Here is a 57,215-nt window from a genome sequence, read left to right as displayed (position 1 = left end):
CGTGGTCACGACGAAGGCGACGACGAAGGACAGCGCGAGGCTCACCCAGAAGAGCGCGTCCGAGAGGGTCGCGTCCATGGCACCCGGGAAGACGAGGATCGTGCCGTTGTCGGCCAGCTCCATGAGGATGATGGAGACGGTGTCGGCGGCGAGGGCGACGCGGAACGCGGCCCGCAGATCCAGTCCGGCGCGCAGCACGCCGCGCATGGTGAGCGAGTAGCCGAAGACGAAGGCCAGCACGATGGCCAGGATCATCGTCTGCGCGTTGTTCCAGCCGAGCGCGGTGCCTATCAGCATGCCGAGGACCTCGCCGATGGCGCAGCCGGTGAGGCAGTGGATGGTGGCCATCGCCGCCATGCGCCAGCTCGCGGGACCGTGGGCGGAGTGGTCTGAGTGCCCGTCGTGCCCTGAGTGCTCCGAGTGCTCCGAGTGCCCGGCGTGCGCGCTGTGGTCCTGGTCGGCCGCGTGCCCGGCGTGCCCGGCGTGCGCCTCGTGGTCCGCGTGCTCGTGGTGCGTGTGCTCTTCGTGCGTCGTCTGGTCGCGCTGCATGACGTTCCACCCCATCAGGAGCCGGCGGTTGGTTGCTCTGCAGCCAACCGTATACCCCCAGGGGGTATTCCCGTAAGGCTTTTCAGCCGACCCGGGATCCGTCGCGCAGCGCCTTGAGGAGGGCCACGTCCGCGGCATGGCCCTCCGGCCCGCCCGGTGTCTCGATGATCAGCGGGACGCCCTCGGTGGCGGTATGGGTGAACAGGTCGCGGAACGGCTCGGCGCCGATGTGCCCGGCGCCGATGTTCTCGTGCCGGTCCTTGCGGGCGCCCGCCACATCCTTGGAATCATTGGCGTGGATCAGCTTCAGCCGGCCCTCACCGACCGTGCCGACCAGCTCGTCGAGCAGCAGTTTCATACCGCCCGGAGCGGCCGTGTCGTGCCCGGCGGCGAAGGCGTGGCAGGTGTCCAGGCACACCCCGAGCCGCGGATGGCGGTCCAGTGCCTCGAAGTACGGTCCGAGATCCTCGGCCAGCGAGCACAGCGAGGAGCCCTGGCCCGCGGTCGGCTCCAGCAGCAGCCACGGATCGTCCTCGTGGGTCAGCTCCTCCAGCAGTGGCAGCAGGTATGCGCGTACCTGCGCCAGCGCCTCGGTCCGCGGCCGCCCGCCGGTCGCGGACCCGGTGTGGACCACGACGCCCTTCGCGCCGATCGCCCGCCCGCGGCGCAGCGAGTGCCGCAGTGAATCCACCGATCTCTCGGCGGTGGCCTCGGTGTGCGAGCCGAAGTTGATCAGGTACGGGGCATGGACGTACGCCGGGACCGCCCCGGCGGCGCGCCGCTCACGGAACTCCTCGTCCTGCCGCGGATCACCCGGCGGGGCCGCCCAGCCGCGCGGATTGGCCACGAAGACCTGGACGGCCTCGGCCGCCATCCGCTCGGCGTACGACAGCCCGACGGTCGCGAGTCCGCCGGCCACCGGCACATGGCCGCCGACCGGATTGCGGGCGGGATCGCGGGCGGGATTGCGACCGCCATCGGGGCCGGGACCGGGGCCGGGACCGGGGTTCATCGCACCCATACGGTGATCGTGGCGCCCTTGGGTGCCTGCTGGCCCCCGTCCGGGGACTGGCTGAACACGGTGTCGCCGAAGAACGCGTGCATCACCCGGATGTCGAAGCCCGCGCCCTTGAGGAGCTGCTTCGCCTCGCCCGAGCTCTTGCCCTTCACATCCGGTACGTCGAAGAGCTGCTGGCCCTTGGACAGCGTGATCGTGACGGTGTCGCCTTCACCCGCCTTGGCGCCCTTGCCCGGCGTCTGCACGGCGACCTTGTCCTTGTCGGCCACGTCCGAGAAGACCTTCTCCGGAGCGAGTACGACCGTGAGCCCGGCGTCCTGCAGTGCCTGCTGGGCGTCGGCGACCGAATCGCCGATCACATCCGGCACGTCCACCGGGACGCCCTTGCTGACGGTGATCGAGACGGCGGCGTCCGGCGAACGCTGCGTACCGGCCTTCGGGTCCGTGGAGATCACCTCGCCCTTGGGCACGTCCTCGCTGAAGTCCTGCGTCACCGTGCCGGGCGTCAGCGCCGCGTCCTTGAGCAGCTGCTGCGCCGTCGCCAGCGGCTTGCCCCCGACATCGGGCACCAGGACGACCTGCGGTCCCTTGGAGATGGTCAGCGTGACGTCCGCATTGCTGCGGATGCGCTGCCCGGCGGCGGGATCGGTGGAGATCACCTTTCCCCGGGGGACGGTGAGGCTGAAGCCGGTGGAGATCTTCGCGTGCAGCCCGGAATCGTCGATCTTCCGTTCCGCGTCCGCCTGCGACAGCGCCAGGACGGCCGGGACCTTGGTGAACTGCCCGTCGCTGATGTACCAGACGCCGGCCCCGACACCTAGGACCAGCAGCACCGCCACGACCAGCGCGAGTACGCCGCGGCGCGGCGCGCGACGGCCGGCGCCGTGACCCGCCCCATGGCCGGCCGGTCCCGCCGGTCCCGCCCGTCCCGCCGGTCCCGCGGGCATCGACGGGACCGGAGGCGGAAGCTGCAGCCGGCTGGTGCGGTTGAGCACGTCGGTCTGCGGGTCGGTCCTGGGGATGACGCTGGTGAGTTCCCCGTCGCTGTTCGACGCGTCCTTCGACAGGCTGTGCGGCTGATGGGCCGGCGGGACGGCGTCCTCCGGCTCCTGCCCCAGCGCCTGCGGCGGAACCAGGTCCAGCTGCTCCGCGCTCAGCGCCTGGCGGGCGGTGTGCAGCTGCGCGAGCAGCTCCACGGCATCGGCGGGCCGCAGCCGCTGGTCGCGTGCGGCGGCCCGCCCGACCAGCGCGTCCAGCGCGGGCGCCAGCCCGGGGACGGCGTCCGACGGCGCGGCGATGTCCTCGTTCAGCACGTGGTAGATCACCTGCATCGGCGTGCCACCGGTGTGCGGCTTGCCGCCGGTCAGCATCTCGTACAGCAGCACGCCGCAGGCGTACACGTCCGTGCGCTGGTCGACGGTGCCGTGCTCGATCTGCTCCGGCGCGAGGTACGAGACGGTGCCCAGCACCGAGCCGGTCGTCACGCTGGTGCTGGTGTCCACCGCCCGCACCAGGCCGAAGTCGACGACCTTCACCCGGCCGTCGTCGCCGATCAGGACGTTCTCCGGCTTCACGTCCCGGTGGATCAGCCCGGCGCGGTGCGCGGCGCCGAGCGCGGCCAGCACCGGCTCCAGGATGTCCAGCGCGGCACGCGGCTGCAGGGCGCCGCGCTCCCGCAGCACATCCCGCAGGGTGCAGCCCGCGATGTACTCCATGGCCAGGTAGACGAACGTGCCGTCCGAGCCCTGGTCGTACACGCCGACGACATTCGGATGGGCGAGGCGGGCCACCGCCTTCGCCTCGCGGATGAACCGGTCGACGAAACCGGCGTCGGCCGCCAGCCCGGGGTGCATCACCTTCAGTGCGAGCACCCGGTCGAGGCGGGTGTCCACGGCCCGGTAGACCGTGGCCATACCGCCGACGGCGATCCGCGCCTCGACCCGGTAGCGGCCATCGAGCGTCTGCCCGACGAGGGGGTCATGCAGGGTCGTATCCACGACACGGAAGTCTACGAGCCGCCGCGCACCCGGCTGGCCGAACACGGCCGTACTGTGTCCCGCCCGTATCGATCCGGGACGCAACCGTGACCCTCCGCCCCCAGCGGAGGGCGGGTCCCGGGCCCCGGTCAGGTCGCGTCAGGTTCCGATCAAACCCGGTCAGGATCCGCTGAAAGCCGGGCGCTCCGGATCGAAGGCGGCCACGCCCTCGACGGGGGACGACGCGGCGGCGTAGTGGCGGCGTGGGATACGTCCGGCCCGGAACGCCAGCCGTCCCGCCTCGACCCCGCACCGCATGGCGCCCGCCATGAGCACCGGCTGCTGGGCGCGCGTCACGGCCGACGCCAGCATGACCGCCGCGCACCCCAGCTCCATGGCGAACGCCGCGTCGGACGCGGTTCCGGCCCCGGCGTCGAGGATGACGGGGACCCCGGCCCGCTCGGTGATCAGCTGGAAGTTGTGCGGATTGCGGATCCCGAGCCCGGAACCGATCGGCGACCCGAGCGGCATGATCGCCGCACAGCCGACGTCCTCGAGCTTGCGGGCGAGCACCGGGTCGTCGTTCGTGTACGGCAGGACCGTGAACCCGTCGTCGACCAGTGTCTCGGCGGCGTCGAGCAGCTCGATGGGGTCGGGGAGCAGGGTGCGTTCGTCGGCGATGACCTCGAGTTTGATCCAGTCGGTGCCCAGCGCCTCACGGGCCAGCCGCGCGGTGAGGACGGCCTCGCCGGCGGTGAAGCAGCCGGCCGTGTTCGGCAGGACCCGGATGCCGTGCTTGTGGAGCACGGACAGCACGGAGCCCTTCGTCGCCGGGTCGAGACGGCGCATGGCGACCGTGGTGAGTTCGGTGCCGGAGGCGAGCAGGGCCTGTTCGAGGATTTCCAGGCTGGGCGCGCCACCGGTGCCCATGATCAGGCGGGAGGTGAAGGGGGTGCCGGCGATCCGCAGGATGTCGTCGGTCACCGCGGGTGTGCGGAGAGTGCGCATCGCGGGTTCAGCCTCCCTGGACCGCGGTGAGGACTTCGACGCGGTCGCCGTCGGCGAGCGCGGTGACGCCCCAGCGGCTGCGGGGGACGACAGCCTCGTTCAGGGCGGCGGCGACGCCCCCGGGGGCGGCGGTCAGGGAGGCGACGAGACGGTCGAGGGTGAGGCCCTCGGTGATCTGACGGGGCTCACCGTTCACGGAGACGGTCATGCGGGCTGCTCCTGAAGCGAGAAGCGTGCGGGGGAGAAGGGCCGGGCCGACTCGGGCACGGAGCCCGTCGTGAGCACCTCGGCCATGATGTCGCCGGTCACCGGGGTCAGCAGTACACCGTTGCGGTGGTGGCCGGTGGCCAGCAGCAGACCGGGCAGCGCGCTGCGGCCGAGCAGCGGGGCGTTGTCGGGGGAACCGGGGCGCAGGCCCGCGAGGGTCTCGACCAGCGGGAGTTCGGTCAGCCCCGGCACCAGCTCATGTGCGTCGCGCAGCAGCTCGTAGACGCCGCCCGCGGTGATGGCGGTGTCCCAGCCGAGTTCCTCGCTGGTCGCGCCGACGACGAGTTCGCCGTTCTCGCGCGGCACGAGGTAGACATGGCCGCCCCGCACCACGGCCCGCACCGTGCGGGAGAGGAAGGGCGCGTAGCCGGGCGGGACGCGAAGCCGCAGGATCTGTCCCTTGACCGGCCGGACCGGGGGGAGCGCGTGGTCGGGGATGCCCGGCAGACAGCCGCTGCGGCTGCCCGCCGCGAGGACGAGCTGCTCGGCTCCGATCACGGTGCCGTCGTCGAGCACCGCGCCGGTGGCGCGGTCCCGTACGGTCTCGACGCGGGCCACGGAATCGCGGTGGAAGGTGACGCCCGCGAGCTCGGCCGCGCGCAGCAGCGCGGCGGCGAGGCGCCGCGGGTCGACCTGGTGGTCGCCGTCGACGCGCAGACCGCCACGTACGCCGGGTGCCAGCATCGGCTCCAGACGGCGGCACTCACGCCCCGACAGCCACTCGGACTCCAGGCCGAGAGACATCTGGAAGGTGTGGAGCTCGCGCAGGCCGGCGCGGTCGTCGGCGTCGAGGGCAACGGCGAGAGTGCCGCACGGCCGGTAGCCGAGGCCGAGACCGGTGGCGTCCTCCAGCTCCGCGGCGAAGGACGGATAGCGACGCGCCGAGGCGAGGTTGAGGTCGAGCAGGGTCTGCTCGCCGTACTGCAGCTCGGTGACGGCGGCCAGCATGCCGGCGGCGACATGAGCGGCGCCGCCGCCGGGCGCCGGGTCGGCGACCGCGGTGCGCAGCCCGCGCTGCGCGGCGCGCCAGGCCGTGACGAGGCCGATGATTCCGCCGCCCACGACCAGGACGTCGTAGCGGTGGCGAGATGGATGCATAAGTGTCCCGCTCCTCCCTTCGCCGGCATGACCCGGATCAGGTTCGTACGGTCGGCGGCCGGTCAGCCGCCCTCTCAGCCCGGTCGTCCGGGCTCCCGCGAGTGCGTTAGCCCGGCCACCTTAGTACGCGTCCCCGAGCCGGGGTAAGGGAGCGCCCGGCCCGGCCGGGTGGCGGCGCGCTACAGGGAGGGTCGTGGACGGGACGGATTCCAGGAGTAAGGGGGATCGGATTTCGCTGCTGGCGGCCTGTCAGAAACGCAGGAGCGTTACGGTGATCGTGTGAGCCAGCCAAGCGCCGAGCGCGCAGTGATCGTCGGGGCCGGGATGGCCGGGGTGCAGACCGCCGTCTCCCTGCGGGAGCAGGGGTGGCGCGGTGGCATCACGCTCCTCGGCGCCGAGCGGCACGCACCGTACGACCGTCCGCCGTTGTCCAAGTCCGTACTCCTCGGCACCGCCGAGGGCTCGCGCTTCGACGTGGACTTCGCGGGTCTCGGTGTGGAGTTGCTGCTCGGGCGGCACGCCACCGCGCTGCGCCCCCGGGAACGGCATGTGGTCACCGACGAGGGCGTGGTCGGGTACGACCGGCTGGTGCTCGCCACCGGGGCCCACCCGGTCGCGCTGCCCGGCAGTGAGGGCATCCCCGGCGTCCATGTGCTCCGCACCCTGGACGACGCCGCGGACCTGCGGCCCGTGCTCGACGAGAAGCGTGACGTCGTCGTGGTCGGCGCGGGCTGGATCGGCGCGGAATTCGCCACGGCGGCCCGGCAGGCGGGCTGCGCGGTGACCGTGGTCGAGGCGGCGGACCGGCCGCTCGCCGGAGTCCTGCCGGCGTCGGTCACCGACCATATGCGCGGCTGGTACGCGGACGCGGGCGCCGAACTGCTCACCGGGACCGCGGTCGCGGCCGTCGAGCCCGGCGCGGTGCTGCTCGCCGACGGGACGCGGCTGCGGGCCGGGGCCGTCATCGTCGGCATCGGAGCGCGGCCCGCCACCGGCTGGCTGGCGGGATCGGGCGTCGAACTCGGACCCGACCGCTCGGTGCACGCGGACGACCGGCTGCGGACCTCGGTCGCCGATGTGTTCGCGGTGGGCGACTGCGCGTCCTTCCCGTCCGCGCGCTTCGGCGAGCGGCTGCTCATCCACCACTGGGACAACGCGGTCCAGGGACCGCGCGCCGCCGCCGCGAACGTATTGGGCGGGGACGAGCCGTACGACCCGGTGCCGTACTTCTGGTCGGAGCAGTTCGGGCGCTTCGTGCAGTACGCGGGGCACCACACGGCCGCCGACACGATGCTGATGCGCGGCGACCCGGCGGGAGCCGCCTGGTCGGTCTGCTGGCTGCGCGACGGCGCCCTCGCCGCTCTCCTGGCCGTCGGCCGCCCCCGCGACCTCGCCCAGGCCCGCAAACTCATTGAACGCGGAGCCCACCTGGACCCCGCCCTCACCACCGACCCCGCCGTCCCCTTGAAATCCGCCGAACGCCCCCCGGCGGGCGTCTGAGCCGGGTTCCGTCCGGGCCGGCGCGTGGGGATTCAGCCGGGCGGCGTCCGAGCCCAGGGATTCCGCCCAGGCGGGCACGTGGCGTTTCCGCCCGGCCGGCGTTTGAGGCCGAAGCCGAGCCGGGCGGCGTCCGAGGCCGGGGATTCTGCCTGGGCGGGGGCGTTGGCAGGGTTTCAGCCCGGCCGGCGTTTGAGGCCAGGGGTTCGCCCGGGCCGGTGCGCGGGCCGGGATCCAGCCCGACCGGCGGTTGAGGCCAAAAGTGTGCGTGACCGTCAATTACGGTCAAACCGGCAAGCCCAGCGGCAGCGACCCGGTACGCGCGGCCCGCCAGGGATGGCACGCTTGTCCCGTGACCGAGATCGACGCAAAGATTGATGCCCTCGTACCTTCCTGGCTGAACCTCCCCGAGGTTGCCGAGCGACTCGGTGTGCCCATCACCCGGGTCCGCCCGATGATCAAGGAGAAGCTGTTCCTCGCGATCCGTCGCGGTGAGAACCGGGTCCTGATGGTCCCCGCCGACTTCATCGGCGAGGGCAGCATCATCAAGGGACTGCCCGGTACCCTCACCGTGCTCAAGGACTGCGGCTTCAGCGATGAAGAGGCGCTGGAGTGGCTGTTCACCGCGGACCCGACCCTGCCCGGCACCCCCACGCAGGCGCTGAAGGAGAATCGCGGGACCGAGGTGAAGCGCCGCGCCCAGGCGCTCCTCCTGTAACCCGTTCAGAGCACCGAGGGGGAGTACCGCCCATGACCACGACCGCGTCCGTGACCACGACCACGCCCACCGCCCGCGAGCGGATCGCCGGCGCCCGGCTGTACCTGTGCACCGACGCCCGGACCCGCCAGGGCGACCTGGCCGGCTTCGCGGACGCGGTGCTCGCCTCGGATGTCGACATCATCCAGCTGCGCGACAAGGGCATCGAGGCCCGCGACGAGCTGGACGCGCTCGCGGTCCTGGCCGACGCGTGCCGCCGGCACGGCAAGCTGCTCGCGGTCAACGACCGGGCGGATGTCGCGCACGCGGCGGGCGCGGACGTGCTGCACCTGGGGCAGGGCGACCTCCCGGTGCCGGCCGCCCGCGCGATCCTCGGCGAGGACGTGGTCATCGGACGTTCCTGCCATGCCGAGTCCGAGGCGGCGGCCGCCGCCTCGGAACCCGGTGCGGACTACTTCTGCACCGGGCCGGTCTGGCCCACCCCGACCAAGCCCGGCCGGCACGCGCCCGGCCTGGACCTGGTGCGGTACACGGCCTCGCTGGAGACCGACCGGCCCTGGTTCGCGATCGGCGGGATCGACCTGTCGAACGTGGAGCAGGTGCTGGAGGCAGGCGCCCGGCGGATCGTCGTCGTGCGCGCGATCACCGAGGCCGACGACCCGGCCGCCGCGTCGGCCGCACTGGCGAAGATCGTCCGGTCGTACGACGACTGAGCGTTCCCCCGGCGCTCCCCGCGCGCTGCCTGGATGATCCCCGGGCGTCCACCGGATGACCGAGGTGTACTCAGTGCGTGTCCAAGGGATGGACGACGGTAGGGCGTAACCGGATAAATCGCGTGTGCTGGTTACGGGCGGTCGCGAGGCGCGGATACCCTGCGGGTATGGCCCTTGGGACAGCTTCCACCCGGACCGATCGCGCGGTCACCATTCGTGAGCTTCTCGCGTCCGGCGAGCGGTCGTTTTCGTTCGAGTTCGCCGCCCCGAAGACCGAGAAGGGCGAGCGGACCCTCTGGAACGCCATCCGCCGCATCGAGGCGGTGGGGCCGACGTTCGTCTCCGTGACGTACGGTGCCGGCGGCTCGTCCCGTGAGGGCACGGTCCGCGCCACCGACCGGATCGTCTCGGACACCACCCTCACCCCGGTCGCTCACCTCACCGCGGTCAACCACTCGATCGCCGAGCTGCGCAACATCATCGGGCAGTACGCCGACGCCGGGATCCGGAACATCCTCGCGGTGCGCGGCGACCCGCCCGGCGACCCGCTCGGCGAGTGGATCCAGCACCCCGAGGGGCTGCTGTACGCCGCCGACCTGGTCCGGCTGATCAAGGAGTCCGGCGACTTCTGCGTCGGCGTCGCGGCGTTCACCGAGATGCACCCGCGCTCCACCGACTGGGAGTCCGACACCCGGAACTTCGTCGACAAGTGCCGGGCCGGGGCCGACTTCGCGATCACCCAGATGTTCTTCGACGCGGACGACTACCTCCGGCTGCGCGACCGGGTGGCCGCCGCCGGCTGCGATACCCCGATCATCCCGGAGATCATGCCGGTCACGAACGTCCGGCAGATCGAGCGCTTCGCGCAGCTCGGCAACGCGCCTTTCCCGCCGGAGCTGGCGGACCGTATCCTCGCGGTGAAGGACGATCCGGCGGCGGTGCGGGCGATCGGCATCGAGTTCGCGACCGAGATGTGCCGGCGCCTGATGGCCGAGGACATCCCCGGACTGCACTTCATTACGCTTAACCATTCCACGGCGTCGCTGGAAATCTACGAGAATCTCGGTCTGCATCAGAGGTCGTGACCGCTCGTAAGGTGAGGAAGTGCGGACATGGGCTACACGGTGCTCTACATCGCGTTCGGCGTCGTCGCGCTATGGCTGCTCGGTGAGGTACTGCTGCAGTACAAGGCGCGGCTGCGCTGGCGGCTGCTCGCCTTCGCCGGTTTCCTGGGCGTGGTCGGCGGGGTCTCCCTCCGCAACGCCATCGTCATCGCCCTCGGCGCCGTCGCGTTCGGAACCGGGCAGACGTTCGTGACCCTCTCCTACCGGCGTGGCTTCTCCACCGGCTGGGCGCTGGGCGGCAGTCCGGGGTCCAGCCGCCGCCGCAAGGGCACCCGCGGTGCGGGCGCCGCCATGGCGGCCGAGCCGATCCTCGAGGTCACCCCGATCGAAGAGGTGGCCGAAGGCCCCGACCCGGCGCAGGTCTACCAGTCGATGCCGATGCTCGACGACACCGGCGAGTACGGGATCTACGACGGCCAGTCCTCCTACACCCCCGACCCGTACATCAGCAGCGGCTACGAGGGGTACGGCGCCGAGGGATACGAGGGCTGGGGCGGCGGCGAGCCCCAGCAGCCGCAGCCCGCGGCCGCCACGTACGAGGCCTACGCCTCCTGGGGCGGTCAGCAGGAGTACGACCCCGCCCACACGGCTCCGTACCAGGATCCGGGGCAGCAGCAGTACGGCCAGCAATACAGCCAGCAGTACGGCTACGACACCCCGCCCGGCGGTGTCTGGGTGCCCCAGCAGCAGTCCGCCGAACCGCCGCTCCAGGACCCGCAGCAGCAGGCGTACATCCCGCAGCAGCCACAGCCGCCGTACGAGCAGTCGCAGTACGCGGACCCGTACGATCCGTACCGCTACTGAATTCAGCCCGTCCAGGGGGCACCTCCCAGCGGTAGCTGGGGGAGTTTGAGGACAACCCGGCTACCGGTGCGGGTCCGTCCGGCGTCCCGGCGGTCACCGGCTGCCGCCCGGGCCTCCGGCGATCAGGTCGGCGACGATCGCGCCCGACATGCCGGCGTGCGCCAGCCCGCCGCCGGGGTGCGCCCAGCCACCCACGAAGTACAGCCCGGGGACCGGGGAGCGGTTGTCCGGGCGGAGATGGCCGCCGCCCGCGCCCGCCAGAGCGGGGCCCGGCACCGCCCCGCCCGGGGCGCCGGTCTCCCGCTCGGTGTCCGCAGGGGTGCGCACCTCGCGCCACAACTCCCGTTCGCGCAGGCCCGGGACGGCGGCCTCGGCGGCCTTCACGACCTGCTCGGCGAAGCCCGCGGCGACACCGGGCGCGGCCCAGTCCTCCGGGCCGGCCGTCGCTGCCACGGTGACCTGGAGGGTCACCGCCTCGTGTGATGCGTCCGGGACGGTGGACGGGTCGTCGGGGCGCAGCACCGTCACAGTCGGGGAGTCGCACGGTCCGGCGCCGGAGAAGACGGCGTCCCACTCCCGGCCCGCGTCCGCCGCATGGACGACCGTGCGGTGCACGGTGCCCTCCGGGCGGTGTCCGTGCAGGGCCAGGCACACCACGAATCTGCCGGGCGTGCTCCCCGGCCCCCGGGGCGTCGCGGTGAGCGCCGACGGCTCTCCCGGCGTGGGCAGGGGCGCGCCGGCGACCACCAGGTCGGCGTCGACCGATGCTCCGTCGGCGAGGTCGAGGCCGCAGGCCCGGCCGTCCGCGGTCTTGATACCGCGCACCTCGGCGTCGAAGTGGAACTCGACCCCGCGCGCCAGGCACCGCTCGTACACGGCGTCGGCGAGCGCCCGCATGCCGCCCTGGACGTACCAGGCACCGAAGGTCTGCTCCATGTAGGGCAGCACGACGGCGCCGGCCGGCACGGAGCGGGGGTCGAAGCCGTGGGCGAGGGCGTAGCTCTCCAGCAGGGCGGCGAGGCGCGGGTCGCGCAGCTCGCGGCCGGCGACGGAGGCGAGGGACGGGGCGGTGCGGCGGAACAGGCCGCGCCGTACGGCGGGGTACGGGTCACGGCCCAGCGCGGTGGTGTCCTCCGTCAGTGCGTCCTCCAGGAGCGGGCGGCGGGTGGCCTCCCAGACCCCCCGGGCCCGGCCCATCACCTCGCTCCAGCGCTCACCGGCGCCCGCGCCGAACGCGCCGTCCAGAGCGCTGATGACGCCCGCCCGGCTGGCGTTGGGCAGCGATACGTCCCTCCCGTCCGGGAAGAGGTGCCGGCTCGCGGGATCGACCTGCGTCAGCCCGACGCGGCTCTCCAGCGGTTCCCTGCCGGTCTTGATGAACAGATCGCGGTAGACGGCCGGCAGGTGCAGCAGGGCAGGGCCGGTGTCGAAGGTGAAGCCGTCCCGCGCGAACCTTCCGACGCCGCCGCCGTACGTCGCCGAGCGCTCGTACACCGCCACCCGGCGGCCGCCGACGGCCAGCCGGGCCGCCGTCGCCAGCGCCCCCATACCCGCCCCGATTACCGCGATCCGTGCCATGTCAGCGACTGTATCGGGCGGCACCGACAACGCCGCCCGGCAGGTCGCGTCAGATCGGCGCGGCCAGCCGCCGCTCCTCGCGCCGCGCCTTCCAGCGGCGCAGGAAGCGGCGGATCCGGGAGAACAGGAAGACCACCGTGGCGATGCCGAGCACCAGCAGGGTGCCCGCGATGATCGCGGCGGCGAGCGGATGGAAGAGCGCGAAGACGATGATCCCGGAGACGCCCAGGTCCTCGGCGAGGCTGAGGAGGATGTTGCTGGCCGGTTCCGGCGAGGTGTTGACCGCTATCCGCGTGCCGGCCTTGACGAGATGGCTGGCGAGCGCCGTCGAACCGCCCACCGCGGCGGCGGCCAGCTCCGGCAGCGAACCGTTCTGCCCGGCGAGCAGCGCCGCGACCACGGCGCCGGAGACCGGGCGGATGACGGTGTGCACCACATCCCACGCCGAGTCCACGAACGGGATCTTGTCCGCGACGGCCTCGCACAGGAACAGGATCCCGGCGACGACCAGCACATCGGGCCGCTCCAGCGCGGCGGGCACCTCGTCGGTGACCCCGGTCGCCCCCATCAGGCCGAGCAGGAACACCACGGCATAGGCGTTGATCCCGCTCGCCCAGCCGCTGGTGAACACGAGCGGAAGTACCGACATGATCCGGATCGTAGCGAATCGCTCGCCGGGGCATTGAGCGAAACCGCGCAGTCCTGAGTACTGGTACCTAGACGCGGACTTGAGTAGGAGCGCGGATGGGCCGCGGCCCTCGTTCGGGGGAAGGTAGGGGCACGGACGGACGCGGCGCCGGTACCGCCGACACGGGGCGGCGGAACGGGAGCGGTCCGGCCGCAACGGGGGCACACGGGGGAAGCGCTGTTCTGGCACGGTCCGACGGGGGATCGGGACGTGCCAGAACAGCGCACTCTCATGTCCGGACTCTCATGTCCGGACGCTCAGTACCTGGCCCTCAGCTCCTGGCCCTCACGTCCGGGCGTCCCCGCTGACCCGGCCCTGCAGCAGCCGTGACAGGGCGGAGTGCACATCGTCGATGCTGCGGTGCGACTGGAACGCCTGCCAGTCGAGCGCCGCGACCAGCACCATCCCGAAGAGCGCGGACGCGGTGAGCGGTACGTCGATCTCGTCGCTCAGCTCCCCGTTGTCCACTGCCTCGCGCAGCACCTTCTCCACCACCGCGACCGCCTCCTGGCGGACCATCATCAGCGTGTCCTGCCAGGCGCGGTTGGTACGCCACAACTCGGCGACGTACAGCTGCGTGAAGGACGGGTAGCGGGCGATGAAGGCCAGCCCGGCCCGGATCTGCGCGTCCAGGGCGTCGATCCGGGTGCCGCCGCGCGCGTCGACCTTGTCCGCCGCCTCCCGCAGGGAGACGGTGAGCAGTCCGACGCCGTGCCGCAGCAGCTCCTCGAACAGTTCGTTCTTGCTGGCGAAGTTGTAGTAGACGGTGCCCTTGGCGACGCCGGCCCGCTCGGCGATCTCCTCCACCGTGGTGGCGGAGAAGCCCTGCTCGGCGATGAGAGTGACGGCGGCCTCGTAGAGCTTCTGCCGCGTGGCCTGGCGACGTGCGGTGGTCATGGCGTTGATTCTCCCTGCCCGGGGCGGCCCCGTCTCACAGGGTCAGCTCCGGATGCAGCCGGTCCACGGTCCACACCTGCTTGCGGCGGGCCGTCACGGTGGTGAGCGCCAGCGCGCCCGCTGTGAAGGCGAGGAGCACCAGACAGGCCAGCCAGACCGGCCGGAGCCCGCCGCCGGTGATCAGATGGCGGAGCCCCTCCACGACGTAGCTCATGGGCAGGAAGGGGTGGATGGCGCCGAAGAAGCCGGGGCTGGTCTGCACCGGGTACGTGCCTCCCGCCGAGGTCAGCTGGAGCATCAGCATCGCCAGGGTGAGCACTCGTCCCGCCGGGCCGAACCGGGCGCCCAGGAACTGGATGATGGCGGCGAAGCAGCCCGCGGCGAGCAGCAGGAAGCCGATCGTGCCGGCGGCGCGGGCCATCTGCAGCCCGAGCGCCCAGTGCAGTACCGACATCAGCGCCAGCACTTGCAGCACACCGACCGCGGCCACCGGCAGCCAGCCGGCCAGCGCGATCCGCCAGGACGCGGCCCCGGCGGCGAGCGCCCGGCGGTTCAGCGGCTGGAAGAGCATGTAGCCGACCATCGCGCCGACCCACAGGGAGAGCGGGATGAAGTACGGGGCGAGCCCCTCGCCGTAAGTGTCCGCCTGGTGCAGGGCCTGGGAGGCGAGCTGTACGGGGTCGGCCATCACCGAGGTGCGCGCGTCGCGCTCCTTGGTGTCGTAGTCGGGGATCTTGTCCACCCCGTCGTGCAGCCCGGTGGCGAGCTGACCGCTGCCGGTGGAGAGCGTCGTCAGGCCGGTGGTGAGCTGGTTGCTGCCGGTCGCGAGCCGGTACATACCCCCGCTGAGGGTGTCCGCGCCGTTGGACAGGGCGCCGACGCCCTTGTCGAGGGAGTGGGCGCCGCCCGCCGCCGAGTGGGCGCCGGAGGCGACCTGGTGGGCTCCGGTGTTCAGCCGGTTGATGTTCTTGACGGCCGAGTCGATGTCGGTGGAGAGATGCGGCGCGGTGTCGGCCAGTTCCCGGGCGTAGCCCTGCAGGGTGCCCAGGTCGGTGGCCAGCTGGTCGAACGACGAGGGGCCGCCGACCTTCGCGTTGAGCCGCTCCGCCAGTGCGGCGGCCTCGGCGGTCTTGTCCACGCCCTGCTTCAGGGTCTGGCAGGCGCTGGTGCCGGGGGCGGCCGCGCACTGCTTTGTGTACTGCTGGCGCAGGAAGTCGGCGGCGGACCGGGACGCCTTGGCGGCGTCGGGAGCCAGTACGGCGATCTCGTTGAGATGGTCCTTGACGGCCTGGGAGCCGTCGGCGACGAGCCGGGAGGCCTCGCCGATCTCCCGGGTGTGGCTCTTCACGAAAGCGATCTTGTCGGAGGCGCCGTTCACCGCGTCGACGAGCCGCTGGGTGCCGGAAGCGACCTGGCCCGCGCCGCTGTCGAGCGTGTCGAGGCCGGTGGCCAGGTCACCGCTGCCCTTCTTGGCGTCCTTGAGCCTGGCGGCGAGTTGGCCCGCGCCCTGTTCTGCCTTGCGGATGCCGTCGCCGAGGTCCTTGGAGCCCTGCTCGGCGCTGCCCGCTCCGCCGGCCACGTCGTCGGCGCCCTTGGCCGCCTTCTGCGTCTGGTCGTGCAGATCGGAGAACGACACGAAGATCCGGTCGTAGAAGCCGCGTGAGGCCCCGGCCGAAGTGGCGGCCCTGACCTGCGAGAACACACTGCGCGAGAGCTGCCCGACGATGTAGTTGTTCGAGTCGTTGGTGCGCACCTGGAGGGCGCCGGTCTCCGGGTGGCCGCCCGAACTGGACGCGATCCGCTCGCTGAAGTCGGCGGGGATGGTGAGCGTCAGATAGTACGAACCGTTCTCCAGGCCCTCCGAGGCCCCGGCGGAGTCCGTCTCCTGCCAGTCGAAGGTGGCCGTGTCGTGCAGTTTGGCGGCCAGTGCGTCGCCCGCGGCGATCTTCGTACCGCCCGCGGTGGCGCCGCGGTCGGCGTTCACCAGGGCGACGGGGATCTTGTCGAGCCGCCCGTAGGGATCCCAGAAGGACCACAGGTACAGAGCGCCGTAGAGCAGCGGCAGCAGCAGGAGGGCGGCCATGGCCGCCCGCGGCAGCCGGCCCCGTCCGAACTTCTTCAGCTCAAGCGCGGCGAGTTTCGGTGTACGCATCGGCTGCCCCGTCCTCGGTCGCATCAGTGGTCGCAGCCGCGGTCGCGACGGCGGTCGGATCAGTTGTCGCAGCGGCGGATTCAGCAGGCTCAGCGGACTCGGCGGTCCTGGCGGCCGGTGCGGCCGGCCGGGCGGGGACGACGAGCGCGCCCCCGGGCGCCTGGGTGCAGACGCCGATGACGGTGGTGCCCGCGTCGGCCACGGAGCGCAGCATCGCCCAGGCCTGTTCGCGGTCGGCCTCGTCGAGCTTGTGGTCGACGTCGTCGACACCGATCACCCGCGGCCGCGGCAGCAGCGCGAGCGCCACGCCCAGCCGCAGCGCCTCCAGTCGCTCCAGATCGCGTACGGCCGTCCGCTCGCCCTTGACCAGCGAGTCCAGATCGAGCCCTGCCGCCTTCAGGGCAGCTGCCACGTCGGTGCGGTCGCGCGCGGCTCGGGCGGCGAACCGGCGCTGCAGCAGCACCCTTTCGCGCAGGTGCTCGGCCACGGTGAGCGCAGGTTCGAGAGCCGAGATCCCGTCGACGGGACCGAGTGCGCTGATACTCCGCACCGCGGGCATCCGCTTGGGCAGCGGGTGGCCGCAGACCTCCGCGCGGCCCTCGGTGGCCTTCATCCGTCCGGTGAGCGCCAGCAGCAGGCAGGTGCGGCCGGTGCCCGACGGGCCCTCGACCGCGATCAGACTTCCGGCGGGCGCGCTGAACGACACGTCCCGGAACACCCGCCCGCGCGGGCCTCGCAGCCCGTACCCCTCCGCGGTGATCACGACTCACACTCCCCTTATGAACTGACCGGTCAGTACAAAAGAAGTATGCCGCATCGCGGAAGCGGGTCCGCGGCGGGGGTCCGGGTAGGGGTGCGCTAAGGGCAATTCCGCAGGTCAGGGCCGATTGTCAGTGGTGTGCCCCACTATGTGTCGTACGAAGACAGGAGGCTCGTCATGGCTGCTCACGTAAGCGACATCCATCCCGTGCTGCGCCGGGCTGCGGCACCGCCCGCCGCCCTCGACCTGCTCACCCAGGCCCACCTCGGACTCGACGAGGCGGCCGTCCTGGAAACTCCCAACGAGCGTTACGCCACCGCCCATCTCGCCGCACTGCGAACCGCCGCCGCGGTGCTGGCGGTGCGGGGCCGTCCCGAACCGAGCCCGAGGCGCAGGAATGGGGCCTCCCCACGGCGGAGCCGGAGGGGACGTATACGCAGTGCCTGGGAGGTGCTGCCCGAGGTCGCGCCCGAACTCAGCGAGTGGAGCGCCATGTTCGAACACGGCGCCCAACGCCGGGCGCGGGCCGAGGCCGGCATAGCCGGTGCCGCCACGTGGCGGGACGCGGACGATCTGCTGCGCGCGGCCGCGATGTTCCTGCGCCTGGTGGAACGGATGCTGGTGCTCCAGCCCACGCTGCCGTCCGAACTGCGATCCGGCCTCCCGTCCGCCTTGCCGTCCGCCTTGCCACACCAGAAGGCCAATTGAGCGGCCGCTACGTGCCGCACGACTAGAGTGGAGGCGCTCGATCAACCCAGTCGTCCGCGAGGAGCCGCCCGCCATGTCCCGTGAAGGAGTGGTGGACCCGATCCGCCCCCGAGCGTCCCTCCGTACCGCCGTGGTCTGGGAAGTCCTGCGCGACGCACTCGACAGGCAGGCCACGGCCGGCGGCCGGGACGCCGGTGCGGCGCTGGACGTGCTCGACACCGGGGGCGGCACCGGAAACTTCGCGGTGCCCGTGGCGCGCCTCGGCCATCGGGTCACCGTCGTCGACCCGAGCCCCGACGCGCTGTTCGCCCTCGAGCGCCGGGCCGCCGAGGCCGGGGTGACCGACCGGGTCCGCGGCGTGCAGGGCGACACCCACGGCCTGCTCGACGTCGTCGCGCCGGGCAGCTACGACGTGGTGCTCTGCCACGGTGTGCTGGAGTACGTCGACGACCCCGCCGAGGGTGTGCGCAACGCCGTCGGAGCGCTCCGCCCGGCCGGGGCCCTCAGCCTGCTGGCCGCGGGCCGGGGCGGGGCCGTGCTGGCCCGGGCCCTCGCCGGCCACTTCGCCGAGGCCCAGCACGCCATCGGTGACCCCGACGGCCGCTGGGGCGACGGGGACTCGCTGCCCCGCCGCTTCACCGCCGAGCAGCTGACACGGCTGGTCGCCGATGTGGGCCTGCGGGTGAGCTCGGTGCACGGCGTACGGGTCTTCGCCGACCTGGTCCCGGGGGTTCTGGTGGACACCGAGCCGGGCGCCCTGGAAGCGCTGCTCAAGCTGGAACTGGCCGCGGCGGAACAGCCCGCGTTCCACTCGATCGCCACTCAACTGCACGTACTCGCCGACCGTGGCTGACCCGGCCGCCGGCGGCAGTGCCAGGAGTAGTCGGTCACAGGCCGCCCGGTCAGCCCTCCAGGACCGTATGCTGGCATGACGTAACGGCGGACGGGGAATGAAGTCCCCGTCGGATTGGCGTAGTGGGGCGGGTTTCACGGGGGCGAATCCCTGCCTATCCTTGAATAAGGGTCGGACCGGTCGCCCCCGCGACCGACGAGTAGGAGGACTCCGTGCCGCTCTCGGAGCACGAGCAGCGCATGCTCGAGCAGATGGAGCGAGCGCTGTACGCCGAAGATCCCAAGTTCGCGTCGGCGCTTGAGGGAAGCGGGCTGCGCACCTATACCCGGCGGCGCGTCTACCAAGCGGTAGCGGGCTTCCTGGTGGGTATTGCTCTGCTGATGGCTGGAATGATCAAGCAGCAGCCCTGGATCAGTGTGGTCGGATTCCTCGTCATGCTTGCCTGTGCCGTGCTCGCGGTCACTGGTTGGCGGAAGGCCGGCAAACCCGGTGAGCAGCAGCCCGCCGCAGCCGCAGGCCGTGGCCACCCCCGTCGCAGGGGCAAGGTCATGGACCGGATCGAGGAGCGCTGGCAGCGCCGCAGGGACGGGCAGGACCGCTAGCGGCCGCCGCCGGAGGTTCTCACGGCTTGAACAGGCATGGCGCGAAGGCCGGCGTATCGCGTCGGTGACCGGCCGCACCGCGGCGGTCCAGCGCTGCGTCGTGGCCGACCACTGTTCCGACAGACGCCAGATCACCCGGGCGGCCGAACGCGGCAGGACCACCGCGCGCAGCCGCCCGCGCCGCCCGGCCGCCCGGTGCAGCCCGTCCCGTACTTGGCGGACATCCGCCGCCAGCCCGGTCACCGGCCGCGGCCGGTGCGCGTACAGCACCTGTTCCACGGCGGCCGCGACACGGCCCGCTGCCTGCGCCGCCGCCTCGTCGAGTCCGCCGTCCCGCACCAGCCGGGCGGTGGCCCGGCGCGGTGTCTCGGACTCGTCGGGCAGGATCCCGTAGTCCCATGCGGTGTCGACGAGCTCCCGCCAGGCCGTGAGCGTCCTGGCGCCCTCCTCTTGGCCCCGCCCGCCGCCGAGCCGCCGGGACCGCTCACGGCGGCGCCACAGCAGCGGCAGCAGGGGCACCCCGAGTACCAGCAGCACCGGCAGGGCGATACCGGCCAGCCGGGCGAGGCTGATCCCGGAGCCGGTCGGCCCGCTGCCGGTGTCCTGCCCGAGCGGGGTGCAGTCGCCCAGCGCCTTGTCCTTGACCGAGCAGCTCGCCGAGGCGGAGGCACCGGCGCTCGGAGCGGCGCTCTTGCCGTGGTCCGGGACGGACGGGCCGCCGCCGGTGGCCGGTGGCTGGTCCACCGTGTAGTTGGGGGCGGTGCCGCGGAACGGGGTGGGCTCGAAGCGGGTCCAGCCGATGCCCTCGAAGTACAGCTCGGGCCAGGCGTGGGCGTCCTTGAGCCCCACCGAGACCGTACCGTCGGACCGGGGCCCGTTGCCCGGTGCGAAGCCGACCGCGACCCGGGCCGGGATGTGCAGGGTGCGCGCCATCGCCGCCATGGTGAAGGCGAAATGAATGCAGAACCCCTGCTTGTCCTTGAGGAACCGGGAGATGGCGTCGACGCCGGTGCCCGACTTCACCTGGGTGCTGTACAGGAAGTTCCCGGAGTGGAAGTACCGCTGCAGGGCCACGGCCTGCTCGTACGGGTTCGCCGCGCCCCGGGTCACCTGTGCCGCGGTTCTGCTCACCACCTCGGGCAGCGAGTCGGGGACCCGGGTGTACTCCTCCTTGAACGCGGAGGCCGGTTCCGGGGCCTCGGCCAGCTGCGCGGCCGTCGGCTGCACCTGCAGGCTCGTGACCTTGTACTTCACGCCCCTGGTGTTCTGATTGCGGTCACCGATGACCGTGCGCCCCTCCTTGTCGAACCGCCAGTGGCCGCCGACCTGCAGCTTTTCGGCGGGATAGGGGAGCGGCAGCCAGCTCTGCGCGTAGTCCCCGTCCGCGGCGACCGAGGTGATGATCTCGGTGGCCTTTATGTCGGGGCCCAGGCCGGCCGGTGCCGGGAACACGTCGGGGATGTCGGACAGCGGGTGCTCGGCGGCCCTCCACTGCGTACCGTCGAACTGGTCGAGGGCGACGATGCGCAGGTACATGTCCGACGTGCTGGGCGCGTTCGTACGGTAGGTGAGGACCTCGCGGTTCTCCGCCTGCTTGAGGTTGTTCTGCAGTGCCACCACCGGGTTGACCGAGTTGGAACCGACGTTGATGCCGGGCCCCGATCCGCCGGCCGCCGCGTCCAGCAGCCCGTTGCCCAGCGAGGGCAGAACGGCGGGCGCGATCAGCGCGATGCCCAGGGCCATCGCCCCGATCCGGCGGCCGGTGCGCACCGGTGCCATGGCCGAGCCCTCGGCCCGTATCCCGGAACCGCCCGTCCAGCCGGTCGACGGCGGCCCGCCGCCGAAGACCCTGCCCCACCGCGACAGCCGGTCCCGGCCCTCGGCGAGGAGCAGCAGCAGATAGCCGCCCGCGGCGATCAGGAACCACAGCCAGCGGCTGCCGCCGCCCGCAAGACCGGCCGCGACGGAGTACAGCGCGAGCAGCGGCAGTCCCGCCGGAGCGGCGCTGCCGTACGTCACCGCCAGCGCGTCCACGGCCAGCGCGATCACCAGCACGCCGCCGACCAGCAGCAGCCGGATGCCCGGGGTCACCGGAGCGGGGATGGCGAACTGGCTGACGTCGCGCAGGCCGTCGCTGAGCAGACGGCCGAGCCCCGCGAACGCCTTGGGGCCGGGCAGGACGCCTCCCACCGCCTTCTTCGAGACGAACATCAGGGTCAGTATCAGCAGGGTGACCAGGGCCTGTGCCAGCACTGTCAGCGGCCTGGGCAGCGGCACCCGCCGGGCCAGTGCGCCGACGGTGGACTGGAGTGCGACCAGGAACGCGGCCTGCAGGATCCAGCCGGTCGGGGTCGCCAGCGGCAGCAGCGAGCAGGCCGCCATGATCGAGGCGGCCGCCGCGCAGACCGTCAGCCGTGCGCGTCCGCTCATGGCGTCACCCCCGCCTCTTCGCGCGAGCGGTAGCGGTCCGCCAGCTGCCACAGCGCGGGCAGTCCCTCGCCCGGCGGCACCGGCAGAACCGTCCAGCCGGCCTCGCGCAGCATCCGCACGGCCCGCCGCCCGCCGCTGTCCGCCGGCTGCGGCCCGTCGCCACCGGAACCGGAGGCGCCACCGGAACCGGCACCGGAGGCGGAGGAGGCGGAACCAGAAGCGGAACCGGCACCGGACCCGGGGCCGGCCGCCGGCTCGTCCGGGAGATACGCGTCCGCGCTGTCACGGGAGGCCCACGCCGCGCTGTCCAGGACGAACGCGACCGCGCCGCCGGCCCGCTGCCGCATCCGTCCGGCGATCGCTGCCTGCTCCTCGTCCAGATCCCCGAGGAACGCCACCAACAGGCCCTCGCTGCCGACCCGCAGGACGTCGTACGCCCGCGAGAACCCGCCGCCGTCCGAGTGCTCCAGCACCGCGAGGGTGTCGAGCAGCACCCCGGCGGTGTCCGAGGAGTCGCCGCCGCCACCGCCTTCCGGCCCCGGAACGCTGGTGCCGGTGTCGGTCAGCAGCCGTACCGAGTAGCCGCGCTCCAGCATGTGGGTCGAGACCGAGGCCGCCCCGGAGACCGCCCACTCGAAGGCCGAGTCGGGGCCCGCCCCATAGAAGGCGAGCCGCCGGGTGTCCACCAGCACGGTGCAGCGGGCCCGGTGCGGCTGCTCCTCGCGGCGCACCATCAGCTCGCCGTACTTCGCGGTGGAGCGCCAGTGCACCCGCCGCAGATCGTCGCCGTGCCGGTAGCCGCGCGGGATCACATCGTCCTCGCCGGCCAGCGACAGCGCGCGGGTACGGCTGTCGCCGTAGCCGGACGCCTCACCCGCGAGCCGGACCGGAGGCAGCGGTTCCACCTTCGGCACCACGGTCAGGGTGTCGTACGCGCTGAAGGACCGGGTCAGTTCGCACATCCCGAAGGGATCCGTCAGACGCAGTTGCAGCGGCCCCAGCGGATAGCGGCCGCGCAGGTCCGAGCGCACCCGGTAGGACACCTCGCGGTGCCCGCCGGGCTCCACCCGGTCCAGCACGAAGCGCGGCCGCGGTCCGAGCACGTACGGCACCCGGTCCTGCAGCATCAGCAGCCCGGTCGGGATGCGAGAGACATTGTCCACCCGCAAATGCACCCGCGCCTCGGACATCGCGGGCACCCGCGACGGCGCGAGCCGCCGGCTGCCCGCCACCCGGTACCGGGTGCGGTACAGCACCGCGACGCACACCAGCGGCAGGACGGCCAGCAGCAGCCCGACCCGCAGCAGGTCCTGCTGGCCCAGGACGTACGCGCAGACGGCCGCCGCGGCTCCCGCCGCGAGGAAGGACCGCCCGCGCGTGGTGAGCCCCGACAGCGCCGTCCGGAACCCTCCGCCGGCCTCCGGGTCGGCGGACATCACACGCTCCGCGCGCCGGGCGGCTGGGAGCCCTGCGGCCGGCGCCAGTGCTGCGCGGCCGCGGCCGCGGACGGGTCGGGCACGGGCGTGCGCTGCAGGATTTCGGTGACGACCTGCTCGGGCGTACGGCGGTTCAGCTGCGCCTGCGCGGTCGGCAGCAGCCGGTGCGCCAGTACCGCGGGGGCGAGCGTCTGGATGTCGTCGGGCAGGACGAAGTCCCGTCCGTCCAGCGCCGCGGAGGCGCGGGCCGCCCGCACCAGGTGCAGCGTCGCGCGCGGTGAGGCGCCCAGCCGCAGATCGGGGTGGTGGCGAGTGGCGCCGATCAGGGCCACGGCATAGCGCCGCACCGGGTCCGACACATGCACCGTCCGCACCGCTTCGATCAGTTTGACGATCTCGTGGGCGTGCGCAACCGGCTGCAGATCGTCCAGCGGCGGCGTGCCGCCGTGCACATCGAGCATCTGCAGTTCGGCCTCCGGGCTCGGGTAGCCGATCGACACCCGGGCCATGAAGCGGTCGCGTTGCGCCTCGGGCAGCGGATACGTGCCCTCCATCTCCACCGGGTTCTGGGTGGCGATGACCATGAAGGGGTTGGGCAGTTCGTACGTGGTGCCGTCGATGGTGACCTGCCGCTCCTCCATCGACTCCAGCAGCGCCGACTGGGTCTTCGGCGAGGCCCGGTTGATCTCGTCCCCGACCACGATCTGCGCGAAGATCGCCCCCGGCTTGAACTCGAAGTCCCGCCGCTGCTGGTCGAAGACGCTCACTCCGGTGATGTCGGAAGGCAGCAGGTCGGGCGTGAACTGGATACGCCGCACCGAGCAGTCGATGGACCGCGCGAGCGCCTTGGCCAGCATCGTCTTCCCGACCCCCGGCACGTCCTCGATCAGGAGGTGCCCCTCTGCCAGCATTACGGTCAGCGAAAGCCGTACGACCTCGGGCTTGCCCTCGATCACGTTCTCCACCGACCGGCGCACCCGCTCCGCCGTCGTGGTCAGATCGCTGAGGCTTGCTCGCGCGTCATAGGTCGTCACCCGGTTCTCCTCGGCCTGTTCATAGGGAACGGCCATCCCTGGACCGGCCCCTCCCCGAATGCGGGCCGGCCGCCCGCCGTGAAGGGCGAGGCGGCGCCGCACGATGCATTGTTCCCTTCAACAGCGTCCCGCGTCACTCGCCTGCCGTTACTTGGCCGTGATTTCCCGCATCAGACCGGTGTGGACGTCGAAGACAAACCCGCGCACATCGTCCGTGTAGGCCAGGAACGGGGACGTACGCACCCGCGCCATCGACTGGCGAACGTCCTGGTCGATGTCGGTGAACGCCTCGACCGACCAGGTCGGCCGCTGGCCGACCTCGTGCTCCAGTTCGGTCCTGAAGTCCTCGGTGATGGTCTCCAGACCGCAGTTGGTGTGGTGGATGAGAATGACGGAGCGGGTGCCCAGCGCCCGCTGGCTGATGGTCAGCGAACGGATCGTGTCGTCGGTGACGACGCCGCCCGCGTTGCGGATGGTGTGGCAGTCGCCGAGGTCGAGGCCGAGCGCGGCGTGCAGGTCGAGGCGGGCGTCCATGCAGGCGACGACGGCGACCCCCAGGACCGGCCGGGCGTCCATGCCGGGGTCGTGGAAGGCGACCGCGTAGCGATGGTTGGCGCCGACGAGCCGGTCGATGACGGAGACGGACGCGGGGCCGGACCCGGCGGCGGACGCGGGGCCGGACCCGCCGGCGGACTCGGGACCGGACCCGGCGGCGGACTCGGGGTCCGGCTCGGATGGCTGCGCTGCGGATATCGACATGTGAATGACGGTAGAGGGCGCGAGCCCGTCCCACCTGCTGTGAGGTCGGGTAAAAGCCGGTCAATTGGCTGTGATGTGAGCTAACCCACAAGCGTCACATCGCTCACCACCGCGGGTGAGGCGCGCGGACCGCTGCTTGCGTTGACCGTGGGGCTTAGTGGAGTAAAGTGGCGCGAAATGGGGTCTCCCCGCCGCAGGCAGGGGCAGGGCTTCTTCTTGACAGGGATGACTCGACCGGTGTCCGACAGGTTCCGGCAGGGCCCGGCCGCGGGAGGTGTGGATGTTCCTCGGAACGTACGCGCCGCGACTCGACGACAAGAGCCGTCTCGTCCTGCCGGCCAAGTTCCGGGACCAGCTCGCGCAGGGCCTGGTGATCACCAAGGGGCAGGAGCGCTGCCTGTACGTATGGCCGCTGCGCGGATTCCGGGCCGTCACCGAGGAACTGCGCCGGGCTCCCCTGACGTCCAAGGCCGCGAGGGACTACATGCGGGTGCTCTTCGCCGGGGCCACCGACGAGATGCCCGACAAGCAGGGCCGGATCAGCGTCCCGCAGCCGTTGCGGGAGTACGCGGGACTTGACCGGGACTGCGCGGTCATCGGCGCCAACACCCGGGTGGAGGTGTGGTCCGCCCGGGCCTGGGACCGGTACCTGGCCGCGCAGGAAGACACCTTTTCGGCCCTGTCCGAGGAGGTTCCGACCGGATTACTGTGACCCCGGCCCCTCCTCGCAACGTCACCACGGTGTACGTATGGCTCGGCCTCCTCCCGCTCTCCGGCTCCACTGGCACTACTTCCCCGGCGCCAGAGGGCCACTTCCCTCCCGAGCGGGCGGGGACCAAGTCCTACGTCTGAAGAGTCGAAGATCCGAGAAGGGCCCCATGAGCGCCGTCCCCGTCCCGCCGTCCGAGCCGCATGGCGCCCCCGCGGACCCCGCCGCCACCCCCGCTCTCACCCCCGCCGCCACCCCTGCTGTCACCCCTGCTGTCACCCCCGCGAAGCATGTGCCCGTGATGCTGCGGCGCTGCCTGGACCTGCTGGCTCCCGCGCTGGCCGGACCGGGCGCCGTGGTCGTGGATGCCACGCTCGGACTCGGCGGCCACAGCGAGGCGCTGCTGACCACGTTCCCCGCGGCCCGGCTGGTCGCCATCGACCGCGACCCCGCCGCCCTCAAACTCTCCGCCGAGCGCCTCGCGCCGTTCGGCGACCGGGCCACGCTCGTGCACGCGGTCTACGACGAGCTGCCGGAGGTCATCGCCCGGCTCGGCATCCCCAAGGTCCAGGGCGTCCTGTTCGACCTGGGGGTCTCGTCCATGCAGCTCGACGAGGCGGACCGCGGCTTCGCCTACGCGCAGGACGCCCCGCTCGACATGCGGATGGACCAGACCACCGGGATCAGCGCCGCCGAGGTGCTCAACACCTACCCGCCGGGCGACCTCGTGCGGATCCTGCGCAACTACGGCGAGGAGAAGTTCGCCCGCAAGATCGTCGACGCGGTGGTCAAGCAGCGTGTGAAGGAACCGTTCAGCAACAGCGCGCGCCTGGTCGAACTCATCCGCGACGTACTGCCGCAGGCGGCCAAGCGGACCGGCGGCAACCCCGCCAAGCGCACCTTCCAGGCGCTGCGTATCGAGGTCAACGCCGAACTCGCCGCCGTGGAGGCCGCGATCCCGGCCGCGCTGGGCGCCCTCGCGGTGGGGGGCCGGATCGCCGTCCTCTCGTACCAGTCGCTGGAGGACCGCATCGTCAAGCAGGCGTTCGCGGCGGGCGCGGCCAACACCGCCCCGCCCGGTCTGCCCGTCGTGCCCGAGCGCTACCAGCCGCGGCTGAAGCTCCTCACCCGCGGTGCGGAGCTGCCGAGCGAGGAGGAGGTCGCCGAGAACCGGCGCGCCGCCCCCGCCCGGCTGCGCGGCGCGGAACGGATCCGGGAGGAGGCGCTGTGAGCCCGTCCCGGTCGGCCGCGGCGGCCCGCGCGCCGTTCGTGCTGCTGGTGGTGGCGCTGCTGGCCGGCGGCCTCATCTCGCTGCTGCTGCTGAACGGGGCCGTCAACCAGGATTCCTTCGAGCTGAACAGGCTGCAGAAGGACACCAAGAAGTACACCGACGAGGAGCAGGCGCTCCAGCAGGACGTGGACCGGTACAAGGCGCCCGACGCGCTCGACCGGCGCGCCCGCGAGCTGGGCATGGTGCCCGGCGGCAATCCCGCCTTCCTGAACCCCGACGGCACCGTCCGCGGCGATCCCACCGAGGCCCAGGCCGGGCCCTCCGCGTCACCCGCCAGAACCCAGCCGCCGCCCACCGCGGCCCCGACCGCGAACCGCACGGCCGCCGCCAAGCCCTCCCCGCACACCCCCGTGCCCTCCGGCAGCGCGGCCGCGCCCACCTCCCAGGCCGCCCCGACTTCCCAGACCTCCGGCAGGTGACCTCGTGACCAGTCCCCGCATGCTGCGCGCCGCCCCAGGGGGCGGTGCGCGTGAGTGAGCCCAGGCGTCCGGAACGCGGGCGGCTGCCGCGCCCCGGAGGGCCCAGGGCGGCGGGCGGCCGGGGCGCGGAGCGCGCGCAGGGCGCCGGGAGGTTGAGTCGCCCCGCATCGGGCCAGGCCGCGCGTCCCGCCGCCCGCAGGCCGCGGCCGCCACGCCCCTCGGCCCCGCTGCGACTGGGCCGCCCCAGGCCCCGGCTGCGGCTCGTCGGCGTCGCGCTGACGCTCGTGATGCTCGCGTTCGTCGTCCGGCTGCTGCAGGTGCAGGCCGTCGACGCGTCCGCGTACGCGGCCAAGGCCGCCGTCAACCGCTGGGTGTCGCACGAGGTCGCCGCCGACCGGGGGACCATCACTGACCGGTCGGGCACCGACCTGGCGACCACCGTCGACGCGTACGACATCACCGCCGACCCGTTCCTGTTCACCGCCGAGCAGTCGAAGACCAAGGACGCGCCCGCGCAGGCCGCGGAACTGCTCGCGCCGATCGTGGGCGGCGACCCGAAGACCATCGCGAAGAAGCTCGCCGCGCCGAACTCCCGCTACCAGGTCCTCGCCCGGCAGCAGACCCCGCAGGTCTGGAACCAGATCAAGGACCTCAAGCGGGCGTTGGGCGACAAGGCGGCCAAGGCGAAGGGCGTCAATGTGCTCGCCGGGGTCTTCAGCGACCCCCACACCAAGCGGGTCTACCCGGCGGGCGACCTCGCGGCCGGCGTCATCGGCTTCGTGAACGGCGAGGGCGTCGGCGGCGGCGGTCTCGAGGCGCTGCTCAACAAGGAGCTCGCGGGCGAGCCCGGCAAGATCCGCTACGCCCAGTCCAGCGGCCGCCAGGTCCCCACCGCCGGGGTCCAGGAGCATCCCGCCGTGCCCGGCTCGGACGTCGAGCTGACCATCGACCGGGATATCCAGTGGGCGGCGCAGAGCGCCATCACCGCGCAGGTCCAGAAGTCCAGGGCGGACCGCGGCTATGTGATCGTCCAGGACACCCGCACCGGCGAGATCCTCGCGATGGCCAACGCACCCGGCTATGACCCGAACGATCTCGCGCACGCCAGCTCGAACTCGCTGGGCAACGCCGCGGTCCAGGACGCCTACGAGCCCGGCAGCGTCAGCAAGCTGATGTCGATGGCCGCGGTCCTGGACCAGGGCGCCGCGACCCCCGCGACCCATGTCACGGTCCCCGGCACCCTGCCACGCGCGGACCGGATCTTCCACGACGACGTGGACCACGGCACCTGGTCGCTGACCCTCAACGGGGTGCTCGCCAAGTCCAGCAACATCGGCACGATCCTGGCGAGCGGGCAGCTCGGCAGGACCCAGGCCGAGGCGAACAAGGTGCTGTACTCGTATCTGAAGAAGTTCGGGATCGGGGATCCCACGGGCCTCGGCTTCCCCGGCGAGACCCGCGGCATCCTGGCCAAGCCCCAGAACTGGAACGGCTCCCAGCAGTACACGATCCCGTTCGGCCAGGGCCTGTCGCTCAGCGCCCTGCAGGCCACCTCGGTCTACTCGACGGTCGCCAACGGCGGGGTGCGCGTGGCGCCCAGCCTGATCCGCGGCATCACCGGGCCCGATGGCCGCTTCGTACCGTCGGAGGCGCCCGCGAAGTCCCGGGTGGTCAGCGAGAAGACCGCCACGACCCTGGCCACCATGCTGGAGTCCGTGGTCGGTGACGAACAGGGCACCGGCAGCAAGGCCCGCATCGCCGGCTACCGGGTCGCGGGCAAGACCGGCACGGCCAACCGGGTGGACCCGGTCACCGGCCGCTACAAGGGCTACACGGCCTCCTTCCTGGGCTTCGCACCCGCCGACGACCCCCGCGTCACGGTTTCCTGCGTGATCCAGAACCCGACCAGCGGCAGCTACTTCGGTGGTCAGATCTGCGGCCCGGTCTTCAAGCAGGTCATGGAATTCGCCCTCAAATCCCTGCAGGCCGCGCCCTCCGGCAAGGAGGCACCGCACCTGCCCGTCGAGTTCGACCCCGCAAAGAGGTGACAACGATCACATCCGACGGCGACCGGCCGGTCCGGGACCGGGGGCCTTTTGGCCCCGACCCCGGCCAGCCCGGTAACCTCACCGCCGTGCCAAAAGCTGATCAGTCCTCCCTCAAGCAGCCGGGTGCCCCGCGCCCGTCCCACGTCCGACCCAAAGCGCTGGCGGAGCTGGCCGCGCATCTGGGCGCGGCGCTGCCCGCGGACGGCGCCCCCGCCACTGGCATCACCCACGACTCACGGGCGGTCCGCCCCGGCGACGTCTACGCGGCGCTGCCGGGCGCCCGCTTCCACGGAGCGGACTTCGCCGCCCAGGCCGCGGACCTGGGCGCGGTCGCGATCCTCACCGATTTGGCGGGCTCCGCGCGCGCCGCGGCCACCGGTCTGCCGGTCCTGACCGTGGACGATCCACGGTCCCGGATGGGCGCGCTGGCCGCCGCGATCTACGACGACCCCGGCCGGGACCTGCTGCAGATCGGCATCACCGGCACCTCGGGCAAGACCACCACGGCGTATCTCGTCGAAGGCGGCCTGCGGGCACATGAGGAGCAGCGCGCAGCGCTGTCCGCCAAGGGTGGTGATGGGCGACGGGAGGGCGGCAGGGCCACCGGCCTGATCGGCACCGTCGAGTCGCGGATCGGCGACGAGCGGATCAAGAGCGAGCGCACCACCCCCGAGGCCACCGACCTGCAGGCGCTGTTCGCCTTGATGCGCGAGCGGGGCGTCCGGTCGGTGGTCATGGAGGTCTCCAGCCACGCGCTGGTGCTCGGCCGGGTGGACGGCGCGGTCTTCGACGTGGCGGTCTTCAACAACCTCAGCCCCGAGCACATGGAATTCCACACGGGCATGGAGGACTACTTCCAGGCGAAGGCGCGGCTGTTCACGCCGCAGCGCAGCCGGGTAGGCGTCGTCAACCTCGACGACGCCTACGGCCGGCGGCTCGTCGCCGAGGCCGGGGTCCCGGTCACCACGTTCTCCGCCGAGGGGAACCCGGACGCCGACTGGCGCGCCGTCGACGTCGCGACCGGCCCGTTGGGCAGCACCTTCACCGTCCTCGGCCCCAAGGGCGAGACGGCGCGGGCCGCCGCCCCGCTGCCGGGCCCGTTCAACGTCGCCAACACCCTCGCCGCCATCACCGCGCTCGTCATCGCCGGGATCGACCCGCAGACCGCCGCGGACGGTGTCGCCGCGGTCCCCGGCGTCCCCGGCCGGCTGGAGGGCGTGGACGCCGGCCAGCCGTATCTCGCGGTGGTGGACTACGCGCACAAGACCGACGCCGTCGAGTCCGTGCTGCGCGCCCTGCGCAAGACCACCGAGGGCCGCATCCACGCCGTACTCGGCTGCGGTGGCGACCGCGACCAGCACAAGCGGGGCCCGATGGGCGCCGCCTGCGCGCGGCTCGCGGACACCGCCGTACTCACGTCCGACAACCCGCGCTCCGAGGACCCCCTCGCTATCCTCGCCGCGATGCTGAACGGAGCCGCCGAGGTACCCGCCTTCGAGCGCGGACACGTCATCGTCGAGCCCGACCGGGCCGCCGCCATCGCCATCGCCGTAGCCCGCGCCCAGCCCGGCGACATCGTGCTGGTCGCGGGCAAGGGCCACGAACAGGGCCAGGACATCGCCGGAGTGGTACGCCCCTTCGACGACCGGGAAGTACTGCGCGCCGCCATCGAGAAGGACCAGGAACAGCTGTGATCCCACTCACCCTCGCCGAGGTCGCCGACGCGGTCAGCGGGAGGATGCACGACATACCGGAACCAGGGACGCGCGTGACGGGCCCCGTGGTCATCGACTCCAGGGACGTGGTGCCCGGCGCGCTGTTCGCCGCGCTGCCGGGCGAGCGCGTGGACGGCCACACGTTCGCCGAGGGCGCCGTGAAGGACGGAGCGGTGGCGGTACTCGCCTCCCGCCCGGTCGGCGTGCCCGCGATCGTCGTCGACGACGTGGTCGCCGCGCTCGGCGCCCTCGCCAGGACCGTCATCGCGCGGCTCGGCGCGACCACCGTGGCGCTCACCGGTTCCGCGGGCAAGACCAGCACCAAGGACCTGATGGCCCAGCTGCTGGAACGGCACGCGCCCACGGTGTGGACACCCGGCTCGTTCAACAACGAGATCGGGCTGCCGCTCACCGCGCTGCGCGCCGACGAGTCCACCCGGCACCTCGTGCTGGAGATGGGCGCCCGCGGCATCGGCCACATCCGGTACCTCGCCGGGCTCACCCCGCCGCGGATCGGCGTCGTCCTCAACGTCGGCGCCGCGCACATCGGCGAGTTCGGCGGTCGTGATCAAACCGCCCTGGCCAAGGGCGAACTCGTCGAGGCGCTGCCCGCCGCCGACCAGGGGGGAGTGGCCGTCCTCAACGCCGACGATCCGCTGGTGCGCGCGATGGCCTCCCGTACGAAGGCCCGCGTCGTGCTCTTCGGAGAGGCCGCCGACGCCGGCATCCGTGCGGAGAATGTCCGCCTCAACGACCGAGGTCAGCCGCTCTTCACACTCCGCACACCGGCCGGGTGCGCCGAAGTGACCTTGCGCCTGTACGGTGAGCACCACGTGTCGAACGCGCTCGCCGCGGCCGCCGTCGCCCGTGAACTGGGCATGCCCGTCGAGGAGATCGCCACCGCGCTCTCCGGTGCGGGGACGCTTTCTCACTGGCGTATGGAGGTCACCGAGCGGCCCGACGGCGTGACGGTCGTCAACGACGCCTACAACGCGAACCCCGACTCCATGAGAGCCGCTCTGCGCGCGCTCGCCGCCATGGGGCGCGGACGTCGTACGTGGGCGGTGCTCGGCGAGATGGCCGAACTCGGTGGGGAGTCCCTCACCGAGCACGACGCGGTCGGGCGACTGGTCGTCCGGCTCAACGTCAGCAAGCTCGTGGCCGTAGGCGGCCTGGAAGCCGCCTGGTTGGATATGGGCGCCAAGAACGAGGGTTCGTGGGGTGAGGAGTCGGTGCACGTGTCCGACGCGGAGACGGCGATCGACCTGCTGCGCAGCGAATTGCGCCCGGGGGACGTCGTGCTGGTGAAGGCATCGAGGGCGGTCGGACTGGAGCGCGTGGCACTGGCGCTGCTCGACGGCACCGAAGGTGAGGTCGCCGCGCGATGAAGCAGATTCTCGTATCCGGTGTGCTCGGTCTTTTCCTGTCCTTGATCGGCACCCCGTTGCTGATCCGTCTGCTGGCCCGCAAGGGCTACGGGCAGATGATCCGCGACGATGGTCCGAAGACCCACCACAGCAAGCGCGGCACCCCGACGATGGGCGGCATCGCGTTCATCCTGGCGACCCTGGTCGCCTATGCCGCCACCAAGGTCATCACCAGTGAGCGGCCTTCGATGTCGGGTCTGCTGGTGCTGTTCCTGACCGCCGGTCTCGGCCTGGTCGGCTTCCTCGACGACTACATCAAGATCGTCAAGCAGCGGAGCCTGGGCCTGCGGGCCAAGGCGAAACTGGGCGGCCAGCTGATCGTCGGCGTCGCCTTCGCCGTCCTGGCGCTGAACTTCTCGGACTCGCGCGGCCAGACCCCGGCGTCCACCAAGCTCTCCTTCGTCCAGGACTTCGGCTGGACGATCGGCCCGGTGATCTTCGTCATCTGGGCGCTGTTCATGATCCTGGCGATGTCCAACGGCGTGAACCTCACCGACGGCCTCGACGGCCTGGCCACCGGCGCGTCCGTGATGGTCTTCGCCGCCTACACCGTCATCGGCGTCTGGCAGTACGGCCAGTGGTGCGGCGCCCCGCTCAGCGCCAACGGCGCCTGCTACGAGGTCAGGGACCCGCTCGACCTGGCGGTCGTCGCCGCGGCCCTGATGGGCGCGTGCTTCGGCTTCCTGTGGTGGAACACCTCACCGGCCAAGATCTTCATGGGTGACACCGGTTCGCTGGCCCTGGGCGGCGCGCTCGCCGGCCTGGCGATCTGCTCGCGCACCGAGCTGCTGCTCACGATCCTCGGCGGCCTGTTCGTCCTCATCACGCTCTCCGTGGTCATCCAGGTCGGCTCCTTCCGGCTCACCGGCAAGCGGGTCTTCCGGATGGCGCCGCTCCAGCACCACTTCGAACTCAAGGGCTGGAGCGAAGTCCTGGTCGTGGTCCGCTTCTGGATCATTCAGGGCATGTGCATGGCCGTGGGCCTCGGTCTGTTCTACGCGGGCTGGGTGGCCGCCTCGTGACAGCGCCCGGCCTGTCGCCACCGCAGCTGGCCGGAGTCCCCGTCACCGTCGCGGGCCTGGGCGTCTCCGGTGTGCCGGCCGCCCGGGTGCTGCACGGCCTGGGCGCCGTCGTCACCGTCGTGAACAGCGGCGCCGGCGAGCGCGAGCAGCGCGAGGCGGCAGAACTGCGCGCGCTGGGCATCACGGTGCGCCTCGGCGACGGCGACACGCTCCCCGAGGGCGCGCGGCTCGTGGTCACCTCACCGGGCTGGAAGCCCGCGAGCCCGCTCTTCGCGGCCGCTGCCGCGGCGGGCATCGAGGTGTGGGGCGATGTGGAGCTGGCGTGGCGGCTCCGGGGTGAGAGTGCCGCGCCCTGGCTGGCGGTCACCGGCACCAACGGCAAGACCACCACCGTCCAGATGCTCGCCGCCATCCTGAAGGCCGCAGGGCTGCGCACCGCCGCCGTCGGCAATATCGGCGTATCGCTCCTGGACGCCGTGCTCGGCGAGGAGAAGTACGACGTCCTGGCCGTCGAGCTGTCCAGCTACCAGCTGCACTGGGCGCCCAGCGTCCGACCGCACTCCGCGGTGGTCCTGAACCTCGCGCCCGACCACCTCGACTGGCACGGTTCCATGGAGGCGTACGCCGCCGACAAGGGCCGAATCTACGAGGGAAACCAGGTCGCCTGCGTCTACAACACCGCCGACCCGGCTACCGAGGCGCTGGTCCGCGCGGCCGACGTCGAGGAGGGCGCCCGCGCGATCGGCTTCACCCTCGGCAGCCCCCGCCCGTCCGAGTTCGGCGTCGTGGACGGCATCCTGATCGACCGCGCCTTCGTCGACAGCCGGCACAAGAACGCCCAGGAGCTGGCGGAAGTCTCCGACATCCAGCCGCCCGCCCCGCACAACATCGCCAACGCCCTGGCCGCCGCGGCGCTGGCCCGCGCCTTCGGCGTCGAACCGGCCGCCGTACGCGACGGACTGCGGGCCTTCCGGCCCGACGCCCACCGCATCTCCCTCGTGGAGACCGTCGGCGGGGTCGCCTACGTGGACGACTCCAAGGCCACCAACACCCACGCCGCCGAGGCGTCCCTGGCCGCCTACGAATCCATTGTGTGGATCGCGGGCGGACTCGCCAAGGGCGCCGTGTTCGACGAGTTGGTGCGCAAGGCCGCCCCGCGGCTGCGCGGCGTGGTGCTGATCGGCGCCGACCGCGCGCTGATCCGCGAAGCGCTCGCACGACACGCCCCCGAGGTCCCGGTGACCGACCTGGAACGGACCGACACTGGGGCGATGGCCGCGGCGGTGCGGGCGGCGCGGGAGCTCTCCCGGCCGGGTGACACGGTCCTGCTGGCACCGGCCTGCGCCTCCATGGACATGTTCACCAACTACGGCGAGCGTGGCGAGGCATTCGCCGGGGCCGTGCGGGCCCTGGCACCCGAGAGCGCGGGACACGACAACTAGCCGGGCGTCCCCGCGCCGCTGAACACCCCGGCCCAGCGCACCACTGGAGGGGACGCATGACGGCAGACCGTTCCGCCGCCCGCGGCGTCGAGCGCCGCTCCCGGGAGGGGGCGGCGCGCGTGCTGCCGGGCAGGCGGGTCACCGCGCGCCCGGCCCGGCCCCCGGTAGCCGCTCCCGAGCGCAGGGCGGCCCGGCCCGGCGCCCTGGGTGGCCCGCGCAGGCTCCACAACCGGCTCCAGGCGGCCTGGGACCGCCCGCTCACGGCGTATTACCTGATCCTCGGCGGCAGCCTGCTCATCACCGTGCTGGGCCTGGTGATGGTCTACTCCGCCTCGATGATCCAGGCGCTGCGCTACGGCTACCCGTCCACGTACTACTTCCGCAAGCAACTGCTCGCGGCCGCCATCGGCACCGTGCTGTTGATCTCCGCGGCGCGTATGCCCGTCAAGCTGCACCGCGCGCTGGCGTATCCGCTGCTGCTCGGCGCGGTTTTCCTGATGTGCCTGGTCCAGGTGCCGGGAATAGGGGAAACGGTCAACGGCAATACCAACTGGATCTCTCTCGGCGGGCCTTTCCAGCTTCAGCCCAGTGAATTCGGCAAGCTCGCGCTCGTCCTGTGGGGCTCCGACCTGCTGGCCCGCAAGAGCGACAAGAACCTGCTCATCCAGTGGAAGCACCTGCTGGTCCCGCTGGTGCCCGTGACATTCATGGTGCTCGGCCTGATCATGCTCGGCGGCGACATGGGCACCACGATCATCCTCACGGCGATTCTCTTCGGACTGCTGTGGCTTGCCGGTGCGCCGACCCGGTTGTTCGCGGGAGTACTTTCCGGCGCCGCCTTCCTCGCGTTTCTGGCGATCAGGACCAGTCCCAACCGGATGTCCCGGCTCGGCTGCATCGCCGCGAGCGATCCGGGCACCCACGACCAGTGCTGGCAGGCGGTGCACGGGATCTACGCGCTCGCCTCCGGTGGCTGGTTCGGTTCCGGACTCGGTGCGAGTATGGAGAAATGGGGCGAACTGCCCGAGCCGCACACCGACTTCATCTTCGCCGTCACCGGGGAGGAACTGGGTCTCGCGGGGACGCTGTCGGTTCTCGCCCTCTTCGCGGCCCTAGGCTATGCGGGTATCCGCGTGGCCGGTCGTACGGAGGACCCCTTCGTCAGGTTCGCAGCGGGTGGCGTGACAACCTGGATCACGGCTCAGGCCGTGATCAACATTGGTGCGGTGCTCGGCCTGCTGCCGATCGCCGGAGTCCCGCTTCCGCTGTTCTCCTACGGAGGTTCGGCCCTCCTGCCGACGATGTTCGCGATCGGGTTGCTCATCTCCTTCGCAAGGAGTGAGCCCGGGGCGCGAGCGGCACTTGCCATACGCGGGCGCGGTTCCCTGACGGGGGCTATGACACGGACGATGAGACGGTTCGTCAAGAGACGGCCGTCCGGAGAGCGGTGAATTTCGGTGCATGTCGTACTCGCCGGTGGGGGGACCGCCGGCCACATCGAGCCTGCGCTCGCGCTCGCCGATGCCCTGCGCAGGCAGGACCCGACCGTAGGAATCACAGCGCTCGGCACGGAGAAGGGCCTGGAGACCAGGCTCGTCCCGGAGCGCGGTTATGAACTGGCGCTCATCCCGGCCGTTCCACTGCCACGCCGGCCCACTCCCGAACTGATCACCGTCCCCGGACGGCTGCGCGGCACCATCAAGGCCGCGGAGCAGATCCTGGAACGCACCAAGGCGGATGTGGTCGTCGGGTTCGGCGGCTATGTCGCGCTGCCCGGCTATCTCGCCGCCAAGCGCCTCGGCGTGCCGATCGTCGTCCACGAGGCCAACGCCCGCCCCGGCCTCGCCAACAAGATCGGCTCCCGCTACGCCCACGGCGTCGCCGTCAGCAGCCCGGACAGCAAGCTGCGCAACGCGCGGTACATCGGCATCCCGCTGCGCCGTTCGATCGCCACCCTCGACCGCGCCGGCAGGCGCGCCGAGGCACGGGCCGCCTTCGGACTCGACCAGAATCTTCCGACTCTGCTCGTTTCCGGTGGATCCCAGGGCGCACGCCGGCTGAACGAGGTGATCGCGACGGTCGCTCCGCGACTGCAGCAGTCCGGCATCCAGATCCTGCACGCCGTCGGCCCGAAGAACGAACTGCCGGTCGCCGACAACATGCCCGGTATGCCGCCCTACCGTCCGGTCCCGTACATCGACCGGATGGATCTCGCGTACGCCGCCGCCGACATGATGCTCTGCCGGGCCGGCGCCATGACGGTCGCCGAGCTGTCCGCGGTCGGCCTGCCGGCCGCCTACGTCCCGCTGCCCATCGGCAACGGCGAACAGCGCCTCAACGCCCAGCCGCTGGTGAAGGCCGGCGGCGGGCTGCTGGTCGACGACGCGGAACTGACGCCGGACTGGGTCATCGGCAACGTCCTCCCGGTGCTCACCGATCCGCACCGGCTGTACGAGATGTCCCGCTCCGCCGCGGAGTTCGGCCGCCCCGACGCCGACGACCTGCTGGTCGGCATGGTGTACGAGGCCATCGCCGCCCGCCGGGCAGGATAGGAGCCCCGCCCCCCGGCGGGTTTGGAGACCAAGGCGCCCCCGGTCACGGGCCGGGGGCGGCCGAGGGCGCGGGAAGGGGCGAACGCATGGCAGGACCGACGACCGCCGAGCGCGGTGAGAAGGCGGAGCCGGCCGCTCCCGCGCGTCGCACGCCCGCCCGCCGCAAGCGCGCGCGCCGCGCCGTGCTGATCCTGCTCATCGTGGCCACTGTGCTGGCCGTCGCCGGGACATGGCTGGTCTACGGCTCGTCCTGGCTGAGCGCGCAGCGCGTCACGGTGAGCGGCACCAGGGTGCTCACCCCCGAACAGGTGCGGGCCACCGCAGCCGTGCCGCTCAGGGGACCGCTCGCCTCGGTCGACACCGGCGCGGTCGAACGCCGGCTGCTGGCGGCCCTGCCGCGTATCGACAAGGTGACCGTCGAACGCGACTGGCCGCACACCATCGGTCTGAAAGTGACCGAGAGAACACCCTCCGCCGTTCTGAAGAGCGGCGGAAAGTTCATCGAAGTGGACGCGGAAGGCGTGCGTTTCGCCACCGTCGACACCTCGCCCGCCGGTGTTCCTCTCGTGGAATTGACTCCCGATCAGTCTCCGAGCCTTCTCCACTTCGGAACTAAGAACCTGCTGCGGGCGGCCGTCGAAGTGTCGTCGAGTCTCCCCGATTCCGTTCGCAGGGATGCCCGTGTCATCCGCATGCGGTCCTATGACAGCGTCACCGTCGAACTGTCCGGCGGCCGGACGGTGGTGTGGGGGAGCGCGGAACACGGTTCGGAGAAGGCCGCGGTGCTCACCGCTCTGATGAAGGCGGCGAAAAACGCCGGCAGATTCGATGTAAGCGCTCCCAGCGCCCCTGCGGCATCGGGAAGTTGACGATGAGTATCCGGGTTTGCCCCCTGGTTCGCCCGAGCGGGCCGTGATCACATAAGGTCAAAAGAAAAACGGGAGGTTCGGCGTGTTCGTTGAACGCACACCGCTTGTCGACTTAGTGTCCTGTCCCAAGGAACGCATGGGACAGGCATACTGGTAACCCTAAACCTCAGCGTTAGGGTTCGGGGCAGCACCGGCGAACGTACCGACCGTCCCACAGGCATACGTAACTCGAGGCGAGAGGCCTTCGACGTGGCAGCACCGCAGAACTACCTCGCAGTCATCAAGGTCGTCGGAATCGGCGGCGGTGGCGTCAATGCCATCAACCGGATGATCGAGGTCGGTCTCAAGGGCGTCGAGTTCATCGCGATCAACACCGATGCGCAGGCCCTTCTGATGAGCGACGCCGACGTCAAGCTCGACGTCGGCCGCGAACTCACTCGCGGCCTCGGCGCCGGCGCGAACCCCGATGTCGGCCGCAAGGCCGCCGAGGACCACCGCGAAGAGATCGAAGAGGTGCTCAAGGGCGCCGACATGGTCTTCGTCACCGCGGGCGAGGGCGGCGGCACCGGCACCGGCGGCGCGCCCGTGGTCGCCCACATCGCCCGTTCGCTGGGCGCCCTGACGATCGGTGTGGTCACCAGGCCGTTCACCTTCGAGGGCCGCCGCCGCGCGAACCAGGCCGAGGACGGCATCGCCGGCCTGCGCGAGAATGTCGACACCCTCATCGTCATCCCCAACGACCGGTTGCTGTCCATCTCGGACCGCCAGGTCAGCGTGCTCGACGCGTTCCGGTCCGCCGACCAGGTGCTGCTGTCCGGCGTGCAGGGGATCACCGACCTCATCACCACCCCGGGCCTGATCAACCTGGACTTCGCCGACGTGAAGTCCGTGATGTCCGAAGCCGGTTCCGCCCTGATGGGCATCGGGTCGGCCCGCGGCGACGACCGCGCGGTCGCGGCAGCGGAGATGGCCATCTCCTCGCCGCTGCTCGAAGCCTCCATCGACGGCGCCCGCGGCGTCCTGCTCTCCATCTCCGGCGGCTCCGACCTCGGCCTGTTCGAGATCAACGAGTCGGCACAGCTGGTGGCCGAGGCCGCGCACCCCGAAGCCAACATCATCTTCGGTGCGGTCATTGATGACGCGCTCGGCGACGAGGTCCGGGTCACTGTCATCGCGGCCGGCTTCGACGGCGGCCAGCCGCCGCCCAAGGGCAACCGCGACAAGGTGCTCGGCGCGTACAGCGGCCGCGAGGAGACGCCCGCCTCCTCCGGCCCCGCCCGGGTCGGCAGCCAGGCCGAGGCCCCGCGCCCGACCTCCTACAGCGGTCTCGGCAGTGTGCCGGTGCGCGCAGAGGAGCCGGAGCCGGTCGCCGAGGTCCCGCCGAGCCCCATCGCCCCGCCGCACGTGCCGCCGGCCCGTCCCTACCAGGACTCCGCGGCCGAGGAGCTCGACGTACCCGATTTTCTGAAGTGACCTGAAGCGACCTGAAGCGACCTTCTTTCCGCTGAAGTGATCCCAGTGATCTACTGGAAGTGACCGGGCGCAGTCCCGTGGTGAACGGCGCGCACTTCGTCTCGGCCCTCGGGCCGCGGCGCGGTGAGCGCCGTTCGCTCGTATCCGCCCAACTCGCCCGGTTCACGGCGAACATGGGTGAGATATCCCATGTTCGTACCATCGGTTTGAATGAAGGATCGTGAGCGAGGCAGTGACGGAGCGGAAGGCCCAACTGGCCGCGAATCTGGCCCGGGTCGAGGAGCGCATCGCCGCCGCCTGCGAGACGGCGGGACGCGATCGCAAGGACGTGACCCTGATCGTGGTCACCAAGACCTACCCCGCCGACGATGTGCGGATTCTTTCGGAACTCGGCGTCCGGCATGTCGCGGAGAACCGCGACCAGGATGCCGCCCCGAAGGCCGCGGCCTGCGCAGACCTGCCGCTCAGCTGGCATTTCGTGGGCCAGTTGCAGACCAATAAGGTACGTTCCGTGGTCAGTTACGCCGATATCGTGCACTCCGTCGACCGGCTCCGGCTGGTCGGCGCCCTGTCGGCCGCGGCCGTCGCCGCGGGACGCGAGGTGGGCTGCCTGGTCCAGGTGGCCCTTGACGCGGAGTCAGGGACCCGGGACAGCAGGGGCGGAGCCGCCCCCGATGCCGTCGAGGGCCTCGCCGACGCGCTCGCCGCCGCACCGGGCCTCAGGTTCGACGGGCTGATGACCGTGGCGCCGCTCGCGGGCCCGTACCAGGGGCAACCCCGTGCCGCCTTCGATCGGCTGGCGGAAATCGCATCCGGCCTGCGCGCGGCCCATCCGGCTGCCACCATGGTCTCGGCAGGGATGAGCGCCGACCTTGAGCAGGCGGTCGCGGCGGGAGCGACACATGTACGCGTCGGTACTGCGGTACTCGGAGTCCGTCCCGGGCTCCGGTAACGTCACCAAACAAGTCGGACCACAGCAATAAATATGGTCTTTCCCCGCTGAGAGGACGCAGAGCATGGCCGGCGCGATGCGCAAGATGGCGGTCTACCTCGGCCTCGTGGAGGACGACGGGTACGACGGCCCGGGGTTCGATCCCGATGACGAGTTCGAACCCGAGCCGGAGCCTGAGCGCAACCACAGGCCACGCAGCCAGCACAGCCAGCACCAGCCACAACAGGACGAACCGGCACGTCTCGTCCATGCGCCGGCGCCCCGTGAACCGCGGATCGCCCCAGTGGCATCCATCACACCCGAACGTCACAGCCTGGAGAAGAACGCACCGGTGATCATGCCCAAGGTCGTGTCCGAGCGTGAGCCCTACCGGATCACCACACTTCACCCCCGCACGTACAACGAAGCCCGTACCATCGGGGAACACTTCCGCGAGGGCACACCGGTGATCATGAATCTGACGGAGATGGACGACACGGACGCAAAGCGTCTTGTCGACTTCGCCGCAGGTCTGGTGTTCGGCCTCCACGGCAGCATCGAGCGGGTGACGCAGAAGGTGTTCCTGCTGTCGCCTGCTAACGTCGATGTCACGGCGGAGGACAAGGCCCGCATCGCCGAGGGCGGGTTCTTCAACCAGAGCTGAGTACCACGCAACCGAGGAACAACCGAGGAATCCGGCCACCAGGCCGAAGGCGAGCAGGGGAGAGGGAAGCGCGATGAGCTACGCACTACAGGTGCTCTACATCGTGCTGATGTGCTTCCTGATCGTGCTGATCTTCCGGTTGGTGATGGATTACGTCTTCCAGTTCGCGCGCTCATGGCAACCTGGGAAGCCGATGGTGGTGGTCCTTGAGGCCGCCTACACTGTCACCGATCCGCCACTCAAGCTTCTGCGGCGGTTCATTCCGCCGCTGCGTCTCGGGGGCGTGGCGCTCGACCTGTCCTTCTTCGTATTGATGATCATCGTGCTCATCCTGCTCCGCGTTGTCGGGAGTCTGTGATGAACGATGCGGACTCCCGATATGTCGACGATCACGTTGAGGTGAAGAGATGCCGCTGACCCCCGAGGACGTGCGGAACAAGCAGTTCACGACCGTCCGCCTCCGAGAAGGCTATGACGAGGACGAGGTCGACGCCTTCCTGGATGAGGTCGAGGGCGAGCTGACCAGGCTCCTGCGAGAAAACGAGGACCTGCGCGCCAAACTGGCCGCGGCCACCCGAGCCGCCGCCCAGAACCAACAGCAGGGCATGCGCAAGCCCGAACAGCAGGACCGCCCGGTCCCTGCGGCCATATCCGGTCCGCAGCCGGTGCCGCCCCAGCAGATGGGCCCGCCCCAGCAGATGGGTCAGCCCCAGCAGCAGTCCGGTGCGCTGCAGCTGCCTGCCGGGCCGAGCGCCCAGCAGCACGGTCCCGGTCCGATGGGACAGGGTCCGATGGGACAGGGTCAGGGTCCGATGGGCCAGGGCCCCATGGGTCAGGGTCCGATGGGTCAGGGCCCGATGGGCCAGCAGCACCCGATGCAGCAGCAGCACCCCATGCAGCAGCAGCATCCGATGCAGCAGCAGGGTCACCCCATGCAGCAGCAGTCGCCCGGTGGCGACAGCGCCGCCCGGGTTCTCTCGCTGGCGCAGCAGACCGCCGACCAGGCGATCGCGGAGGCCCGTTCCGAGGCCAACAAGATCGTCGGCGAGGCACGCAGCCGTGCCGAGGGACTGGAGCGGGATGCCCGCTCCAAGGCTGACGCCCTGGAGCGGGACGCGCAGGAGAAGCACCGCGTCGCGATGGGCTCCCTGGAGTCCGCGCGCGCCACGCTGGAGCGCAAGGTCGAGGACCTGCGCGGCTTCGAGCGCGAGTACCGGACCCGTCTGAAGTCGTACCTGGAGAGCCAGCTGCGCCAGCTGGAGACCCAGGCCGACGACTCGCTGGCTCCGCCGCGTACGCCGGCGACCGCGTCACTTCCCGCCACGTCCTCCATGGGCGGCACGATGAGTGGCTCCATGGGCGGTGGCATGGCTCCGGCCGGTGCCGGTGCCATGGGACACAGCGGTCAGAACCCGTCGTACGGCAACCAGGGGATGGGTCACAGCGGCCCGAACCCGACGTATGGCGGCCAGCAGCAGATGTCTCCTGCCATGACGCAGCCGATGGCTCCGGTGCGGCCGCAGAGCCCGCAGCCGTTGCAGCAGGCGCCTACGCCGATGCGTGGGTTCCTGATTGACGAGGACGACAACTAAGTCGGTCGCTTGTCGCTTTACGGGCCGGGCCCCTGGGGAATCGCTTCCTCTGGGGCCCGGCCCGTTTTTTGGTCGGTGCGGGGTGGTGGGTGGCTACGGGGCCGGGCTCTCCGGAGGGGCCTGACGGTGGTCTGGTCCGGCACACAGCGAAGGCCGCCGTCCCGCCTGGTGTGGGGGGACAGCGGCCTTCGTGGTTCTTACTGCTTGCGGAGGTGGAAGGTCAGGCCCAGGGGCTCGTCCGTGAAGGGCTCACCGTAGGTGGTGTCGGCCTCGCCGGAGGCGAAGTCGGTGGCTAGGACCTCGTCGGCGATGAGGGTGGTGTGTTCGGTCAGGGCCTTGGTGAGGGCCTCGTCCTTGGACTGCCAGCGGACGGCGATGCGGTCGGCGACGTCGAGGCCGGAGTTCTTGCGCGCCTCCTGGATGAGGCGGATCGCGTCGCGGGCCAGTCCCGCCAGGCGGAGTTCCGGGGTGATCTTCAGGTCCAGGGCCACGGTGGCGCCGGAGTCGGAGGCCACGGACCAGCCCTCGCGCGGGGTCTCGGTGATGATCACTTCGTCCGGGGAGAGCGGGATCTGTTCGCCGTTGACCTCGATGGAGGCCGTGCCGTCGCGCAGGGCCGCGGAGAGTGCTGCAGCGTCGGTGGCCGCGATGGCCTTCGCGGCCTCTTGGACGCCCTTGCCGAAGCGCTTGCCCAGGGCCCGGAAGTTGGCCTTGGCCGTGGTGTCGACCAGCGATCCGCCGACCTCGGAGAGCGAGGCGAGGGAGAGGACGTTGAGTTCCTCGGTGATCTGGGTGTGCAGGGCCGGGTCCAACGTGTCGAAGCCGGCTGCTGCCACCAGGGCGCGGGACAGCGGCTGGCGGGTCTTGACGCCGGATTCGGCGCGGGTGGCGCGGCCGAGTTCCACCAGGCGGCGGACCAGCAGCATCTGCTCGGACAGGACGGGGTTGATCGCGGATTCGTCGGCGGCCGGCCACGAGGCGAGGTGGACGGAGTCCGGGGCGTTCGGGGTGACCGGGACGACGAGGTCCTGCCAGACCCGCTCGGTGATGAACGGGGTGAGGGGGGCCATCAGGCGGGTGGTGGTTTCGATGACCTCGTGGAGGGTCGCCAGGGCGGCCGGGTCACCCTGCCAGAAGCGGCGGCGCGAGCGGCGGACGTACCAGTTGGACAGGTCGTCGATGAAGGAGGAGAGCAGCTTGCCCGCGCGCTGGGTGTCGTAGGACTCCAGGGATTCGGTGACGTCGCGGGTGAGGGTGTGGAGTTCGCCCAGGAGCCAGCGGTCGAGTACCGGGCGGTCGGCTGGGGCCGGGTCGCTCGCGCTGGGCGTCCAGCCGGCGGTGCGGGCGTACAGGGCCTGGAAGGCGACGGTGTTCCAGTAGGTCAGGAGGGTCTTGCGGACCACTTCCTGGATCGTGCCGTGGCCGACCCGGCGGGCGGACCAGGGGGAGCCGCCGGCCGCCATGAACCAGCGGACGGCGTCGGCGCCGTGCTGGTCCATGAGCGGGATGGGCTGCAGGATGTTGCCCAGGTGCTTGGACATCTTGCGGCCGTCCTCGGCGAGGATGTGGCCGAGGCAGACCACGTTCTCGTAGGCGGACCGGTCGAAGACCAGAGTGCCGACGGCCATCAGCGTGTAGAACCAGCCGCGGGTCTGGTCGATCGCCTCGGAGATGAACTGCGCGGGGTAGCTCTTCTCGAAGGCTTCCTTGTTGCGGTACGGATAGCCGTGCTGGGCGAAGGGCATTGACCCCGAGTCGTACCAGGCGTCGATGACCTCGGGGACCCGGGTGGCGGTGAGCCCGCAGCCGTCGGTGGTGCAGGGGAACGTGATGTCGTCGATGTACGGGCGGTGCGGGTCCAGGTTGGACTGATCGGTGTTCGTGAGCTCGGAGAGCTGGGTGAGGGAGCCTACGCACGTGAGGTGGTTCTCCTCACAGCGCCAGATGGGCAGCGGCGTGCCCCAGTAGCGGTTGCGCGAGAGGGCCCAGTCGACGTTGTTGTTCAGCCAGTCGCCGAAGCGGCCCTGCTTGACCGATTCCGGGTACCAGTTGGTCTTCTCGTTCTCGCGCAGCATCGCCTCCTTGACGGCGGTGGTGCGGATGTACCAGGAGGGCTGCGCGTAGTAGAGCAGCGCGGTGTGGCAGCGCCAGCAGTGCGGGTAGCTGTGCTCGTACGGCACGTGGCGGAAGAGCTTGCCGGTCGTCTGGAGTTCGGTGACGAGCTTTTCGTCGGCCTTCTTGAAGAATTCGCCGCCGACCAGCGGGACCTCCGGTTCGAAGGTGCCGTCGGGGCGGACCGGGTTCACCACGGGGAGGCCGTAGGCGCGGCAGACCTTGAGGTCGTCCTCGCCGAAGGCGGGGGACTGGTGGACCAGACCGGTGCCGTCCTCGGTGGTGACGTAGTCGGCGTTGACGATGTAGTGGGCGTCCGGGATCTCGACGAAGGAGAAGGGACGCTCGTAGGTCCAGCGCTCCATCTCGGCGCCGGTGAAGCTGACGCCGGTGGCGGTCCAGCCCTCGCCGAGGGCCTTGGCGAGGAGGGGCTCGGCGACCACCAGCTTCTCGTTGCCGTCGGTCGCCACGACGTACGTGACGGCGGGGTGCGTCGCGACGGCGGTGTTGGAGACCAGGGTCCAGGGGGTGGTCGTCCAGACGAGGAGCGCGGCCTCGCCCGCGAGCGGGCCCGAGGTCAGCGGGAAGCGGACGAAGACGGAGGGGTCGACGACCGTCTCGTAGCCCTGCGCAAGCTCGTGGTCGGACAGGCCGGTGCCGCAGCGGGGGCACCAGGGGGCGACACGGTGGTCCTGGGTGAGCAGGCCCTTGTCGAAGATCTGCTGGAGCGACCACCAGACGGATTCGATGTAGGCGGAGTCCATGGTGCGGTAGGCGTCGTCCAGGTCGACCCAGTAGCCCATCCGGGTCGTGAGCTCGGTGAAGGCGTCGGTGTGACGGGTCACGGACTCGCGGCACTTCGCGTTGAACTCGGCGATGCCGTAGGTCTCGATGTCCTGCTTGCCGGAGAAGCCGAGCTCCTTCTCGACCGCGAGCTCGACCGGCAGTCCGTGGCAGTCCCAGCCGGCCTTACGGGTCACATGGTGGCCCTGCATGGTCTTGAAGCGCGGGAAGACGTCCTTGAAGACGCGGGCCTCGATGTGGTGCGCGCCCGGCATGCCGTTGGCGGTCGGCGGGCCCTCGTAGAAGACCCATTCGGGCAGGCCCTCGGACTGCTCGAGGGAGCGGGCGAAGATCTTGTTCTCGCTCCAGAAGCCGAGCACCTCGTGCTCGAGAGCGGGCAGGTCGACCTGGGCGGGTACCTGGCGGTACTGCGGCGTCATCGGTGGTGCCTCCGGCGGGCATGTCACGTATTCCGTGTTCCGTCGAAGGGACGAGAGCCCGGGCCCCCGCGGTACCACCCTCCTTGGCCCGGGACGCGGCGCGTCCTGGACCCCCTCGATTGGGGACGCGATGCCGGTTCTACTCGCCTTACGGCTTTCCTCCGGCGGCTCCGGGGTGATCTTCGCGTCGCGCACACCCCCGGGCTTCCACCGTCCCCGGGTCGCTCTTGGCTGCGTGCGGCGCTACTCGTCCCTTTCCACGCCTTTCGCTTCGCCCAGTGTACGGGGACGGGCCCGCCCTGTCGGCCCGGTTCCGCCGGGTCGCGGCCCGGTCCCGGCTGACCCGAATGGCCTGATGACGACAACCGAAGTCCGGCCGTACGGCGTCACTACGCGTGAATACCGGAATACCTGGTGGAACAGCTGGGCACACAGGATGCAGACCTGCCTGCCCAGCGGGCCCGGCGGGTGGATCAGGCGGCGCGCCCCGTTGCCGAGGGTCCGGAGCCGTTTTACCGTTCCGGCACGATTCGCGAGCAAGATCACAATATGTGAAGGGGTCGCGGCCATGGTCGTGAAGAAGACCGCCGCCAAAAAGACGACACCGGCGAAGAAGGCGGCCCAAGTCGCCAAGAAGGCTGTCGCCAAGAAGGCTGTCAAGAAGGTCGTGGCGAAGAAGGTCGTGGCGAAGAAGACCGCGGCGAAGAAGACCGCGGTAGTGAAGAAGACGGGAGCCAAAAAGGTGGTTGCTAAGAAGACCGCGGCCGGTACGGTCGCGTCCGGTGCGTCCGCGGTTCCCGCTTCCCGGGCGGCCACGGAGCCCGCCGCGCTCCCCGTACGGCCCGGTGAGGAGCCCTGGTCCCCGGAAGAGGTGAAGGAGGCCCGCGCCGAGCTGCTCTCGGAGGCCGGCCGGCTGCGCTCCGAGATCATCTCCTCCGAGGCGTCGGTCGCCGGGCTGCTGCGCGATTCCGGTGGCGGCGCCGGAGACGACGACGCCGATACCGGCACCAAGAACATCACCCGCGAGCACGAGATGTCGCTGGCCGCGACCGCCCGCGAGATGCTCGCCCAGACCGAGCACGCCCTGGAACGGCTCGATGAGGGCACATACGGCCGCTGCGAATCGTGCGGCAACCCGATCGGCAAGGCACGGATGCAGGCGTTCCCGCGGGCCACACTGTGCATCGACTGCAAGCAACGGCAGGAGCGCCGCTGACCTCCCCCTGCCTTCGGCTGGGGGGACCCCCTCGTACGGGTGTGCCGTACCCTCGTCATCAGCCAGGATCCGGCCTGGCGCGCACAGGCTGCACAAGGGCTGAGGGACTCACGTGACGGAAGCGGAGCACGGCATCGAGGAACAGGACGCGGCGGCGGCCGGCGCTCCCGAGGAGGCGCCGATTCCCGCTCCCAAGGGCAAGCGGCGCATCGCCATCCTGCTCGGGGTGGCGGCGCTGGCCTACGCCCTGGACCTGCTGTCCAAGCTCTGGGTGGTGACCAGCCTCGAGCACCGGGACGCCCCGATCAACCTGCTCGGCAGCTGGCTGCGGCTCGAGGCGGTCCGCAACGGGGGCGCGGCCTTCGGCCTCGGCCAGGGCATGACGATCATCTTCACGATCATCGCGGCCGGTGTGATCGTGGTGATCGCCCGGCTGGCGCGCAAGCTCTACAGCCTGCCCTGGGCGATCGCGCTCGGGCTGTTGCTGGGCGGCGCGTTCGGCAACCTCACGGACCGGGTCTTCCGGGCGCCGGGCTTTCTGGAGGGGCATGTGGTGGACTTCATCGCACCCGCCCACTTCGCGGTCTTCAACCTCGCCGACTCCGCGATCGTCTGCGGCGGCGTCCTGATCGTGCTGCTGTCCTTCCGCGGCCTGGACCCGGACGGCACCGTCCACCGGGACTGAGCCGGGCCGGGCTGCCGGGCTGCCGGGCTGAGCCGCCGGGACGGAGCTGCCACCGTTGTCCGTCATACTCGATCAGGTGAGCACCCATCCCGAGACCCGGACCCTGCCCGTTCCCGACGGCCTAGAAGGCGAGCGCGTCGACGCCGCCATCGCGCGTATGTTCGGCTTTTCGCGCACCAAGGCGGCGGAGCTGGCTGCTTCGGGGAAGGTCTCCATCGACGGCAGCCCCGCGATGAAGTCCGACCGGGTGCACGGCGGAGCCTGGCTGGAGGTCGAGCTGCCCGCGCCGGCCGCGCCCGTACAGATCGTGGCCGAAGCCGTCGAGGGCATGGAGATCATCCATGACGACGACGACATCGTGGTGATCTCCAAGCCGGTCGGCGTGGCCGCGCACCCCAGCCCCGGCTGGACCGGCACCACCGTCATCGGCGGCCTCGCCGCGGCCGGCTACCGCATCTCCACCTCCGGCGCCGCCGAGCGCCAGGGCATCGTGCACCGCCTCGACGTCGGCACCTCCGGGCTGATGGTCGTCGCGAAGTCCGAGCGCGCGTACACCCTGCTCAAGCAGCAGTTCCGGGAGCGTGTGGTCGACAAGCGGTACCACGCCCTGGTCCAGGGACACCCGGACCCGATGAGCGGCACCATCGACGCGCCGATCGGCCGGCACCCGACCCACGACTACAAGTGGGCCGTGATCGCCGAGGGCAAGCCCAGCGTCACCCACTACGACCTCATCGAGGCGTTCCGGCACGCCAGCCTGCTCGACATCAAGCTGGAGACCGGCCGCACCCACCAGATCCGGGTGCACATGTCCGCCCACCGCCACCCCTGCGTCGGCGACCTCACCTACGGTGCCGACCCGACGCTGTCCAAGCGGCTGGGCCTGAGCCGGCAGTGGCTGCACGCGGTCAAGCTCGGCTTCGAGCACCCCTCGGACGGCCAGTGGGTGGAGTTCGAGAGCCCGTACGCCGACGACCTCCAGCACGCCCTGGACACCGTGCGGGCCGACAGTGCGTGAACTGCCCGTCCGGGTCGTCCGGTCCGATGACACCGAGGGCATGGCGGCTGTGCACGCCATCCGCCACCAGGTCTTCGTCGTCGAACAGAACGTCCCCGCGGAGTCGGAGTGGGACGGCAAGGACGACGGCGCCGTCCATGCGCTGGCCCCTGATGCCGGTACCGGGCGGCTGCTGCTCGGTACCGACGCCGCCGCGAAGAACGGCGGCGACCCCGTGACAGCGGTGCTCGGCCGGCTCGCCGTGCTCAAACCGGCCCGCGGCACCGGCGTCGGCGCCCGGCTGGTCACCGCGCTGGAGGACGAGGCCCGCCGGCTCGGCCTCGCCGGTGTCTACCTGGAGGCCCAGGTGCACGCGATCGCCTTCTACGAGCGGCTGGGCTACGCGGCGTACGGGCCGGAGTTCCCCGACGCGGGTATCGCCCACCGCGCCATGCGGCGACCGCTGCGCTGAGCTCTTGGCTCTCGCGGTGTGCACTGTTGCGCTGAGCTCTCGCGGTGCGCTTCCGCGCTGAACTCCGGCGCCGAGCCCCGGTGCCGGGGCCGACATCCGGCGCGCCCGGCGGTTTGTGCGGGCCCGCGTGGAGCCGCGTGGCAGGCTGAGCGGCCCCGCCGCCGGCCTTGGCGCTACCGCGCCCCCGGACCCGGGCCGATGTCGTCCGAGGTGGGCGGGGCGGCCGGCGGATGCGGCGGTTCCGCGTCCAGGCCGGGCGCGGGCGCGGTGTTGATCCGCGGCAGCGCGTACGGGTGCTCGCGGCGCACCCAGTCCAAGAGCTGCTCGCGGACGACGCAGCGCAGCGTGAAGATGTCGTCCGCGTCCTTGGCGGTGACCAGCGCCCGCACCTGGATGGTCGTCGGCGTGGTGTCGATGACGACCAGGCCCCAGGCCCGCCGGTCCCACTGCTCGCACTCCTTGAGCACCAGGTGCAGCCGCTCGCGCATCAGGTCGATCGGCGCCGAGTGGTCCAGGTGGAAGAAGACCGTGCCGGTCATCATCGGGTCGCCGCGCGACCAGTTCTCGAACGGCTTGCTGGTGAAATACGACACAGGCATCGTGATCCGGCGCTCGTCCCAGGTGCGCACGGTCAGATAGGTGAGGGTGATCTCCTCGACCGTGCCCCACTCGCGGTCGACCACCACGGTGTCGCCGATCCGCACCATGTCGCCGAAGGCGATCTGCAGCCCCGCGAACAGATTGCCCAGCGTGGACTGGGCCGCGACACCCGCGACGATGCCGATGATCCCGGCCGAGGCGAGCACCGACGCGCCGACCGCGCGCATCTCGGGAAACGTGAACAGCATCGAGGCGATGGCCACCACCACCACGACCGCGGTCACGACCCGCTGGATCAGCGTCACCTGGGTGCGGACCCGCCGGACCCTGGCCGCATTGTTCGCGTTCGAGGCGTACCGGTCGTACGAGGCGTCCACGAGCGCCGACGCGACCCGCACCGCCAGCCAGGCGCAGGCGCCGATCAGCACCAGGTTCAAGATCTGGCCGACCGCCGCCGTATGGTCCTTGGCGAGATGTGCCGCCCGGTACGAGGCGCGCAGCAGCGCCGTGCACAGGACCAGCTGGAACGGGATCCGGCAGCGGCGCAGCAGGCCCCACAGCGGGGTTTCGGTATGCCGGGCGTCGACCGTGCGCAGGACCGTGTCCACGGCCCAGCCGACCACCAGGGTCACCAAAACCGCCGTGCCGACGACGGTCACCGGCCGCAGTACGTTCTCCATGTCCACCTGGGCTCCCTTTGCACGCCGTGTCCTCCGACGGTAGCTGGCACCATGGACGCGTACCCGACCGCGAGTGAAGGCAGCCCCGTGAATATCGTGATGTTCCACTCGGCCTACGGGCTGCGGCCCGCCGTGCGAGCGGCCGCCGAGCTCCTGCGTGCCGCCGGGCACGAGGTGCACATCCCCGACCTCTACGACGGCCGGACGGCCGACTCCGTGGAGGAGGGCATGAGGATCAAGGACGGGATCGGCCGCGAGGAACTCCTCCAGCGGGCGGTCGCCGCCGCGGCCCCGTACTCCGACCAGGGGCTGGTCTACGCGGGCTTCTCGCTCGGCGGCTCCATCGCGCAGACGCTCGCACTGGGCGATGAGAAGGCCCGCGGACTGCTGCTCCTGCACGGCACGTCGGACATCGCGGACGACGCCGCGACCGGGATCCCGGTGCAGCTGCATGTCGCCGAGCCCGATCCGTTCGAGCCGGAGGACTGGCTCAACGCGTGGTACCTGCGGATGCGCAAGGCGGGGGCCGACGTGGAGGTGCACCGCTACCGGGGCGCCGGACACCTCTACACGGATCCCGAGCTGCACGACTACGACGCCGAGGCCGCGGAGCGCACCTGGGCGGTCGTGCTGGACTTCCTGGCGGACCTCGACGCCGATCGCTGACGCGATCGTTGGGGGCGGGCCGGGGGCCGGTCCGGCGGGGGCCGGCCGGGTACCGCGGCCGGCCGCCCCCCGCATGGGGTGTCACTTCCCGCTGATCGCCTTGTCGATGGCGGCCACGACGGTGGCCGACGGCTTGTTGATGACCTCGATGGCCTTGCCGTCGAGCTTGACCGTCGGGGTGCCGGTGACGTCCTTGGCGGCGTTGAACTTCGAGCTCATGGTCAGCGCCCACTTGTCGTAGGTGCCGTTCTTCACGGCGTCCTCGAAGGTCTTGTTGCCCTTGAGGGCGGTGACCTTCTGGGCCAGCTCGATCAGCTTGTCGTCGCTGCCGAAGTCGTCCTTGGTCTCGGCCGGGTGGACATCCTTGGAGTACAGCAGGGTGTGGTACTGGATGAACGCGTCGGTGGAGACGTTCAGCGCGGCGCCCAGCGCGCTCAGCGCGTTCTTCGAGCCGGTGCCGCCGTTCCCGTCGAGGAAGGTGCCCATGGTGTACGAGATCTTGTACTTGCCGTCCGTGGCGCCCTTCAGGACGGCCGCGCCGGACTCCTGCTCGAAGGAGGCGCAGACCGGGCAGCGCATGTCCTCGTAGGCGTCCAGGTTGTGCTTGTTCTTCGGGTCGCCGATGACGACCACCGTGCCGTCGGTGCCCGCGGTGTTGGCGGGCTTGACGAGGGCCTTCTTGGCCGCGGCCTCCCACTCGCCGGGCTTGTTCATCTGGTTGACGGCCACGGCCGCGCCGCCGGCTATCGCGATCGCCGCGATGACCGCGCCGCCGACGAGGAACTGCCGCTTGAGCCTGGCCTTCTTCGCGTGCTTCTCGCGCTCGGCGCGCAGCCGCTCGCGGGCTGCCTGCTTGTTGGCCTGGCTGTTTCTGCTGCTCATGGTGATGGGGTCTCCGTGTCAGTACGTGGGTGGTGGACGAACCGGGTCAGTGGGCGACCAGCGGCGGCGGACCACGCCGTACGAGGGAGTGCAGAAGCGGCCGGGACCGGGACGGGGCGTCCTGGTCGGACCGTGAGCGGGGCAGCCGCGGCCGGGTGGCCGGGGTGCTCAGCGCGGCGACCGCGATCAGCAGGGGGCGGAACGCGGCGGCGGCCATCGCGCGCAGCACGCGCTGCAGACCGGCCTCGCCGCGCCGCAACCACCAGGAGGCGAGCAGGCCCACGGTGATGTGCGTCGCGAGCAGTAGCCACGGGCCGGTCGTCGGATCGGTGGCGGCGGGCGCTCCGGGGACAGCGGCCAGCGGGCCGCCGACCTGGCCGCCGTGGCACAGCAGCGCCTCGTTCAGGGAGCGCCAGGAGCCGGTGACCGGACCGCCGCCGGGGCCGTAGCAGGTGTGCTGACCGGCGGTGAACAGCGTGTCCACGGCCAGTTCCAGCGGCACCAGCAGTCCGGCGATGGGCCAGAAGCCCCGTTCCCGGCCGCCGAGCGCGTAGGCCAGCGCGAAGACGGCGCCGTAGGCCCCCGCCACCGTGGTGAGCGGCAGGGGCGTACGGGACATCAGCACGTGGGAGGTGGAGGAGAGAGTGACGCACAACGCCGCGAAGAGCGCTGCACGCAGCGCCCTCAGCGGTGGTCGTATGCCCTTCATGGCGGAGAGTGTGCCATGCCCATAAGTAGGTGGAACCTAAAGGGGCCGAACCTGTGTGACTAGAGTCCCGGGATCCGGCCATTGCGGAACAGATCGACGAAGATCTGGTGATCGGCGCGGGCCCGTGCGCCGTAGCCGTGCGCGAAGTCCACCAGCATTCCGGTGAAGCCCTCCTCGTCCCGCGCGATGGCCTCGTCAATGGCGTCCTCGGTGGAGAACGGCACCAGCGAGTGACCGCTCTCGTCGTCCGCGGCGGCGTGCATCGCGGCGGTCGCCCGGCCCAGGTCCGCGACCACGGCCTCGATCTGCGCCGGGTCGTCGAGGTCCGACCAGTCCAGGTCCACCGCGTACGGGGACACCTCGGCGACCAGCTGGCCGACGCCGTCCAGCTCGGTCCAGCCCAGCCACGGGTCGGCGTGTGCCTGCAGGGCGCGCTGGGAGATCACCGTGCGGTGGCCCTCGTGCCGGAAGTAGCCGCGGACCGCGTGGTCGGTGACGTGCCGGGAGACTGCCGGGGTCTGCCCCTGCTTCATGTAGATCACGACGTCGTTCTCCAGCGCGTCGGTGTTGCCCTCCAGCAGCAGATTGAACGAGGGCAGCCCGGCGCTCCCGATGCCGATCCCGCGGCGGCCGACGACGTCCTTGACGCGGTGGCTGTCCGGGCGGATCCGGCTGGCCTCGGGGAGCGTCTCCAGATACGCCGTGAAGGCGGCGAGCACCTTGTCGCGGGTCGGGCCGTCCAGCGCGATGGCGCCCCCGCCGGGAAGGAAGCGGCGGTCCCAGTCGCGGACCTCGGTCATGGAGTCGAGCAGCCCGACGCGGGTCCGCGAGCGGGCGTGGCGCAGCGCGCCGAGCAGCGGGCCCTCGGCGGTGTCCAGGGTGAGCGGCGGAAGCCCCTCATCCTTGGCGAGCTCACGGATGCGGTCCCGGTAGGCGGCGGCGTAGGTGCGCACCAGGCCGGTGATCGTGTCGTCGCCGAGCGCCTTGGTGTAGCCGATGAGGGCGACGGAGGCGGCGAAGCGCTTGAGGTCCCAGGTGAACGGTCCTACGTACGCCTCGTCGAAGTCGTTGACGTTGAAGACCAGCCGGCCGTTGGCGTCCATCGAGGTGCCGAAGTTCTCGGCGTGCAGGTCGCCGTGGATCCAGACCCGGCCGGTGTGCTTGTTCACATAGGGGCCGCTGTCCTTCCCGTCCTCCAGATCGGCGTAGAACAGGCAGGCCGTGCCCCGGTAGAAGGCGAACGCCGAGGCGGCCATCTTGCGGAACTTCACGCGGAACGCGGCCGGATCGGCGGCCAGCAGTTCGCCGAAGGCGGTACCGAAGACGTCGAGGATCTTCGCACCGCGCTGCTCGTCGGTGCTGTGTGCGATGGGCATCGCTGGCGTTCCCCCAGGGCTCGGGCCGGAGATCTGTCAACGGGCGAGCCTACGTGGACCGCTCACGGGCGGTGGGGGCGGGACGGCGGAGCGCCCTGCGCGGCCCGCCGCCGGAAATAGGGAACGCACGATCGAATCCCGATGCCGATGCGGACCACCGCGCACCGGCATTCATTGTGCACCTGTACCGGGATGAGCGGTCCGGGCATATTCGGGTCCGGCATATTCGGTGACGGGTAATTCACCGAGCGGCAATCGAAGGCCGGGCGGATGAGAGCGGTGGCACCCGGGGGTGCCACCGCTCTCGGACGGCCGCGGGCGGCCGGACCGAGGTCAGTTGTGGCCGAACCTCTTCTGCTGCCGGCGCGAGACCTGCTCCGACGTCGGGAGTACCTGCTCGTGGGCGGCGGTGCTCTTCGCCTGCTCCTGGGCCTCCGCGGCCTGGCTGCGTTCCTTCTCCTGGCCCTCGCGCTGGCGCTGATTCTTGTTCTTACTCACGGTCGTCCCTCCTAAAGGGGATCTCGGACCTTGAACCGCTATCAGGCTTGCACGTGAGTACGAAGCGCGCATTTCGGGCAGGGGATGGATGGAGACCCCCTTAATTTCGGGAAACCGCCACGCCGATGATCGAGTTCGGGCTTATAACGCCCCGATATTGGGGCAGACTCGGGGAAAATCCGTGCCGGGGGACGACCGGAAGAGGTGCAACATGGACCGCTGCGTTGTCCTGGTGGACGCCGGATATCTCCTGGGCGCCGCGGCAAGCCTTCTGGCGGGTGAACCCTCCCGGTCCCGCATCACCGTCGACCACGCCGCGGTGGTCGCGGGCCTGCGCGAGCGCGCGGAACTGGAGACCGGCCAGCCGCTGCTGCGCATCTACTGGTTCGACGGCGCTCCCGACCGCGTACCGCAGCCGGAGCACCGGCGGCTGCGCGTCATGCCGCGCGTCACTGTACGGCTGGGCGCGCTGACCCGCACCGACGGCCGCTGGGCCCAGAAGGGCGTCGACGCGGCCATGCACGCCGAGCTATCCGAGCTCGCGCGCAACCGGGCCTGTTCCGATGTGGTGCTGGTGACCGGGGACGGGGACCTGCTGCCCGGGATGATGTCCGCCAAGGAACACGGCGTCGCCGTCCACCTGTGGGCGGTGCAGGCCGCCGACGGGGACTACAACCAGTCCGAGGACCTGGTCGCCGAGGCCGATGAGCGCCGGGTGCTGGACCGCGAGTGGATCACCCGGGCGATCCGGGCCCGGGAGGTCGCCGGCGTCTGCGCGCCGCCCACTCCGCGCCCCGAGATCCAGGCGATCCTCTCCGCGCCCCTGCCCGAGGCGACGGGCTCCCCGGGCGCGGGCGAGGAGCACGCCGCGAAGAACGGCTCGGGCCCCGCGACCGCCGACCCCGAGCACACCGACGCGGCTTCCGCGGCCAAGGGCGTACCCACCCCCAAGGACCTCGCGGGGCTCGGCCGGGTGCAGCAGGCCCCGGTCCCGCACCCCGTCCCCAACGCCACGCTCCGCTGGTCCTCCGACAAGACCTGGTCGGAACGCGGCCCCGGCAACGGCCCCGATGTGCCGGACACCAGCGGGCTGCCGACGCTCGCCCAGCTCACCAGCGCAGAACAGCGCTGGGCCGACCGCGAGGCCGACATCACCGCCGTGAGCGGCGACCCCTTCGAGGTCGGCCAGGTCTTCGCCCGCCGCTGGATCGCCCGTCTCACCGACGCCGCCCACCTCCAGGCCCTCTCCACCCACTACCCGCGCGTTCCGCACCGCATCGACGGCGAGCTGCTGCGGTACGCCGCCCGCTTCGGGCTCCTGGCGCACAAGGACGACCAGATCGACGAGCACGACCGATACGCCATCCGGGCCGGCTTCTGGCGCGAGGTCGACGCCCGCACCGTCGCCGAACACGCCCCGGCGGGGGAGTAGGGCCTGTCCGGCGGTGGAGGACCCGCGGCAGCGACCCGGCTCCGCGGCGCGTACTCTCGATCCTCGTGAGTACGGGCACGGAGCAGGCGGCGTCCAGCACAGCCGCCACCGCCCGCGACGCGGTGATCGCCGTGCGCGGACTGGTCAAGACCTATCCGGCCGGACGTGGCCGGCGAGGCGCCGCGACCCCTGCTGTCCGCGCGAGCGACGGCATCGGCCTCGACATCCGGCGCGGGGAGATCTTCGGCCTGCTCGGACCCAACGGCGCCGGGAAGTCCACCCTCGTCCGCCAGCTCACCGGACTGCTGCGGCCGGACTCCGGCGCCATCGACATGCTCGGCCACGACCTCGTACGCCACCCCGAACGCGCCGCACGGATGATCGGCTACCTCGGGCAGGAATCCACCGCCCTCGACGAGCTGACCGTGTCGCTCGCCGCCGAGACCACCGGCCGGCTGCGCGGCCTGGACGCGCGCACCGCACGGGCGGAACGTGACGCCGTACTGGACGAACTGGGGCTCACCGAACTGGCGGGGCGCGCCATCAAGCGGCTGTCCGGCGGGCAGCGGCGCCTCGCGTGCTTCGCCGCGACGCTGGTGGGGGAGCGGCCGGTGCTGGTGCTCGACGAGCCGACGGCCGGCATGGACCCGGTCGCCCGGCGGGCGGTGTGGGCGGCCGTCGACCGCCGCCGCGCCGAGCACGGGGCCACGGTCGTGCTGGTCACCCACAACGTCATCGAGGCCGAGACCGTACTCGACCGCGTCGCGGTGATCGACCGCGGACGGGTCATCGCCTGCGACACCCCGGCCGGACTCAAGGTGCTCGTCGCGGACGAGGTCAGGCT

The 57,215-nt window shown here is 71.4% G+C and carries 51 protein-coding genes, 1 pseudogene and 1 riboswitch (1 of these 53 running past the window's edge); of the genes and pseudogenes, 31 read left to right on the top strand and 21 right to left on the bottom strand.

Annotated elements, in window-relative coordinates:
• The 6 genes from QMK24_RS06125 to thiO all read right to left on the bottom strand — a co-directional run.
• Positions 1-549: the 5' portion of a DUF4396 domain-containing protein gene (locus QMK24_RS06125; RefSeq protein WP_283464122.1), read on the bottom strand. Its footprint begins 63 nt before the window's first position; the window shows 549 of its 612 coding nt (coding positions 1-549); it begins with the start codon at positions 547-549; its stop codon lies off the left edge, out of view.
• Positions 550-631: 82 nt separating this feature from the next.
• A complete protein-coding gene (locus QMK24_RS06120) occupies positions 632-1,561 on the bottom strand; it encodes a deoxyribonuclease IV (protein ID WP_283464280.1) in 930 nt (309 codons plus the stop codon).
• A complete protein-coding gene (gene pknB / locus QMK24_RS06115) occupies positions 1,558-3,564 on the bottom strand; it encodes a Stk1 family PASTA domain-containing Ser/Thr kinase (protein ID WP_283464121.1) in 2,007 nt (668 codons plus the stop codon). Before pknB ends, QMK24_RS06120 begins: the two co-directional genes overlap by 4 nt.
• A gap of 159 nt (positions 3,565-3,723) precedes the next feature.
• Complete coding sequence (locus QMK24_RS06110) at positions 3,724-4,551, bottom strand: thiazole synthase (RefSeq protein WP_283464120.1); 828 nt, start codon at positions 4,549-4,551, stop codon at positions 3,724-3,726.
• 7 nt (positions 4,552-4,558) lie between these two features.
• Positions 4,559-4,759: a sulfur carrier protein ThiS gene (gene thiS / locus QMK24_RS06105; protein WP_283464119.1), complete on the bottom strand. Its 201-nt coding sequence runs from the start codon at positions 4,757-4,759 to the stop codon at positions 4,559-4,561.
• The gene (thiO, locus tag QMK24_RS06100; RefSeq protein ID WP_283464118.1) at positions 4,756-5,916 is read right to left on the bottom strand and encodes a glycine oxidase ThiO; all 1,161 of its coding nucleotides are present in this window, start codon (positions 5,914-5,916) and stop codon (positions 4,756-4,758) included. The genes thiS and thiO overlap by 4 nt, the downstream gene beginning before the upstream one ends.
• Positions 5,913-6,025, bottom strand: a riboswitch (TPP riboswitch). It overlaps the preceding gene by 4 nt.
• 215 nt (positions 6,026-6,240) lie before the next feature.
• Between thiO and QMK24_RS06095 the strand changes: the two genes are divergently transcribed.
• From QMK24_RS06095 to QMK24_RS06075, 5 genes are all read left to right on the top strand, one after another.
• Positions 6,241-7,416, top strand: coding sequence for an NAD(P)/FAD-dependent oxidoreductase (locus tag QMK24_RS06095; protein WP_283464279.1), 1,176 nt, complete (start codon positions 6,241-6,243; stop codon positions 7,414-7,416).
• 349 nt (positions 7,417-7,765) lie between these two features.
• Positions 7,766-8,131 carry an Rv2175c family DNA-binding protein gene (locus QMK24_RS06090; RefSeq protein ID WP_283464117.1) on the top strand — a complete coding sequence of 122 codons (366 nt, stop codon included), beginning with the start codon at positions 7,766-7,768 and terminating at the stop codon, positions 8,129-8,131.
• 32 nt (positions 8,132-8,163) lie between these two features.
• Positions 8,164-8,844, top strand: a complete 681-nt coding sequence (gene thiE, locus QMK24_RS06085; RefSeq protein ID WP_283464116.1) for a thiamine phosphate synthase — start codon at positions 8,164-8,166, stop codon at positions 8,842-8,844.
• A 167-nt stretch (positions 8,845-9,011) separates the two neighbouring features.
• On the top strand, positions 9,012-9,929 hold the full coding sequence (gene metF / locus QMK24_RS06080) for a methylenetetrahydrofolate reductase [NAD(P)H] (protein ID WP_283464115.1): 918 nt from the start codon (positions 9,012-9,014) through the stop codon (positions 9,927-9,929).
• 27 nt (positions 9,930-9,956) lie between these two features.
• Positions 9,957-10,772 (top strand): hypothetical protein, encoded by an 816-nt coding sequence (locus QMK24_RS06075; protein ID WP_283464114.1) that lies wholly within the window; start codon positions 9,957-9,959, stop codon positions 10,770-10,772.
• Between the two features lie 93 nt (positions 10,773-10,865).
• Here the strand turns inward: QMK24_RS06075 and QMK24_RS06070 are convergent, their stop codons facing one another.
• The 5 genes from QMK24_RS06070 to QMK24_RS06050 all read right to left on the bottom strand — a co-directional run bounded on the left by QMK24_RS06070 (position 10,866) and on the right by QMK24_RS06050 (position 16,850).
• A complete protein-coding gene (locus tag QMK24_RS06070; protein ID WP_283464113.1) occupies positions 10,866-12,350 on the bottom strand; it encodes a phytoene desaturase family protein in 1,485 nt (494 codons plus the stop codon).
• A 49-nt stretch (positions 12,351-12,399) separates the two neighbouring features.
• A complete protein-coding gene (locus QMK24_RS06065; RefSeq protein ID WP_283464112.1) occupies positions 12,400-12,999 on the bottom strand; it encodes a DUF4126 domain-containing protein in 600 nt (199 codons plus the stop codon).
• Positions 13,000-13,323: 324 nt separating this feature from the next.
• Complete coding sequence (locus QMK24_RS06060; RefSeq protein WP_283464111.1) at positions 13,324-13,935, bottom strand: TetR/AcrR family transcriptional regulator; 612 nt, start codon at positions 13,933-13,935, stop codon at positions 13,324-13,326.
• 34 nt (positions 13,936-13,969) lie between these two features.
• Entirely contained in the window at positions 13,970-16,087 is a 2,118-nt protein-coding gene (locus QMK24_RS06055) for a YhgE/Pip family protein (RefSeq protein WP_283464110.1), read from the bottom strand.
• A complete protein-coding gene (locus QMK24_RS06050) occupies positions 16,059-16,850 on the bottom strand; it encodes an ATP-binding cassette domain-containing protein (protein ID WP_283464109.1) in 792 nt (263 codons plus the stop codon). The genes QMK24_RS06055 and QMK24_RS06050 overlap by 29 nt, the downstream gene beginning before the upstream one ends.
• A 174-nt stretch (positions 16,851-17,024) precedes the next feature.
• On the opposite strand from QMK24_RS06050, the gene QMK24_RS06045 reads away from it, so the two are divergent.
• The 3 genes from QMK24_RS06045 (at position 17,025) to QMK24_RS06035 (ending at position 19,010) form a co-directional block, all read left to right on the top strand.
• Positions 17,025-17,555 carry an SAV_6107 family HEPN domain-containing protein gene (locus QMK24_RS06045; RefSeq protein ID WP_283464108.1) on the top strand — a complete coding sequence of 177 codons (531 nt, stop codon included), beginning with the start codon at positions 17,025-17,027 and terminating at the stop codon, positions 17,553-17,555.
• An 88-nt stretch (positions 17,556-17,643) separates the two neighbouring features.
• On the top strand, positions 17,644-18,408 hold the full coding sequence (locus tag QMK24_RS06040) for a methyltransferase (RefSeq protein WP_283464278.1): 765 nt from the start codon (positions 17,644-17,646) through the stop codon (positions 18,406-18,408).
• Between the two features lie 212 nt (positions 18,409-18,620).
• The gene (locus QMK24_RS06035) at positions 18,621-19,010 is read left to right on the top strand and encodes an SCO2097 family morphological protein (RefSeq protein WP_283464277.1); all 390 of its coding nucleotides are present in this window, start codon (positions 18,621-18,623) and stop codon (positions 19,008-19,010) included.
• A gap of 39 nt (positions 19,011-19,049) precedes the next feature.
• On the opposite strand, the pseudogene QMK24_RS06030 reads toward QMK24_RS06035, so the two are convergent.
• The 4 genes and pseudogenes from QMK24_RS06030 to QMK24_RS06015 all read right to left on the bottom strand — a co-directional run.
• A pseudogene (locus QMK24_RS06030) lies at positions 19,050-21,440 on the bottom strand (transglutaminase TgpA family protein); the annotation flags it as partial.
• Positions 21,437-22,876, bottom strand: a complete 1,440-nt coding sequence (locus tag QMK24_RS06025; RefSeq protein ID WP_283464106.1) for a DUF58 domain-containing protein — start codon at positions 22,874-22,876, stop codon at positions 21,437-21,439. The gene QMK24_RS06025 and the pseudogene QMK24_RS06030, both read right to left, overlap by 4 nt.
• Positions 22,876-23,910, bottom strand: coding sequence for an AAA family ATPase (locus QMK24_RS06020; RefSeq protein WP_283464276.1), 1,035 nt, complete (start codon positions 23,908-23,910; stop codon positions 22,876-22,878). The genes QMK24_RS06025 and QMK24_RS06020 overlap by 1 nt, the downstream gene beginning before the upstream one ends.
• Before the next feature lie 147 nt (positions 23,911-24,057).
• Positions 24,058-24,669 (bottom strand): beta-class carbonic anhydrase, encoded by a 612-nt coding sequence (locus QMK24_RS06015; RefSeq protein ID WP_283464105.1) that lies wholly within the window; start codon positions 24,667-24,669, stop codon positions 24,058-24,060.
• A 280-nt stretch (positions 24,670-24,949) separates the two neighbouring features.
• On the opposite strand from QMK24_RS06015, the gene mraZ reads away from it, so the two are divergent.
• The 16 genes from mraZ (at position 24,950) to QMK24_RS05935 (ending at position 42,823) form a co-directional block, all read left to right on the top strand.
• Complete coding sequence (gene mraZ, locus QMK24_RS06010; RefSeq protein WP_283464104.1) at positions 24,950-25,381, top strand: division/cell wall cluster transcriptional repressor MraZ; 432 nt, start codon at positions 24,950-24,952, stop codon at positions 25,379-25,381.
• A 298-nt stretch (positions 25,382-25,679) separates the two neighbouring features.
• Complete coding sequence (gene rsmH, locus QMK24_RS06005) at positions 25,680-26,609, top strand: 16S rRNA (cytosine(1402)-N(4))-methyltransferase RsmH (RefSeq protein WP_502962479.1); 930 nt, start codon at positions 25,680-25,682, stop codon at positions 26,607-26,609.
• Complete coding sequence (gene ftsL, locus QMK24_RS06000; RefSeq protein ID WP_283464101.1) at positions 26,606-27,088, top strand: cell division protein FtsL; 483 nt, start codon at positions 26,606-26,608, stop codon at positions 27,086-27,088. The genes rsmH and ftsL overlap by 4 nt, the downstream gene beginning before the upstream one ends.
• 50 nt (positions 27,089-27,138) lie before the next feature.
• Entirely contained in the window at positions 27,139-29,136 is a 1,998-nt protein-coding gene (locus QMK24_RS05995) for a peptidoglycan D,D-transpeptidase FtsI family protein (RefSeq protein WP_283464100.1), read from the top strand.
• Positions 29,133-30,830 carry a UDP-N-acetylmuramoyl-L-alanyl-D-glutamate--2,6-diaminopimelate ligase gene (locus QMK24_RS05990; protein WP_283464099.1) on the top strand — a complete coding sequence of 566 codons (1,698 nt, stop codon included), beginning with the start codon at positions 29,133-29,135 and terminating at the stop codon, positions 30,828-30,830. The genes QMK24_RS05995 and QMK24_RS05990 overlap by 4 nt, the downstream gene beginning before the upstream one ends.
• Positions 30,827-32,239, top strand: coding sequence for a UDP-N-acetylmuramoyl-tripeptide--D-alanyl-D-alanine ligase (locus QMK24_RS05985; RefSeq protein ID WP_283464098.1), 1,413 nt, complete (start codon positions 30,827-30,829; stop codon positions 32,237-32,239). Before QMK24_RS05990 ends, QMK24_RS05985 begins: the two co-directional genes overlap by 4 nt.
• Positions 32,236-33,300 (top strand): phospho-N-acetylmuramoyl-pentapeptide-transferase, encoded by a 1,065-nt coding sequence (gene mraY, locus QMK24_RS05980; protein WP_283464097.1) that lies wholly within the window; start codon positions 32,236-32,238, stop codon positions 33,298-33,300. Before QMK24_RS05985 ends, mraY begins: the two co-directional genes overlap by 4 nt.
• On the top strand, positions 33,297-34,742 hold the full coding sequence (murD, locus tag QMK24_RS05975) for a UDP-N-acetylmuramoyl-L-alanine--D-glutamate ligase (RefSeq protein WP_283464095.1): 1,446 nt from the start codon (positions 33,297-33,299) through the stop codon (positions 34,740-34,742). The genes mraY and murD overlap by 4 nt, the downstream gene beginning before the upstream one ends.
• 56 nt (positions 34,743-34,798) lie before the next feature.
• On the top strand, positions 34,799-36,193 hold the full coding sequence (gene ftsW / locus QMK24_RS05970; RefSeq protein ID WP_283464094.1) for a putative lipid II flippase FtsW: 1,395 nt from the start codon (positions 34,799-34,801) through the stop codon (positions 36,191-36,193).
• Between the two features lie 6 nt (positions 36,194-36,199).
• Positions 36,200-37,294 (top strand): undecaprenyldiphospho-muramoylpentapeptide beta-N-acetylglucosaminyltransferase, encoded by a 1,095-nt coding sequence (murG, locus tag QMK24_RS05965; protein WP_283464093.1) that lies wholly within the window; start codon positions 36,200-36,202, stop codon positions 37,292-37,294.
• A gap of 86 nt (positions 37,295-37,380) precedes the next feature.
• Entirely contained in the window at positions 37,381-38,163 is a 783-nt protein-coding gene (locus QMK24_RS05960; RefSeq protein ID WP_283464092.1) for a cell division protein FtsQ/DivIB, read from the top strand.
• A gap of 249 nt (positions 38,164-38,412) precedes the next feature.
• Positions 38,413-39,636, top strand: coding sequence for a cell division protein FtsZ (ftsZ, locus tag QMK24_RS05955; protein WP_283464091.1), 1,224 nt, complete (start codon positions 38,413-38,415; stop codon positions 39,634-39,636).
• Positions 39,637-39,868: 232 nt separating this feature from the next.
• Entirely contained in the window at positions 39,869-40,588 is a 720-nt protein-coding gene (locus QMK24_RS05950) for a YggS family pyridoxal phosphate-dependent enzyme (RefSeq protein WP_283464275.1), read from the top strand.
• 64 nt (positions 40,589-40,652) lie between these two features.
• Complete coding sequence (locus tag QMK24_RS05945) at positions 40,653-41,231, top strand: cell division protein SepF (RefSeq protein WP_283464090.1); 579 nt, start codon at positions 40,653-40,655, stop codon at positions 41,229-41,231.
• Positions 41,232-41,304: 73 nt separating this feature from the next.
• Positions 41,305-41,589: a YggT family protein gene (locus tag QMK24_RS05940; RefSeq protein ID WP_283464089.1), complete on the top strand. Its 285-nt coding sequence runs from the start codon at positions 41,305-41,307 to the stop codon at positions 41,587-41,589.
• Between the two features lie 49 nt (positions 41,590-41,638).
• A complete protein-coding gene (locus tag QMK24_RS05935; RefSeq protein WP_283464088.1) occupies positions 41,639-42,823 on the top strand; it encodes a DivIVA domain-containing protein in 1,185 nt (394 codons plus the stop codon).
• Between the two features lie 197 nt (positions 42,824-43,020).
• On the opposite strand, the gene ileS is transcribed toward QMK24_RS05935, so the two are convergent.
• A complete protein-coding gene (gene ileS / locus QMK24_RS05930; RefSeq protein ID WP_283464087.1) occupies positions 43,021-46,158 on the bottom strand; it encodes an isoleucine--tRNA ligase in 3,138 nt (1,045 codons plus the stop codon).
• 568 nt (positions 46,159-46,726) lie between these two features.
• Between ileS and QMK24_RS05925 the strand changes: the two genes are divergently transcribed.
• The 4 genes from QMK24_RS05925 (at position 46,727) to QMK24_RS05910 (ending at position 49,528) form a co-directional block, all read left to right on the top strand.
• The gene (locus QMK24_RS05925; protein ID WP_283464086.1) at positions 46,727-47,374 is read left to right on the top strand and encodes a TraR/DksA family transcriptional regulator; all 648 of its coding nucleotides are present in this window, start codon (positions 46,727-46,729) and stop codon (positions 47,372-47,374) included.
• Between the two features lie 133 nt (positions 47,375-47,507).
• Positions 47,508-48,059: a signal peptidase II gene (lspA, locus tag QMK24_RS05920; RefSeq protein ID WP_283464274.1), complete on the top strand. Its 552-nt coding sequence runs from the start codon at positions 47,508-47,510 to the stop codon at positions 48,057-48,059.
• A gap of 76 nt (positions 48,060-48,135) precedes the next feature.
• A complete protein-coding gene (locus QMK24_RS05915) occupies positions 48,136-49,077 on the top strand; it encodes an RluA family pseudouridine synthase (RefSeq protein ID WP_283464085.1) in 942 nt (313 codons plus the stop codon).
• A gap of 40 nt (positions 49,078-49,117) precedes the next feature.
• Positions 49,118-49,528 carry a GNAT family N-acetyltransferase gene (locus tag QMK24_RS05910; protein WP_283464084.1) on the top strand — a complete coding sequence of 137 codons (411 nt, stop codon included), beginning with the start codon at positions 49,118-49,120 and terminating at the stop codon, positions 49,526-49,528.
• A 173-nt stretch (positions 49,529-49,701) separates the two neighbouring features.
• Here the strand turns inward: QMK24_RS05910 and QMK24_RS05905 are convergent, their stop codons facing one another.
• Positions 49,702-50,808 carry a mechanosensitive ion channel family protein gene (locus tag QMK24_RS05905; protein ID WP_283464083.1) on the bottom strand — a complete coding sequence of 369 codons (1,107 nt, stop codon included), beginning with the start codon at positions 50,806-50,808 and terminating at the stop codon, positions 49,702-49,704.
• A 51-nt stretch (positions 50,809-50,859) separates the two neighbouring features.
• On the opposite strand from QMK24_RS05905, the gene QMK24_RS05900 reads away from it, so the two are divergent.
• Positions 50,860-51,474, top strand: a complete 615-nt coding sequence (locus QMK24_RS05900; protein WP_283464082.1) for a dienelactone hydrolase family protein — start codon at positions 50,860-50,862, stop codon at positions 51,472-51,474.
• Between the two features lie 81 nt (positions 51,475-51,555).
• Here the strand turns inward: QMK24_RS05900 and QMK24_RS05895 are convergent, their stop codons facing one another.
• The 4 genes from QMK24_RS05895 to QMK24_RS05880 all read right to left on the bottom strand — a co-directional run bounded on the left by QMK24_RS05895 (position 51,556) and on the right by QMK24_RS05880 (position 54,939).
• Positions 51,556-52,356, bottom strand: a complete 801-nt coding sequence (locus QMK24_RS05895) for a thioredoxin domain-containing protein (protein ID WP_283464081.1) — start codon at positions 52,354-52,356, stop codon at positions 51,556-51,558.
• A 46-nt stretch (positions 52,357-52,402) separates the two neighbouring features.
• Positions 52,403-53,065, bottom strand: coding sequence for a hypothetical protein (locus tag QMK24_RS05890; RefSeq protein ID WP_283464080.1), 663 nt, complete (start codon positions 53,063-53,065; stop codon positions 52,403-52,405).
• A gap of 59 nt (positions 53,066-53,124) precedes the next feature.
• Positions 53,125-54,441 carry a DUF2252 domain-containing protein gene (locus tag QMK24_RS05885; protein ID WP_283464079.1) on the bottom strand — a complete coding sequence of 439 codons (1,317 nt, stop codon included), beginning with the start codon at positions 54,439-54,441 and terminating at the stop codon, positions 53,125-53,127.
• Positions 54,442-54,774: 333 nt separating this feature from the next.
• Entirely contained in the window at positions 54,775-54,939 is a 165-nt protein-coding gene (locus tag QMK24_RS05880; RefSeq protein ID WP_283464078.1) for a hypothetical protein, read from the bottom strand.
• A gap of 211 nt (positions 54,940-55,150) precedes the next feature.
• Here QMK24_RS05880 and QMK24_RS05875 point away from each other — a divergent pair, with 211 nt between their 5' ends.
• Both QMK24_RS05875 and QMK24_RS05870 read left to right on the top strand, forming a co-directional pair.
• On the top strand, positions 55,151-56,371 hold the full coding sequence (locus QMK24_RS05875; protein ID WP_283464077.1) for an NYN domain-containing protein: 1,221 nt from the start codon (positions 55,151-55,153) through the stop codon (positions 56,369-56,371).
• A gap of 65 nt (positions 56,372-56,436) precedes the next feature.
• A partial coding sequence (locus QMK24_RS05870) for an ABC transporter ATP-binding protein (RefSeq protein WP_283464076.1) occupies positions 56,437-57,215 on the top strand: 779 nt, incomplete at its 3' end.

Source organism: Streptomyces sp. PH10-H1, assembly GCF_030063355.1.
GTDB lineage: Bacteria > Actinomycetota > Actinomycetes > Streptomycetales > Streptomycetaceae > Actinacidiphila.
This window is presented reverse-complemented; position numbering and strand designations above follow the sequence as displayed.

Excerpts from the sequence above, each read along its gene's own strand:
- QMK24_RS05890 (WP_283464080.1), bottom strand. The coding sequence starts at position 53,065 with ATGAAGGGCATACGACCACCGCTGAGGGCGCTGCGTGCAGCGCTCTTC.
- QMK24_RS06060 (WP_283464111.1), bottom strand. The coding sequence starts at position 13,935 with ATGACCACCGCACGTCGCCAGGCCACGCGGCAGAAGCTCTACGAGGCC.
- QMK24_RS05875 (WP_283464077.1), top strand. The coding sequence starts at position 55,151 with ATGGACCGCTGCGTTGTCCTGGTGGACGCCGGATATCTCCTGGGCGCC.
- ftsW (WP_283464094.1), top strand. The coding sequence starts at position 34,799 with ATGACGGCAGACCGTTCCGCCGCCCGCGGCGTCGAGCGCCGCTCCCGG.
- QMK24_RS05895 (WP_283464081.1), bottom strand. The coding sequence starts at position 52,356 with ATGAGCAGCAGAAACAGCCAGGCCAACAAGCAGGCAGCCCGCGAGCGG.
- metF (WP_283464115.1), top strand. The coding sequence starts at position 9,012 with ATGGCCCTTGGGACAGCTTCCACCCGGACCGATCGCGCGGTCACCATT.
- mraZ (WP_283464104.1), top strand. The coding sequence starts at position 24,950 with ATGTTCCTCGGAACGTACGCGCCGCGACTCGACGACAAGAGCCGTCTC.
- QMK24_RS06065 (WP_283464112.1), bottom strand. The coding sequence starts at position 12,999 with ATGTCGGTACTTCCGCTCGTGTTCACCAGCGGCTGGGCGAGCGGGATC.
- QMK24_RS05945 (WP_283464090.1), top strand. The coding sequence starts at position 40,653 with ATGGCCGGCGCGATGCGCAAGATGGCGGTCTACCTCGGCCTCGTGGAG.
- QMK24_RS05905 (WP_283464083.1), bottom strand. The coding sequence starts at position 50,808 with ATGGAGAACGTACTGCGGCCGGTGACCGTCGTCGGCACGGCGGTTTTG.
- QMK24_RS05910 (WP_283464084.1), top strand. The coding sequence starts at position 49,118 with ATGGCGGCTGTGCACGCCATCCGCCACCAGGTCTTCGTCGTCGAACAG.
- QMK24_RS06055 (WP_283464110.1), bottom strand. The coding sequence starts at position 16,087 with ATGCGTACACCGAAACTCGCCGCGCTTGAGCTGAAGAAGTTCGGACGG.
- QMK24_RS06120 (WP_283464280.1), bottom strand. The coding sequence starts at position 1,561 with ATGAACCCCGGTCCCGGCCCCGGTCCCGGCCCCGATGGCGGTCGCAAT.
- QMK24_RS06045 (WP_283464108.1), top strand. The coding sequence starts at position 17,025 with ATGGCTGCTCACGTAAGCGACATCCATCCCGTGCTGCGCCGGGCTGCG.
- thiE (WP_283464116.1), top strand. The coding sequence starts at position 8,164 with ATGACCACGACCGCGTCCGTGACCACGACCACGCCCACCGCCCGCGAG.
- QMK24_RS06070 (WP_283464113.1), bottom strand. The coding sequence starts at position 12,350 with ATGGCACGGATCGCGGTAATCGGGGCGGGTATGGGGGCGCTGGCGACG.
- rsmH (WP_502962479.1), top strand. The coding sequence starts at position 25,680 with ATGCTGCGGCGCTGCCTGGACCTGCTGGCTCCCGCGCTGGCCGGACCG.
- thiO (WP_283464118.1), bottom strand. The coding sequence starts at position 5,916 with ATGCATCCATCTCGCCACCGCTACGACGTCCTGGTCGTGGGCGGCGGA.
- QMK24_RS05940 (WP_283464089.1), top strand. The coding sequence starts at position 41,305 with ATGAGCTACGCACTACAGGTGCTCTACATCGTGCTGATGTGCTTCCTG.
- QMK24_RS05960 (WP_283464092.1), top strand. The coding sequence starts at position 37,381 with ATGGCAGGACCGACGACCGCCGAGCGCGGTGAGAAGGCGGAGCCGGCC.
- QMK24_RS06015 (WP_283464105.1), bottom strand. The coding sequence starts at position 24,669 with ATGTCGATATCCGCAGCGCAGCCATCCGAGCCGGACCCCGAGTCCGCC.
- QMK24_RS06095 (WP_283464279.1), top strand. The coding sequence starts at position 6,241 with ATGGCCGGGGTGCAGACCGCCGTCTCCCTGCGGGAGCAGGGGTGGCGC.
- ileS (WP_283464087.1), bottom strand. The coding sequence starts at position 46,158 with ATGACGCCGCAGTACCGCCAGGTACCCGCCCAGGTCGACCTGCCCGCT.
- mraY (WP_283464097.1), top strand. The coding sequence starts at position 32,236 with ATGAAGCAGATTCTCGTATCCGGTGTGCTCGGTCTTTTCCTGTCCTTG.
- thiS (WP_283464119.1), bottom strand. The coding sequence starts at position 4,759 with ATGACCGTCTCCGTGAACGGTGAGCCCCGTCAGATCACCGAGGGCCTC.
- QMK24_RS06110 (WP_283464120.1), bottom strand. The coding sequence starts at position 4,551 with ATGCGCACTCTCCGCACACCCGCGGTGACCGACGACATCCTGCGGATC.
- QMK24_RS06025 (WP_283464106.1), bottom strand. The coding sequence starts at position 22,876 with ATGTCCGCCGACCCGGAGGCCGGCGGAGGGTTCCGGACGGCGCTGTCG.
- QMK24_RS05885 (WP_283464079.1), bottom strand. The coding sequence starts at position 54,441 with ATGCCCATCGCACACAGCACCGACGAGCAGCGCGGTGCGAAGATCCTC.
- QMK24_RS05935 (WP_283464088.1), top strand. The coding sequence starts at position 41,639 with ATGCCGCTGACCCCCGAGGACGTGCGGAACAAGCAGTTCACGACCGTC.
- QMK24_RS05925 (WP_283464086.1), top strand. The coding sequence starts at position 46,727 with ATGGTCGTGAAGAAGACCGCCGCCAAAAAGACGACACCGGCGAAGAAG.
- QMK24_RS06075 (WP_283464114.1), top strand. The coding sequence starts at position 9,957 with ATGGGCTACACGGTGCTCTACATCGCGTTCGGCGTCGTCGCGCTATGG.
- QMK24_RS05900 (WP_283464082.1), top strand. The coding sequence starts at position 50,860 with ATGGACGCGTACCCGACCGCGAGTGAAGGCAGCCCCGTGAATATCGTG.